Below are 57,671 nucleotides of genomic sequence, written 5' to 3' on the forward strand. Positions count from 1 at the left end.
TTTTTTTAAGAACTCGCGTTTCGGTTTGTTTACCCCTTTCCCTTCCTGCAACTCTTCCCGAAAGCGGGTGCAAAGATAAAACAATTATTACCCCTTTTCCAAATTTTTATACCCATTTTTTTACCCAAAATTTAACAGCGTGAATAATCCCCTCTCCTTCAGGAAGTCTGCATTCAAAAAGAAAGGATGCTATTCTATAAATAATCCGGTTTTAAATGACAATACGGCAAATATGCAATCATTGCAAAGGAAAAAGAAGAAAATTACACAATAGGGCACGTCCCTAATGTGTAAAAAAGTAATCGGCCAGATGAAAGCCTTTTAGAAATTCAGAAACAGGCATGCGTTTTTTCCCGGCCAATTGTACTTCTCGTATATGTAGGATGCCTTTCTTGACAAAAACCGATAAGCTATCTTTATGCTCTATAGCGTATTCTCCGGGACAATGGGAATGCTGTTCTTCCGTTTTATCTGCCTTGAAAATTTTCAAAGACACCGTTTCTCCGGTATGCTTATTTTTCAATTCTGTCCAGGCAGCCGGAAAGGGGGATAAACCACGGATATGATTATAAATCCTGTCTATTTCCCAATCCCAATGAATTTTCATATCCTCTTTAAAAATCTTCGGGGCCATGATAGCTTCCCGGCCTTTCAACAAATTCCTCTGATCTACTAAAGGATAATCGTCTTTCTCAATCGTTTCTACGGTTTTCAGCAATAAATCTGCGCCGGTTTCCATCAAGATATCGTGCAGTTCTCCTGCTGTCATATCCGCACCGATTTCCACTTTTTGCTGAAATATGATATTCCCGGTATCCACTTCCTGTCTCAACAAAAAAGTCGTTACACCCGTCATCCGCTCTCCGTTCATCAATACCCGGTTGATCGGAGCAGCTCCCCGATAATCCGGTAACAGAGAAGCGTGTAAATTTACCGTTCCCAAAGGAGGCATATTCCACACGACTTCCGGTAACATTTTAAAAGCGACAACCAACTGCAAATCAGCCTTCAACGCTTGTAGTTCCTGCAAAAAATGTTCGTCCCGGAATTTCTCTGGCTGAAGAATTTTCAAACCGACTTCTCTGGCATATTTCTTGACTGCTGATTCCTGAAATTTCTGTCCTCTGCCCGCAGGTTTATCCGGATTCGTAACCACCCCCACCACCTGAAAACCGGCCTCTATTATTTTCTTCAGCGGCAACACCGCAAAATCCGGGGTACCCATGTATACAATTCTCAACTTATGCTCAGCCATTTTTTTTCCGTTTAAAAAAGCCCGTAATCTTTTTAATGAAATTAGAATAAGCTTCTCCGTTTAATACTTCAGAATCCGTAACGGATTTATAAGTTAACAATACGCCTAAAGGCAACAGGATAATCGACGACATCCAGGCTCCGAACCATACGCTTAAAACGGCTTCCCGTGCGGATCTTTCTCCAATCATGGAAATCACATAATAAATGATGAACAGCAATACCGAAACGACGACCGGCATCCCCAAACCTCCCTTCCGGATAATACCTCCCAGAGGAGCTCCGATGAAAAAGAAAATAAAACAGGCAAAAGAAAGTGTAAATTTTTTATGCCATTCTATCCGGTTTTTCCGGATTTGTTCTTCCTGTTTCAAAGTATAACTCATACTATTCTGCGTAGTAGCCTTTACATTCCGGGCATATTCTAAACCACTTGCCACGGCTCTCTGTTGCTCTTCCGGATCAAACTCCGCAAATAAACTGTCCACATCGACCACCCAATCCCGGGTCTCCACACGAAAGATACTATCTTTTTTTACATTGGCAACCTTACTTTTTTCAAATCCCGTACTCAATATACGCGTAGCATCCGTCTCCTTCCGATCGTTTACAATCTTCTGTAAAGAATCGATGGTATATTTTAACTGATTCAGGTTCAACATAATCGCAGAACGAAACATATCCTCATCCGTTCTTTTCAATTCATTCCCCGGTAAATCGATCAACAAACTTTGCTTATCAAACTTCAACCTCCTGAAAGGGAAAGTTCTCCGGTTCGTCGCTTTCATCCCCTCATCCGTATAGGTACGTCCATGAAAAAGCACCAATTCCATGACATTATCCTGCGGATTACTGACCATAATACCGGAATCGGCACGGGTAACTTCATAATTTCCGGGTACTGTTTTATGATTATAGATCAACATATTATACATCATCCCGGTCTCTTTGTTAATCTTATCAATCTTGATGCTATACCCTTCCAGATCATTCGTAAAAACCCCTTCTTTAAAGGATAATTCCGGCTTATGCCGTTTTATATCGTACAAAAGACTCCCGGCTTTCAAATTCGCCACCGGCAATATATTATTCGAAAAGAAAAAGGCAAAAATTGTAAGGAATATAATAAATACGATCAAGGGATACATAATCCGATAGAGAGAAATACCGGCGGACTTCAAGGCAATCAATTCGTAGTTTTCCCCTAAAGTACCGAAAGTCATAATCGAAGAAAGCAGGACTGCCAAAGGCAAAGCCATCGGTATCAAAGAAACGGAAAAATAAAATAACAATTCAGCTATTACGGAAAAATCCAAGCCTTTTCCTACCAACTCATCAATGTAACGCCATAGCATTTGCATCAATAATACAAACATACTGATAAAGAAAGTTGCCACAAAAGGACCACTAAAACTTTTCAGCATAAACACGTGTAATTTCTTCATCTACAAACCATCGTATTAAGCAGCCACAAATGTAGAAAAAATTAGGGAATTTGAAAATGAGAAAGTTGGGTTTAGAAAGATTCCTTCCCAATATTTATAAAAACAATTCAAATCGTCAATTTACTATGCCCCCAAATTACGATGCAGTATATCCATTTGTTTATTCCACAATCCAATAGTATCTGCTTCATCTTCAGTATCTGTAAAATCGGTAATCAATAAAGCAACATCCTCCGTTAAAGGATGAACCTGTATGCTGAACTGAAAATATTCTTCCGGATTTTCACTATCTTCCCAGCGGAAACGGATAAACACATTATTTTTTTGATCGACTAATATTGCTGGATGCTCTGTTCCATTCCAAATAAAGATAAATTTTCCATCTTTTTGTATTACGTCATCTGCAAACCATTCAGATAACCCAGCAGCCGTGCTCAAGCGTGAAAAAAGGACTTTGACAGATGATGAAAAAATATATTCCAACTCTATTTTTTTCCGCATATTTCTAAAATTTGAGCACAATATACTAAAATTATTTGTAAATCCCAAATTGAAAGACAGGCAGAAAGTTATTGGTTCTGTTTAGGGTAAGCGAATTTTTCCTCTCCAAATTCCTGATAAATTGCCTTTACAAAACGTTTTTCCCACTCATCCTCGTTTCGGTCTCCGATATTAGACAAGCGTATAATAACTTCCGCCCAGGAAAGCTGGTATAAATCGATTACAGGCAGGTAGGAGCGATCGTCTTCTTTTCCTGTTTCCGCCAATATTCCCTTGTCTGTCAGTTGTTGGAGCACTACCTGCAATTTACTTGTGCTCATACACAGTTCGGCACTGATCTTCTCCAAAGTCGGTACACCATTATTTTGTATATACTCTTTGGAAATGTACGTAAGCACCTGTAAAGAAAGGTCTATATTATCTATCCACCGGCTCTCTTTGTCCATAACATCCCGGAACATAAAATGCCGGTTCTTCATGATATAACATAGTTCCGTTCCCCAAAGGACAATACTCCAGCTCAATTGCAACCACACTAATAACAGTGGCAGAGCAGCCAAGCTCCCGTATATCGCATTATAGGAACTGACCCCGATTTGGAAACGGATGTAAAACCATTGTACCACCTGATAAACAGAACCCGCTACGATCCCTGCAAGTAAGGCATATTTGAACCGGACCCGGGTAGTCGGCATAAACATATAGAGAAATATAAATAACATCCACACTAAAATAAAGGGCAAAAAGTTCAGTAAGGTAATAATTAACGAACTGGCATAGCTTAAAAATCCATCCTCCATGGCAATTGTCTGAAGGTTAGAAGTGAGAAATACGTTTATACTACTGATTAAAACAACAAAAATAGGAGCGATAAACATTATCGACAGATAATCGGTAAACTTCTTAGTGACACTTCTGCCCCTGACCACTCCCCAGATCTGATTCATCGCTAACTCCGTATTGCCCAGCACTTTTATTACTGCCCACAATAAGAAAACGATTCCAATACCCGTAATCAGTCCCCCTTGCGTATTTTCCAAAGCCTGATTGGCAAACTGCAGGACAAAATCCACAATTTCCGGATTCGTAAAAGTCTGCTGATGCAACTGGTTTTCCAACAAAGAATAAACCCCGAAGCCTTTAGCAATTCCCAATACCAAAGCCACAATCGGCACAAGAGACAATACGGAATAAAATGTAAGAGCCGATGCCGAAACAATGCAGGAATCTTTTATAAACCGATGTCCCGATATCACGAGTACGGCCAGAATTTTTAAAAACATATCGCCGAAAATTGTCGATCTCTTCCAATCTTTTCGTAAAATAGCATAATAAAAATCCAGCGAACCGTATTTTTTCAGTCTGATTCTATACTTTTGCATTTGTCAGGAAATTAATACTTTTAGAAAGCAGGGATTTCTCCGGAAGGAATTTTACTCTATTCCTTTCTGAAGGACAAAGATATAACATATTAAGCAACAAAAAAAGAACGGGTTATCCGAAAACCCATTCTTTCTATTTCTGTGCCGGGTTCCTATCGACACGACAACCCGTTTTATTATTTCTTCCGGATCAAGCAAATAATCCGGAAACTGTTTTTTTGACAAACTCCGGATCGGCATCCAAACGGAAGATATAGTCCGGTTGTGTATATACTAACTTGTGTTCTTTTTTAAAACGGCCAATGCCTCCCCCTGTAATATTCAACATAATAACGGCATCTTTAGCGATTCGTCCTTCTTCGACAGCCTTTATTAAAGAAGCCGTAGCTACGCCGGCAGCAGGCTCAATATCACATCCTTCCAAACGCTGGAATACTTCCATTGCCGATAAGGTTTCTTCGTTAGTAGCTACTAAAATATCTCCCCCCGTTTCGGTCAGGGCATCGAACAAGCCCCCTTTTACAGCATAAGGAGGTTTACGGTTGGAAAGCACTTTGGCACAAATCTCCCCCACTTGCCGCCGGGCCGTTTCATCTTCTACCGGTAATAAATTCCGCGATCCTTTTTTCCAGGCATCATACATAGGCGTAAAAGGTATATTCTGAGACACCATTAGTTTCATCAGATTTTTTCCATAACGTCCGTCAACGATAAAACGTTTATTAGCTTCCCAAGCAGCAATAGCTCCCGTACCGCTTCCTACAGCCTGGAAATAATAATCCGGAATCCGGCCGATCGTCGTAACTGCCGATAAAACAGTCGTTCCCATTCCATCCCGTCGGGCCACATTCTTTGCTCCTCCCTCCGGATAAAACTGCTCCATCTGGCAAATAATATTGGAGAGGTATATGGCATCAAAATAATCACTCCCGCTCTCGGTTGCAATTACTTTTACACAAGGATTCAAGGGTTGAGCCGACCACATTGCATCCACGCAATCTGCCGGAATACACAATAAAAGCGGAATCTTGTTTTCAGAACAAACTCTGGCAAAAGCCCTGGCGGTATTTCCTGCCGAAGCGACCACCATGATTTTATCACTATTCTGATTGATACGGGCGCATACGGCATAAGCTTCACACTCCTTAAATGCCCCCGTCATCATAAAAGCTCCCTTCTCAGGCCAATATCCATTAAAAGTAACATAAAGATTCGTTAATCCCAATTCCTTTGCCAATCCGACACTCTTATAGGTAACAGGAGCCCCGGAACCTTCCAAGGTCCGACAGATAGGCAACCAATCTGAAAATTTATAAAGCCCCGGTAGATACTCTTTTACCTCCAACTGCTTCTTGGCATATTGCACAAAAATCAAAGCAGCTCCATCTTTATTCGGACAGTCCAGCTCCCAATCCCCATCCCTAAATTTCTTCCCACAACAACGGGATTCCAAGACATAATCGGTCATTTCCAATGTTTTCACTTTAAAGCATATTTCATTCAATATGCAAAATTAAGGTATTTTGCTATATCAGACTTGGGTATAAATACTACTTTTTAGTTTTCCCGGTTCAGAGCAAAGAAAAGTTCAACGATATTTCCGGTAAATCGCACACAATTCGAAAGGCATTTTCAACAAATGCGAAAAGCGGATTTTACTTCCTCCTTTCTCTTCCCATACATCCAGAGGAATTTCCTTTACAATAACGTTATAATCCGGATGCCTTTGCCGTATCCGAAGTAATAATTCCACATCAAACAACCAAGGAGAATGAAAAGTCTGAGCAAATATTTCCCGGGCTACCGGGACCGTAAAGATCTTAGCACCGCATTGTGTATCATAAGCATTTAAACGGAAAAGTATACTGACAATGGTTGCGAAGACACGCCCCATATAATGGCGCCATAAATTCCGACTGACTTTTACTCCCATTCTTTTGATTCTCGACCCGATAACGACCGCTGTATTTTTTTCGGTCTCCAATACTTTGGCCAAACGACAGACCTCTGCAAGCGGGGTCGCCAGATCCGCATCCATAAATCCGACCCTTCCGTACCATCCTTTCTCCAGTACCCACTCGATTCCGGAACGTACGGCCTCAGCCTTTCCCTGATTCTGTTCTTTGTTTAACAGCAGGATACGTTCGGGACAAAGAGACTGCATGTTTTCCAAAACCTTGTCCGTACCGTCCGAACTCCCATCATTGACAAAACAAATATCCATCTCCGCATTTTCCCTTAGAAAATTCAGATAAATCTCTACGGCCAAACGGCTTGCTTCATTGTAGCAAGGCACTATGATACAGATTTTTTTCGGCATAGTACATAAGTTGATAAACCAGGCAAAGACAATCCCATTGCCTTAAAAAACTTTCCCGTACGATAATCAAAAGTCAATACTTTTTTTAGAAAAGAAGTCCATCCTGCCCCTCCTTTCCATTCTACCAATCCCGTCGTATCCCTACCCTTTCCCACCAGATTTTCCTTCCCTTTTTTTAACATCCGGGGAATCAACAAAGACATATAAAAATAACCGGACGTCAGTAATTTTAAATCCGCTTGTTGAACGAGCCTCCTTATTTCCTTTAAAGAATACCTGCGGTAATGCCCCAGGAAATGATCGTGAGAGGTATACAAGCATTGAAAAGCAGGAACGGTAATTAAAATTTCAGTTTGTTTCGTAAAAAAAGGCCGGCTTATCAGCTCCTCCAAAAAGTCCCGCTCCCTTTCGATATGCTCTACTACATCCAACAACAAAACGATATCCATCTGCCTCACTTCATCCGCTACATCGGCAAAATTATTATAAACCCTTATCCGTTTATTTTTTTGATTAAGAACAGTTACTTCTTCTTCTGAGTAAGCAATATCTACACAATAAAACTGAAGAAGTGCATATCGCTCTAACAAATATTCCTCCAGGAACAAATCTCCGCATCCGATATCTAAAATCCGGTATTCCCGTTCCGGATTCAACTTCAGCAAGTCGGCAATCACCTGCGCCCGCGACATTTCCCAAGGATGCCGCTTTACCGTATTCATTTGCCGTCTTTCTTTCAAATCCATGCCGAATTTCCTTTCTTTTTATAAAAAAGTGCTTCGCGATTCTCCGGTTCTAGCTGTAAGGCCTTATCCAACAAGGCCATTGCATTTCCAGGTTTATTTACCGTCTGCATATATAAAGCCCGCAGAACATATAATTCAGCGTCAGTATCTATTCCCTCCAAACGCTTCAGCAAACGAGCCGCTTCCGTATAATTGCGTTGCATCAGCCTCAATCTCAATTCTACCTTTAATATCGCCAGATAGTTTGGTTCCGCTTTCAATACTTTCCGGACAATCTGTTCCGCCTGTGCATAATTTTTTATACGGCAAAGACAATCTGCTAAATGAGTCAATGCCGATATATCCGGAATGTATTTTACAGCCTGGTTGTATAAATCAGCCGCCTGCCTGTAATCCCCGTTTATATGCATAATATCAGCAGCCAGCAACAAAGCTTTCGGATAATTGGGACGTATATTCAGTAATTTATTCAGATCATTGATAGCTGCCTGGTAATTTTTCATGGAGAAATAAACCAATGCTTTCAGGTAGTAAGCATCCACCGAAACGGAATTCTGTGCCAGCATCCGTTCTGTCGCAGACAAAGCCGCCGGATAATTTCCTTGTTTGATATGAGACATTGCCTGCATATACAGAGCTTCATTTAATGCCGGATGTAAAGACAGGGCTTTTTCTGCACTTTTCAATGCTTTCTCATACTGTTTGTCTACATAATACAATTTCGACATTCTGGCCCACACTTCCTCACTTCCGGGCTCCTCTGCCGTATATTCTTCAAATGCCTGCAACGCTTCGGAAATCTTATTCTCTTTTTCCAGTTCAAAACCTTGCAAATCTTTTTTAGTCGGCCGCTTTACAACACAGGACATAGGATACCCGTCTACAGCAGGAGAATACAGATTTTCAACAGGAGGATATAAACCGTGTTGCAATTGAAACCGGTTTACATATACATTTCCCAATAAAGCGTAATCCCAATTCTTTGAATACTTTTCGTAATAACGGCTATATATCACCTTAACATTGGTATCTTTTCGGAAATAATAGGAAACGCCGTCCGGGAACTGAGTGACGATAATCGTTTTCCGATCGGCTGCCAAGGGAACGTTTTTTTTAAACCAATCTGCGGAAGCTTTGAGCGAATTGAAATAATAATCCGTTTCATAATTTCCATAACATTTTTTCAACCCTCCCGCCAACTCGTTGAAATATACATATTGATTAGGGTGATTCCTGAAAAAATGAATAACCGGTAATGCCAACAATCCTCCCATCCCGATCAGTACTCCTATCTGCAAATATTTATTTCTGTACTCCAAGAGTTTTGTCCAGAAAAAAGCAGCCAGAATTACCATTGGCGGAATAACAAATAGCATGTGCCGGATTCCCCCGTACAGGTTTGAATTTTTATAAATTATCCAAAACAAAGGGAACAAAAAAGCAAAGCATACAAAATAAAGCGGTAGCGTGAAAGCTTTCCGTTTCACCAGCATATAAATGCCCACCCCTATACATCCGAACACCGTTATCAAAGGCATACCGATCCACAAATACTTCGGAGCATATTTCCAGGGCAACATATTGGACATCATTTGTTCCCCATCGAATATAGTCCTCAAACCGATGCTATAGTTGGTAAACTTTTGCAAAGAGAACAATACGTTCGTCAACGGCTTTTGCAAAGCAAAAGGCCACAGCAAAATGGCCAGTATATAGCTGATGACAATAACGACAATAAAGACCTGCAAAATAGTCCCAAGAGGCTTACGGTATTTACCAATTTTATAGCTTTCTTTTAACCCATAGACAGAAATATAATATAATCCGCCATACATCAATAACATGGGATACAAAATCAATCCGCCGGAACGGGTGCCCAACGCCAGGGCTATCCCCAAAATCAGACCGATCATATGCCGCAACCGGAAGAAAGGATAATAATCAAACAAGCGGATGGTATAATAAACGGCCATTAAATAACCGACGGCAAAGGGAATGTCTTTCAGATTGTTCATACTATGTCCGAAATAACGGGGAGTAAAAAACAGCAGCAATACAGATAAAAGTCCGCATACTCCTCCTCCCAGCCTCCACCCGAGCAATCCTGCAAATAAAATTCCTAAAGCCCCATTCAAGGCACAGATGACATGCCGCACTTCGTAATAGTTATCAAGGTGGAAAACATCACATATGGCAGCAGCCATTACTTGCATTGAAATACCGTATAAATGCAAAGCGGTTTTCGGTTGATGGAGAGCAGCCGGATCCCCTTTGGTAAAATAGTCCAGCACATAAGCTGCATGCCGGGAATCGACTGGTTCATCACCCGTAATACCGTAATCTTGGCTGATATACGGCATAAATACAAAAGCAAAAGCGACGGAGAGAAACAGGAGAGCCCGAAATGTCATTTCCCGGGGAGCTTTGCCTGATGCCTGAAAAAATTCTTTAAAAAATTTACCCGAAAACAGATAAGTAAAAGGAATACGAAAAGCATAATTCCAGAATAGCTTCCGGTTATTTTCTTTGGGGGGAAGAAGATTCTTTCCGATATCGGTTTTCGTTTTTATCGGGCAGAACTTGATTCCTGCAGTTTTATACAAGCTATATCCGACAGCCTTCATCGGCTCGGCACATAAATCCTGCCCGGCATACGTTTTTAGGAAAAAAGATTTCGGCCCCAGAAAAAGAGGACTTTCTATCACTTTTTCATCTGCCTTCCAAAGATTAAGTATGCCGCTCCCTTTCCTTTGCTTACCGGAATTATTTACGTAACCCACACAATGTGAATGCTTTTCGTTCAGATAATTTCCCACAACATCGGCAATCGTCGACCAAGAGAAAAGACCATTCTTCACCAAAAGCACTGTTTCCGCTTCCGTAGAATGCAACAATTGTATATATTCCTGTTGTGTAACCGATTCCGGTAGGCTCCTTACTTCCCATTCGTAATTTCCCGGTTTACTTTCTTCCCTCCCCTTTACCGGCGAATCGTATAAAAGCAAAATCTTTTCTTTGATACTTTTTGTGCTCATACTATAGCTAACTTACTTTACAAGACAATTTCCTTTTCCCCACACGTCCCACCTTATACCGTAAAATCCTTAACTCATTCAGAGACAAAGATAGAAAAAGAATAAAGAAAAAAGAGAGAATGAAGAATCTAAAAAAATTTAACGGAAGAATGACTCAACCCATTTCGTGGGGATGCGTATACAACAAATATGACGTTTTGACACGAAACATGACATTTCATAATCTTATTTATATAAAATCCGACATTTTTACAAAAAATGGAAGGGAGAATAAAATGGCATACGGTTTGTTAAAAGATAATCGTATTCAAGGGAAAACCTTAAGAGGAAAGAAAACGAATAATATAAACAAATAAAATAAAACGCATTATGGGAAAAATAATTGGAATTGACTTAGGAACTACAAACTCTTGCGTAGCCGTAATGGAAGGTAATGAGCCGGTAGTAATTCCGAACAGTGAAGGCAGACGTACCACCCCTTCAATTGTTGCATTTGTGGATAACGGAGAAAGAAAAGTAGGTGACCCGGCTAAACGTCAGGCAATTACAAACCCGAGAAAAACCATTTATTCGATTAAACGGTTTATGGGAGAAAGTTATGATCAGGTAGCAAACGAAGTTAAACGTGTAGCTTATGAGGTAGTGAGAGGAGACAACAACACTCCCCGGGTAGTCATCGACGATCGGAAATACTCTCCGCAGGAAATTTCAGCCATGATTCTCCAGAAGATGAAGAAAACAGCTGAAGATTATCTGGGACAGGAAATTACAGAAGCTGTGATTACAGTTCCGGCTTATTTTAGTGATTCTCAACGTCAGGCAACCAAAGAAGCCGGAGAAATTGCCGGATTAAGTGTGAAACGTATTATCAACGAACCGACAGCTGCCGCTTTGGCATACGGTTTGGATAAGAAAGACAAAGATATGAAGATCGCCGTATTCGACTTAGGGGGCGGTACTTTTGATATCTCTATCCTGGAATTAGGCGACGGCGTATTCGAAGTAAAATCTACAAACGGGGATACCCACTTAGGGGGTGATGATTTCGATGATATTATCATAAATTGGCTGGCTGACGAATTCAAAAAAGATGAAGGCGTAGATATCCGCAAAGATCCGATGGCTCACCAACGTCTGAAAGAAGCAGCCGAAAAAGCAAAGATCGAATTGTCAAGTTCTACAACTACGGAAATCAACCTTCCGTATATCTTCCCGGTAGACGGTATTCCCAAACACTTGGTAAGAACACTGACAAGAGCTCAATTCGACCAACTGACCTATAAATTAGTAGAAGCCACTATTGAACCTTGTAGAAAAGCGTTGAAAGATGCCGGTTTACAAGCTTCTCAAATTGACGAAGTCATTTTGGTCGGTGGTTCTACCCGTATTCCTGCTGTTCAGAAAAAAGTAGAAGAATTTTTCGGTAAAGTTCCTTCTAAAGGTGTGAATCCGGACGAAGTAGTAGCTGTAGGGGCTGCTATCCAAGGCGGTGTTTTGACAGGAGAAGTAAAAGACGTATTGTTGTTGGACGTTACCCCGCTGTCATTGGGTATTGAAACCTTAGGCGGAGTAATGACGAAATTAATCGAGGCCAACACAACCATCCCGACGAAAAAATCAGAAGTCTTCTCTACAGCTGCCGATAATCAGCCTTCTGTAGAAATTCATATCTTACAGGGAGAACGTCCTTTAGCAAAAGACAATAAAACGATCGGTCGTTTCCATTTGGACAGCATTCCACCGGCCCCCAGAGGAATACCTCAGATCGAAGTAACCTTTGATATCGATGCAAACGGTATTTTGAACGTATCTGCTAAAGACAAAGCCACAGGTAAAGAACAATCTATCCGTATTGAAGCTTCTTCCGGTTTGTCCGATGCCGATATCAAACGGATGAAAGACGAAGCAACTGCCAATGCTGAAGCCGACCGGAAAGAAAAAGAACGGATCGATACGATCAACAAAGCAGACTCTATGATCTTTCAGACAGAAAAACAACTGAAAGAATTCGGAGACAAACTGCCGGCAGACAAAAAGGCACCGATCGAATCGGCTCTGCAGGAACTGAAAGACGCTCACAAAGCTCAGGATATCGATCGTATCAACAGCGCTATCGACAAACTGAACAACGTTTTCCAGGCCGCTTCACAGGAAATGTACAATGCCCAGGCTCAACAACAGCAAGGCGGCGCACAACAAGGTCCTCAGGGGAATCCCAACGCTGGCCAACAAACCAACAACAGCGGCAAAGACCAGGAAGTAACCGATGTAGACTTTGAAGAAGTCAAATAAAAAGTGATAAATAAAAATCACAAATAATTATAAAATCGCAGTAAAACACAACTTTACTGCGATTTTTGTTTTTACAGATTTCCGATTCGTTTTATTTGCATATCGTCTTTTATCTTATATTTGTACAATTAATTGTAGCAGCACCCCTTCGGCAACAAGGCGAAATTCAGCAATACTAAAAGGAGATTGTAGCCGATTAAGAATGCAAAGAAAGGCACTGGATAGGATTCAAAACAAGGTTTAGAAAAAGGCAGAATAAAAAGCGGTTGCAAATAAGCCCTAAAACAGACAGAAGGCTATGAATTATGTCGAAATTTCCCCTACAAATGAAATTTCATCTTTTGTAAAATGTTTTTGGAAGTATGAAAACAAGGATAAAGATGCTCAATATACCATTTTCCCCAATGGTTATTTTGAACTTTTTATGATATTTGAGCAACAGCATTTATTCTCTGTCTTTTTATCGGGATTAAGGACAAAACCTTTTGAGGTTTTTATTCCGAAAGGAATTATCGTTTCTGCCATCAGGTTTCCGCTTTCAGCATCCGAGTATCTCTTTGAACAAGAGATCTGTTCGATACGGGATACTACGATGCCCTTGGACTCCAATTTTTGGGGATTAAAAAAATGGGAAAATCTTTCTTTCGAAGATAGAACAAAAGAGATTTCCGGAAAAATATCCCATATGCTCAGCGAAAAAGAAATAGACCGGAAGAAATTATCTCTCCTTCAAACAGTCTATTCCCCGGATCTAACCGTAAAAGAAATAGCGGAAAAAATCCTTTGGGACAGAAGAAAAATCAACCGGTATTTCAATCATCAATTCGGACTTTCTTTAAAGACCTTTTTAAATATAATCAGACTCAGAAATTCTTTTGAAGCGCTGAAAAACGGGACGCTGTATCCCGATTCAAATTATTACGATCAATCGCACTATATAAAAGAAGTGAAAAAATATACGGGAGAATTACCTAAAGATTTATCAAAAAATGAATGTGACCGTTTTTTACAATTTTCGGTCAATAAGAAATCCTAATTTTGTTTCGTAAATTTAATGCGGTAACAAAATGGAAAGAATAGATTATATAACCAGAAAGTGGTGGTTCTTTGTCATACTGGTTATTTCCCAATTCCTGTTTCTCCCTTATGCCAGTAAAAATTTCCAAGTGGAACAGATCAATACGATCATTTATACCACACTTACAAATTCCATCCAATTAAAAATTAGCAGTTACTCTGTTTATTTTCAGATTTTATCTTTAATAATACTTGTTTTATTGATTGTTCTCAAAAACAGGATGAAACTTATTTTTAATCTCTATGTTGCTGTAAGTTATATCCTTTTCGCTTTTGTCCAAAATATAGCCATCACCGAAAAATATGGCTGGAGTATAGTTACGGTTAATGTTATCATGTTTCTGTTTGTAGCTTATGTGTGGGTCATCGAAATATTTCAATCGAAAAATGATTATTCATTTTCCCCTTTCCAATGGAAATATAGCTGGATGATACTGCTTTCACTGTTTGCCTATCTGTGTCCCTTATCTGCCGACGGTTTCAACTTCAATCCGGCACATTTCGTCTATAAGAATTCGGCAACAGCATTCTGCTTGACAACGCCCTTGTTTCTAACTCTTATGACGTTGAACATCCCACGCATAAACATTGTCACTTACCGGGTTACAGCGATCATCGGTTTTATTATAGGCCTTTATAATATGCTTTCTTTTCTGAATCCCTATACAATAAATATAGGAATTTTACACCTACCTTTACTTATAATCTCCCTCTATGCTTGTCTGCTCAGTTATAGAATAAAATCATTTTCCGTACAAAATAAATAGAGATCGTCTGTCTGTTTTCAGAATAAGGATAAAATTCATTTTCTCTTCTTTCTCAATCCCGTTCAAAATATATATTTTCGCTGAATTTTATCGGCCGGCAAAAGGCATTGCTAAGAATCTGGATATGACAAAAAACGAATGGAAAGGACATGGGGCCATGTGGGGAGCGGAAGTGATGTGGGGACTTATGGCACCAGTTTCGAAACTGGTATTGGCCAGTGCTGTGACTCCGTTATTACTGACGGATTGCCGTATGTTGGGAGCAGCTTGCTTATTTTGGCTGGCGTCTGTTTTCACCAAACCCGAGCACGTAGCGTCTAAAGATCTGCTGCTGCTCTTTTTTGCCTCTCTGTTAGGAATTGTATTCAACCAAGGATCTTTTATATTTGGATTAAGTCTGACATCACCGATCAATGCATCTATTATAACCACCAGTTCCCCTATCCTTACCATGATCATCGCAGCTTTTTATTTGCGGGAGCCGGTTACAGGTAAAAAATTAGCAGGGGTATTTTTAGGCGCCCTAGGAGCTTTATTACTGATTGTGAGCGGACAGCAAAACGCTGCAGGGAATAGTAATATCTGGGGGGATTTGCTCTGCTTACTCGCACAACTCAGTTTTTCTTTCTATCTCGTCTTGTATAAAGGATTAACCGCCCGTTATTCGCCCATCACTCTGATGAAATGGATGTTTACTTACGCTTCTATCTGTCTGATTCCTTTTTCATACCCTGAAATTCTATCCACAGACTGGTTATCTCTAGGCGGAAGCGTCCTCACCGGCTTGGTGGCCGTTGTATTCTGTGCCACTTTTATCAGCTATCTGCTCATTCCTCTGGGACAACGTTATTTGCGCCCCACAGTTACCAGTATGTACAATTATATCCAACCCATCGTTGCCAGTAGCGTAGCCATCTATTGGGGCATGGACCATTTCAATATGTTGAAAGTCCTGGCAGTTATACTGGTATTTACAGGCGTATTCTTTGTCACGACCAGCCGCAGCCGGGCAGATCTGGAAAAGAAAGGAATGAAAGATCTGAAAGAAACAGCACGTTAATAACTAACCCAATCCGACAAAAAAGCACCCACAGCTTCATACACAACAGCAGCCGGACAGGTGTAATTATTGATAAAAAAGGCAAATGCCAACCGTTTTCCGGAAGAGGTCGTCAGATAACCTGCCAGACAACGAACTCCGGAGAAAGATCCCGTTTTGGCAGATAATTTATTTTTCAAAACCGGATGATGCCGGAGGTAAACATTCAATCCCCTATCCGTACCGGCTACAGGCAAAGAACATACCCAGGCTGTGTTGTTCCGCTGGGTATAGAGCAAATGAGCAATTGTTTCTGCCGGTATAGCATTTTGCGGCGACAAGCCACAGGCATCTTTTAAAAGGATTCCTGACGTATCTATCCCTTGTCCGGACAACCATCGTTTGAGAGCCCTTTCATACTGAAAAGGAGCCATCAATTGCCCCAAGGCTTCGGCAAAAAGATTTACACTGGATTTATTGGTATGAAACACGATTTCCTCCAGCAGAGGCGAAGTATATACCCATAATTCCTCCAGCGTTGTATTTCTTGGTATCCGTTGCTCTATCTTTATCCCCTCTTTTTTTAAATAAGTCGTCAGTTCCGCTATAAAATATTTTTCCGGCTGGTGCATGGCTCCTTTCACCTGAAAAGAAGCCTGATGGGCAGGCAAAGTACCTTTAACATACAACACATTACTATAAGGCCCTCCGTATATCCAGGCATTATCTCCTCCAGAGGCCGCCGCCTTTACTTGATTTCTAAAACGAATTTCAGACAAAGCCGGTTCTACCGAAAGCAAGCGAGCCGTCGTTCCTGCGGCTCCCGTCGTAAAATTTAAGCAATAGGTATTGTCCCGGTAATTAAAACGATGACAAAGAGCTCCATAATAATTGGAAATATCTTCCCAAGGCCAGGAGCCGGGTATCTCCTCCTCACTCTCCCCCTGGACGATAATACGACCTTTTATGGTATGTATGCCCTTTTCCCGCAACACCGAAACGAATTTACGGATAAAGCAGGAATCCGGAAAATAACGGGAATCCGGCGTGGGGTCTCCCGAAGGTACAATCACCACATCTCCTTCGATAGCATGCTCCCGGATACCTCCCGAATAAAAGACACGGGTCTTAAAACAGAAATCTGCCCCTCTTTTCTCCAATGCCCAAGCCGAAGGGAGTAATTTAGCTACAGAAGCCGGATGCAAAGCCAATTGTCCCTGATAATTGAATACCTCTTTTCCATCGGCACAATCCCGTATAGCTATTCCCATAACAGCATTCCTCAAGCCGGCATTGGCCAACAAACGTTCCAAAGCTAAACCCGACTGGGCGTACAGAGCAGTCGCTCCCAAACACAAAACCATCCACAATCCTCCGAAGAATTTCAGACTTTGCTTCACTCTTCCATTGATTTTAAAATATTTTCCACTTCTTCCTCCGTGTCGTGAAGTTTCGATTTACAAAAGGCGATCAACTGGGAAACCCGCTTTACTTTTGCACTCAGTTCATCCACATCCAGTTTATTTTCTTCCAGCAAGGCTACAATACTTTCAATTTCAGCCATAGCCTCTTTATAATTTAACTTTTCTTCCATCGTATTACTCTTTTGGGGACGGATCAGACCGAACTTCGCTCTCCAATTTTCCGTCTTTCAATATCGTTTCTAATATATCATTTGCAGATACTTCTGCCACACTCTTTACAGCTTTTCCCTTCAAACGGGTAATGGAATATCCTCTTTCTAAAACATTTTTCGGATCCACATATTTTACTTTTGTCTCTGCCAATTCCAGAAAATGCGAATCGCCAGCCAAGCGATTTTCACATTTACGCCTTACTTCCGCAAGATATTGTACGCTCTTGTGTTTCTCTCGGTCGAATATAAAATCCAACCGATGGGACAGGCGGTCCCGGATCCGGTCAAATCCGGACAAACGGTTATAAATAAACACTTTAGAATGATGCTCCAATCTCCGGGAAAGTAATTGAAGAGAAGTACCTCGGTTTTGCAGTAAAGTTTGAGTCAAACGTTTAAAATCTTTTATCTGCAACAATAACCGTTTATTTTCTTCCTTCAGCAATTCTTCCACGCCCGTCAAAAAATCCGTTCTCAACTCCTCCAAAAGAGCCTCTGCATGCTGGAAAGTCTCTATCAAAAAGGCCGCCGCCGCTGTAGGCGTCTTCACCTTCAGATAAGCCACCCGATCGACCACCGTATCATCTCTCTCGTGTCCGATACCGGCAATTACCGGAAGTGGGAACTGGGCAATATTCGCCGCTAACTCGTAAGAATCAAAACACCCTAAATCGGACTGTGCTCCTCCTCCCCGGATGAGGACCACCACATCGAATAAATTTTCATAAGCGTAAATCCGGTCTAAAGCTGCAATGACAGACTCGACGGTCTGTTCTCCCTGCATAACTGCCGGAAACAACTTGATGTGAAAACGATACCCATACGAATTATGTTCCAATTGATTCCGGAAATCCCCTAATCCTGCTGCTGTGGGAGAAGAAATTACTGCAATTGTCTTAGGTAAAGGAGGCAATTCCAAATTCCGGTTCATATCGATAATCCCGTCTCTTTCTAATTGCTCCAAGATCTCTCTCTTTTTTCGTTCCAAATCCCCCAAGGTAAAAGTAGGATCTATATCTTTGATATTCAGAGAAAATCCATACACTTCATGAAAAACAACCTCTACACTCAGCAACACTTTCATTCCCTTTTCCAGCCTTCGTCCAGTGGTAGTCTCAAAATAAGGTTTCAGCATACGGTAAGTAAAGGCCCATATCGTACCTTTCGCTATAGCGGTTACTTTTTCTTCCTCCGCCGGTTTATCGACCAATTCCAAATAACAATGTCCGGATCGGTTTTCCTGTACAGAAGCGATTTCAGCAGTGATCCAAATCGTCCCCTCAAACCGCTCTTTTAAAGCTTGCTTTACTTGTTTATTTAATTCATATAAAGAAATAAATTCCATAGACCAACCGTACTAAAATTACAAACAGAACACTTTTCCTTCGGCAACAGGCTTATTCTATACTTACAGTCCGGTTTAATTCATCGATATAATCCAGAACTTCTTCCCTCCCTAACCGTTTTTCGGAAGAGGTCATAAAAGCCATAGGAGTCGTTTCCCAAGTATCCAGCATCATGTTGTGATAATCTTCTATACACCTTTGCCGCTCGGAAGCCGTAAGCTTATCCGCCTTGGTAAAAACCATGACAAAAGGCACTCCGTTTTCTCCCAGCCATTCCATAAACTCCAAATCGATTTGTAAAGGTTTATGCCGGCTGTCTATTAAAACAAACAAACAAATCAGATTGTCTCTTTTCAGGATATAATCACAAATAATCTTTTCAAATTTTCCCCGGGTACTTTTAGAAGTACGGGCATATCCGTACCCCGGCAAATCCACCATATACCATTCGTTATTGATTAAAAAGTGATTAATGAGCTGCGTCTTCCCGGGTTTCACTGCCGTTTTCGCCAGTTCTTTGCGATTTGTAAGCATATTGATCAAAGAAGATTTCCCGACATTGGATCTTCCGATAAAAGCATACTCATGCCGGTCCGAAGGCGGACATTTGGACACATCTGCATTACTAACAATAAACTCAGCCTTTTTAATTTCCATCGTATTCGGTTTGGAATATCTGAACTATAATAAGGTTAATTTAATGCTTTTTTCCGGAACGACGACCGTTATCTACTCCTTTTTTCTTTTCTCCGAACCGTCCCCGGCTACTCCCCTCACTCCGACGGCGTTCTCCTTTCCATTTATTATTGGCCGTAGAATTACGTTTTCCGCTTCTTTCCCCTCCTTTCCGCAAACTGCCCGGACGTTCTCCGGTTTCTCTTACCATAAAAGGCAGGCCGTTGAAATTTACATTGCGGAAATAGTTACCGAACCCTTCAATTCCGGTTACATCCACTTCAAATTTCGTAACATTATCAAAGATACGTATGCCTCCGATTTCCAATCCTTTCTGAGGCGCATACTTATTGATGATAGTCATTAAATCCCGGGGACTGAAATCATCCTGACGCCCCACGTTTACACTGAAAACGGTAAATTGCCCTTCAGACTCCCGTTCCCTTCCGCCTTTCTTTTTGTCGGAAGGGAATCCTTTGATTTCCGCCTCAGACAAATTCAGGTCCTCTACGCCGGCATATTTTTTCAACAACCGTCCAAACTCATAGGATACTATTTTCTGTATCAGTTCTTCTTTCGACAGTTCTTCAAATTTGTCAAACAACTCTTGTTGATAAGGGGTCAGGGTTTCTTTCTGTTCAGCTGCCAGAATTTTGTCCGCATAGTATAGCAACTGGGCCCTGCATACTTCTTCTCCTCCCGGAACTTCCTTGTATTCGAATTGCTTTTTCAAAATCCCTTCTATACGCCTCAGTTTGCTCTTCTCTTTCGAATTAATAATGGCTACCGATATTCCTTCTTTCCCCGCTCTTCCGGTACGGCCACTGCGATGGGTATAGCTTTCGACATCTTCCGGTAAATTGTAGTTGATCACATGTGTCAGATTATCGACGTCCAACCCCCTCGCTGCCACATCAGTAGCTACCAACACTTTCAATCGTTTCGACCGGAACCTCGCCATCACTTCATCCCGCTGTGCCTGACTCAGATCGCCATGTAAAGCATCGCAATCAATCCCATCTTTTTGCAATTTATGAGCAATGTCACGGGCATCTATTTTTGTACGGGTAAAAATAATAGCATACATATCCGGAGCACAATCGATGACACGGTGTAAGGTCTCGTAAAAATCTTTTGCTTTTACCTGATAATATTGATGTCTTACCGTATCTGCCCCTTGATTTTTCTTTCCTACAGCTATTTCTTGGGGAGAATGCAGATAATTCCGGGCTATTCTTTCGACTTCCCGCGGCATAGTGGCCGAAAATAAATAAGTGTTTCTTTCCCGCGGAGTGGCGTCCAAAATAAAATTCAAATCTTCTTTAAATCCCATATTCAGCATTTCATCCGCCTCATCCAATACTACTGCCTTGACAGCTTCTATATTTACAGCCTCTCTCTTAATCAAATCACATAAACGTCCGGGTGTGGCAACCAATACATGTACTCCTCTTTCCAATTCCCGGATCTGTCTTCGAATATCCGTCCCCCCGTAAACGCAGGTAATCCGGATGTCCGGACGATATTTCGAATAATTCTTCAGGTCGTTTCCAATCTGCACACATAATTCTCGCGTAGGACTCAAGATCAACACCTGAACCTCATTTTCCGCAACATTCAACTTTTGCAACAAAGGCAAACCAAAAGCTGCCGTTTTACCGGTACCGGTCTGAGCCAATGCAACTAAATCGTTCTCTTCCCCTAATATCACAGGGATTACTTTTTCCTGTACCGGACTTGGTGTCTCAAAACCAAGATCAGCTACGCCTTTCAGAATTTCTCCTTCTAAACCTAATTCTCTAAATTTTTCCATTCAATTTTATTAAATTACAAATGCTTCACAGCATGTTTCCACACACACCGTCTTTATATTATTTCTTTTTTTCGAACAACAAACCTCCACAATTTCCTTCCTCTACTAGATTACCCTCACATTTCTTCTCCGCTCAAAAGCAGGAACCTCCGACAATTCTTCAATTTCCTCCGGAGTCAAGCCGGGTTTTAAAACAACTTCCCCCTCTTCTAATATCAACCCATCCCTCGATGGCCGGTTACCGTTTTCTTCAATTTCTATATCATCCTTCGGAAAACCCGTAGCAATTACGGTCACCGATATAGCATCCCCCAAACTCTCATCCGTACCTACTCCCCAAATCACAGCCGCCGTATCTCCTACCCGATGAATAATAATGGAGGTAATTTCTGTCATTTCATTCATCGTCACTTCATTCGTACCGGAAGTAATATTCAGCAAAATATCCTTAGCCCCCCGTATATCATTATTATTCAGCAAAGGACTGTCCAAGGCCTCCGTAATAGCTCTTTTGGCCCGGTCTTCTCCCGAAGCCTGAGCTGCTCCCATAATGGCTACCCCACTATTCGTCATAACCGTTTTTACATCGGCAAAGTCTACATTGATATAGCCCGGTAAAGTAATGATTTCCGCTATCCCCTTTGCCGCAATATTCAATACATCATTCGCTTTAGCAAAAGCCGCAGAAATCGTTTGGGAACCATAAATTTTCTTTATTTTTTCATTGTCGATGACAATCAGGCAATCTACATTATCCTTCAGCAAACGCAATCCCTCCCGGGCTTGATTCAATCGCTTGGGACCTTCAAAACGAGCCGGAATAGAAACAATTCCTACGGTCAATATGTCCATTTCTTTGGTCAATCTAGCTATGACCGGAGCCGCACCGGTTCCCGTTCCTCCCCCCATAGCAGCCGTGATAAAAGCCATCTTCGTATTCCTACGCAACATCTCTTTTATCTCTTCCAGACTCTCTTCTGCCGATCTCGCCCCTTGAAACGGATCATTACCGGCCCCATGCCCCTCTGTCAGCTTTTTACCAAGTTGTATTTTTAAAGGTACCGGACTATTTTCCAAGGTCTGGGCATCCGTATTACAAACGACAAAATCCACATCACATATTCCTTTGGAATACATATACTCTACGGCATTCCCTCCTCCGCCCCCAACACCAATCACCTTAATTATCGTAGGAGAAACCTCGTCCAGATTAAAATTTACCAATCCGTCTATCATGATAAATATACTATTTGTTATGCTCAATCATTTTTATCGTCAGGCATTACCCTCCTGCTCCTTTTATCTACTTCATTTCGGCATCCCGATTTGAATCCTCAGTAATGATGTTCCCTAATTTCCGTTTAAACCAACTATCCGAATCCGGTAAATCATTCACACCCTGTTGTTTTATCGTCTTTCTCTCTTCCGTCCGTTTTACTTCTTTTTGCCTCTTCGCCTTTTGTTCCTCTTGTTTCAAACGTTTTTTCCGGGCCTGCTCTTCCAATTCTGCCGAATTGACAGTAATCATCTCCAATTCTTCCGGCATTTCTTCCACCTTGAATACGGCTTCCGAAACCCTCTCTCCCGGAGCCGCACTGCCGGACATATGAGGTGTACCCACACTGCTGTTGCGGTTAAACCCAACGGCTATGACAGCTACCCGTAATTTATTCCCCAAAGTATCGTCTTTGCCAGCTCCCCAGATCACGTTCACATTTCCTCCCACACGCTCCTGCAAATTTTCCGTAATCAACGTTATCTCATCCATCGTCACTTCCTGTTCTCCATATAAAATATTGAGTAAGATATTCGAAGCCCCCCGTATATCGTGACTATTCAGTAAAGGAGAAATCAATGCCTCCTCCAAAGCCTGCATAGCCCGGTTTTCCCCCTCCGCTTCAGCAGCCCCCATCAAGGCAACCCCACTATTACGCATCACTCCGTCTACATCGGCAAAATCGACATTCACATAGCCCTTCACTGTAATAATCTCTGCAATACTCTTGGCTGCAATGGTCAGCACATTATCCGCCATAGCAAAAGCTTCGGAAAGTTTTAAATCCCCGTATATATCTTTCAGCTTATCATTCTTTATGATCAGCAAGGCATCTACATATTGCTCCAATTCATCTATTCCGTCCATGGCCTGTTCCATTTTCCTCCTCCCTTCAAAAGAAAAAGGCAATGTCACAATTCCAATGGTCAAAATTTTCAATTCCTTGGCTTGTTTGGCAATCTCAGGAGCAGCACCGGTACCCGTACCCCCGCCCATACCTGCGGTTATAAAAACCATTTTCGTCTTATGAGAAAGTAAATTTTTTATAAAGTCCATGCTTTCTACAGCAGACTGTCTTCCCTTTTCCGGCAAGCATCCAGCCCCTCTTCCTTCTGTCAATTCTTTTCCCAATTGAATTTTATTCTTCACAGGACTAAGGCGCAAAGCCTGAATATCCGTATTGCATACCACAAATTCTACGCCGTGAATACCTTGCCTGCACATATGATTTACGGCATTGCTTCCACCTCCTCCCACACCGATCACCTTAATAATCGACTCCTGCTGTACCGGCAATTTCAACGATAATAATCCATCATTTTCCATACATTACCGCATTAGATTTTTTTGTACTCATTATTTCTTCTCCTCCCAGTATTTTAAACAGAACGTCTCCAACAGGCCTTACTTAAAAATACTAGAAAACCAGTTACCGATTCCTCCCTTCTCTTCCTCTAATTCTATATGTTCACACAATAATAATCCCAAAACGATCAGACAGGCCGGAGCACTTAATATCTCTTCATTCCCCGAAATAACTCCCTTCACCTTAGCCATTCTTACTTTGTGTCCGCTCAATTTGGCTAACAAAGTATCCGTTCCAATCACTCGACTTCCTCCTCCTGTCAATAAAATTTCTTTCTCCGCGTCATTAAAACGCCATTGCTGTAACTGAAAGATCGCTCCTTCCAACAATTCTTCCATACGGCACTGAATAACCTTCGCCAAATCCCGTTTTTCAATCTGTTTTTTAACCTCCGGAATAGCAATCTTCTCCGTCTTGCACATGGACCTCAAGGCGATACCATACTGATGTTTCATCTGTTTTGCAACCTGTATGCCTTCGATACGAAACCCTTTCATAATATCCGTATCGACAGCATGTGTCCCCAAGGGCAAAACAACTTCCTGTTTCAGCATACCTTCTCCCCAAAGCATGACAGCCGTATGTCTGGCTCCCATATCAATTAAAGCAAAAGGCTTATCCGTAGAACATACGTCTAAAGCCTCCATATAAGCTCGTACCGGTGGGAAAAATTCCACGTCTTCAATACCGCAATCTGCCAATAAAGCTCTTATTTCCATTAAATAGGCAGCATCTGCCAAATATACCCGGTAATGCACATCCAGACTTCTGCCTGCCACCCCAACGGGATGAGCAACCACCATTCCCCGGTCAATCTGATAAGAAACCGGTAAAATATCTACCAATTCATCCTCTCTGGAAACCGCAGCTTCTATACATTTATTCTCGGCCCGTGCCAAATCCCCTTCTTTTACATTTTTCCGCTGTAACAACACATTAACCTTATGCTCGCTCACCCGCAAAGCAGCTCCCGATAAAGACATCTTGAGCCGATCAATGGCCTTGTCTTTCGCCAATTCCTGAATCAGGTATTTTATATAAGATTTTACCTTTGCCTTATCGGTAATCACCCCATCCGTCACCCCCTGCAATGCAATCATTTTGATACCCGCCAAATGGTAATCCCCGTTTTCCTGACTGGCCACTGCCATAACCATTTTTTCGGAACCAATATCCAAAGATGCTATCAAACCCATAATTGAAAACTTTTTAAATTCACCGATCTATTTTCTCTTTCCCTCTCCCTTTCTTTCACATAAACCGCCTTATTTATCCGATTATTTACTTTTTTACACAAACAATCTGTTTGTGGAATTTTAAATTGACTTCCTTGTATTTATTCCATCCTTTCCGGGAAATACCTTCCTTTAGAAAAAGACGCAATTTTTCCATCTTTTCTTCCTGTCCCTCCAGTTTGCCGAAAATAATTTTAAAGTTTCCTACTTTCGGTATCAAAATCAATTCCTCATTCCGGACGACAATCTGCTCAATCAGGGCATCCCAGAACTCATCCTTCTTCAGAGACCTCACAAAAGGATACAATTTATCACAAGCAAATTTTTGAGATATATCCCCGGTAGCAACAACTACCCGGGAAGTATATTTACGAGACAACGGCATAATTTTCCCGTCCTCATCAACGTAATATCCCCCACCCGACAAAATCCTAAGTACAGGCTTACGTTGCGTGATTTCCACATGAAAATAACCGTCCAAACTGTAGTAAACCTGAGCCGACTTGATAACCGAATTCCGCGCCAGCAATCGCTCCACACTGTCTTTATCAATGTGCATTACCGGCGTATTCACGATATCCCCATACCCCCGCTTTACAATCTTCAACACTTCCATATCGTCAATAAACGAATTGGTCGCAGTATCCTTTACTGCAACCTGTAATCCTTTACAGGGTACCTCTCCTAATCTTGCCGATACAAAGGTAAGGACAATTATCAGGTATACAAATAAAGTGACTACTAATATGTAAGGCCGGATCTTACGCATAACAATATAAAAAAATCAACCTTTTATTTTGCTTATTCTATCTTCCTCCAAACATCTGGGTAAATACCGGCACAAAACGATCTATATCTCCAGCCCCCACCGTCATAAATATGCCGTCTTTCACATTCTGATCTACAAATTTAGGAAATTCTTCCTTAGGGATAATACAAGCCGGTACGTTAAGTTTATTTAAAATAATTTCGGAACTCACTCCCGGTATCGGAATTTCCCTGGCCGGATAAATATCCAACAAGATCACTTGATCTGCTATATTTAAGCTATGCGCAAATTCCGACTGAAAATCACGGGTTCGGGTATATAAATGAGGCTGAAAAGCAACTGTCAGCTTTTTCTCTGGCCACATTTCCCGTACAGCTTTCAGTGCCGCTTCTATCTCCCGGGGATGATGCGCATAATCGTCTATATAGAGGACCGCCCCGGAAGTATGTATATTGAAACGCCTCAATACTCCCCTAAATTCCGGTAAAGCTTTCCGGATTTCATCGGGTCGAACTCCTGCTTCCAAAGCCATAGTGATAGCCAAAGTGGCATTTTCGACATTCATACGTCCCGGAATCCCTAATACAAGGTCTTTTATTTCCGCTTTCTGTCCGTGGTAATCGAATATATAATGACTTCCCTGTACCCGTAAATGATCAGAATAATTATCCGTCACCCCCTCTATAGCATAATATCCGTCTACTTCCGAACGTTCCAATTTTAATCCCGCTTTTAAGAGAATCTTCCCTTCTTCCCTTGTTCTCTCCGCAAATTCTTCGAAAGCCTCTATCAGATTCGCCTTATTCCCGTAAATATCCAAATGATCTTCATCCATAGCCGTAATGGCAGCAATATAAGGAGAAAGATGTAAAAAAGAACGATCAAATTCATCCGCTTCCACAACAATATATTCAGAATATCTGTCAATCAACAAATTGGTTCCGAAATTCATAGAAATACCACCCAAAAAAGCATTACACCCTATCCGGGAATTTTTTAACAGGAAAGCCAGCAAAGTGGTTGTGGTGGTCTTCCCATGCGTGCCGGCTACGCACAAAGCCTTACCTGTCCGGGACAATAACCCCAGTACTTCAGAACGCTTATGCAAAGAAAATCCATTACTCCGAAAATAGTTCAATTGCTTACTGTCTTGCGGAATAGCCGGAGTATAAACCACTAAAGTGTTTGCCTTATCCCGGTATCTGAGTCCGATTTCTGCTTCTTCATCCCGGTAATTTACCTCTATTCTTTCTCCTTGTTTCATCTTTTCTGTCAAAGCCGAAGGAGTACGGTCGTAACCGGCAACATGACAACCAATAGCCTTGAAATAACGAGCTAAAGCGCTCATTCCAATTCCTCCGATCCCTACAAAATATACATTCTTTATGTCTTCCAATAAATGCGTCATTTCTTTTTTATTTTTAAACGATTCGAATCTCCCCCTCCTCTTCCGGCTTTACGAACGTCTTATCCTTTAAACTTTTTTTCTCTTTTCTCCCACCAACTTCAATATTTCTTCGGCAATTTTTATATCTGAATCCTCTATTGCCAACTGAGCAATGTTTACCGACAAATCTTTTCGTTTTTGTTCGCTTTCCAACAATTCTGACAACACGGGCATTAACCGATCCGCAACCTCAGCATCTTTAATCGCAATGGCCGCTTTTTTGTTTACCAAAGCCATTGCATTTTTCGTCTGATGATCTTCTGCTACATTCGGAGAAGGTATCAAGACAGCCGTTTTTTTCAGTAAACACAATTCGGAAATCGTACCGGCCCCGGCCCGGGCTACCACAATATCGGCACAGGCATAAGCCAGATCCATTCGTTTTAAAAAAGCCGTAAGCACTACATTAGCCGGTAATTTATCCCTTAGTTCCCGTTCCAATTGCTCATAATAATATCCGCCACATTGCCACAGAACCTGTACATTTTTCCAATTTCCGATGACAGATAAATTTTCCCGGATAGCCTTATTGATCATACCGGCTCCCAAACTTCCTCCCGTAACCAAGACTGTTTTTTTCTTTGGATCCAATTTATAATAAGCAAATCCTTCCTGTCGCGATTCTCCGGCTTGTAACAAATCTTTCCGCACCGGATTTCCGGTAAATACAATTTTTTCTCTATCGAAAAAACGCTCCATTCCCTCATAAGCAACGCATATTTTTTTGGCTTTTTTTGCCAACAATTTATTGGTTACTCCCGCATAGGAGTTCTGTTCCTGCAACACCAAAGGGACACCCATTCGGGAAGCAACCCGTCCGATGGGCCCGCTGGCATAGCCTCCCACTCCTACCACAACATCCGGTCGAAACCGCTTTATAATTTTCCGGGCTTTCCGCAAGCTCCTACATAAGTTGACCAGCACTTTCACATTTTGCCAGGTCAACCGCCTCTGCAAGCCCCTTACCGGTAATCCTTCTATCGGGAAACCGGCTTCCGGCACTTTTTCCATTTCCATTTTACCCTCCGCTCCCACAAATAAAATCTCTATCTCTCCATCCAAACGCTTCAATGCATTTGCAATCGATAAGGCCGGAAATATATGTCCTCCTGTCCCCCCTCCGCTGACAATAATTCTTATCATAACTTATCTGTTTAAATGTTCGATCGCTTCTTCGGCCGCTGAGTCTTCGACTTCCTCCACTTCCGACTCTTCTTCTACGACTTCACCGTCTTCCTGGAAAGTATGACTTACACTGAGGATCATTCCGAAGGCAGCACTCGTAAACAATAAAGAAGTTCCCCCCATACTGACCAGAGGCAAAGGCTGCCCTGTCACCGGAAACAGGCCCACACATACCCCCATATTCACAAAAGCCTGAAAAACGATGCTCAATCCCAAGCCCGTCACCAATAAAGCCGGGAATGTACGCGTACATCGTTTTACAATCACTCCAATCCGGTACAAAATAATCAAATACAATAATAAAGTCAATCCTCCTCCCAATAAACCATATTCTTCAATGATAATGGCAAAGATAAAATCCGAATACGGGTGGGGTAAAAAATTCCGCTGCTCACTATTTCCAGGCCCCACACCCATCAAACCTCCTTTTGCCACAGCAATCTTAGCCTGATCAGACTGATAGGAAGAACCTTCCCGCTCCTTTTTAGCCCCTGAAAAGAAATTCGTCACACGTCCTTTAATCGTCGCCACACGTCCTATTTTTTCAAATTGAGGAACAGTAAAAGCCAAAACTAAAATAACCCCTACTAAAGCTATTAGAGAAGCGAAGGATATCAAAATCAATTTTAACCGCAAACGGCCGACAAAAAGCATCGTCATACAGATCAGTCCCAATAAAAATGAAGTCGAAAAATTATCCAGGAAGATGAGGAATATCAAAGGTCCGGTAAACAGTAATACGTTTTTCAAAGCTTCGTCACTACATCCTTTATCGGTCTGATAAAAAGCGATGATCCGGGCTGTATACATAATAATACCTAATTTAGCCAGTTCCGAAGGTTGAAAAGACAAACCCAAAGGTAAAGGGATCCAGCGATCCGCATCGTTTAAGTTCGTACCGGCAAACTTTGCCCACAATAAAAAAATAAAAGACATTCCCAACACCACTTTTGAAAAGGTAAGGAAATATTTATAATGAACAGATTGTAAACCGATAATTACCCCGATACAACCCAACATCAGAATCAGCTGCTTGATTAGATAAAAACTGGTATTTCCGCCTTTCTCCCGATAAGCTAACTGTCCCGTAGAAGAATACACGACCATAATAGAAGCAAGCATCAGGATAATAATAATGTACCAAAGTACTTTATCCCCTTTAAAATCCAATTTTAGTCTTCCTTTGAACATAGCAGCGAGTTATTAATCCATCAAACAGTATCCGCCCTCTCGTTATTTATTTCAGTTGTCTTACTTTTTCTTTAAAAAGCTCTCCCCTCTGTTCGTAATTCTTGAATAAGTCAAAACTGGCACAACAAGGCGATAACAATACCGTATCCCCCTCACATGCATATTTCTGAACCGCAGCCAAGGCTTCCTCCAGACTGTGGGTATCCGCTACCGGACAAATCCCGGAGAAATTTTCTATCAGTTTCCGGTTATCGACTCCCATACATACCAAAGCCTTTACCTTCTGTTTTACCAGTTCATAAAGTACGGTATAATCGTTTCCCTTATCCGTCCCTCCTGCTATCCAAACGACGGGATGCGTCATACTGTCCAATGCATACCAAGCCGAATCTACATTAGTCGCCTTGGAATCGTTGATGTAAGTAACACCTGCCACAACGGCAACCGTTTCCAAGCGGTGTTCCACTTGCGGAAAACTTTTTAACCCCGCCGCTATCGCCCCCGGATCTACTCCTGCACGCATACAAGCCAGAATGGCAGCCATGGCGTTATATACATTGTGCCGCCCTTTGATGCTGACGTCGTTTTTATCCATTCGGAAAACCTTTTCATCCAGTCTCACAACAATCGTATCCCCTTCCATATAAGCACAAGCAGTTCCCCCGGCTTGCTGTAAATCCGGTTCCCCGCCATAGGTAAAAGGAACAGCCTGCGGAAGAAGCTTCTGGCCAATCACCCGCTGACGGACCACCTCACAATCGTACCCATAAATAAATAATCCCTCTTTTCCCATATTATTTAAAATACGGAACTTCGAATTCACATAGTTTTCAAATTTATAATCATAACGATCCAAATGATCGGGTGTAACATTCGTCAGGACAGCAATATCCGCCTGGAAACGAAACATACCGTCCAACTGGAAACTAGACAACTCGACGACATACAACGGATGCGCATTTTCCGCTACCTGAGCTGCCAGACTATGTCCCACATTCCCAGCCAAACCTGCATCCATTCCCGCCTGTACTAAAATATGGTGGATGAGCAAAGTAGTGGTCGTCTTTCCATTACTACCGGTAATGCAAATCATAATCGCATCCGAATGCCGACCGGCTAACTCTATTTCGGAAATAACCTCTATCCCTTTCGCCTGCAATGCCTTAATCATCGGTACCGTATCAGGTATTCCCGGACTTTTCACCACCAAATCGGCTACAAGAATCCGCTCTTCCGTATGAACACCTTCCTCAAACGGAATAGCCTCTTTCACTAAAATCGCTTTGTGAACTTCATCTATATTCTTCTTATCGGAAAGAAAAACTTCATATCCAAGTTTTTTACCTAGCAGAGCAGCTCCGGTTCCGCTTTCTCCCCCTCCTAAAATGACCAGTTTCATGACTTAATAATTTATATAATGCGTTTTGATTTCATAAATTCCCTGCCCTTTACTGCTTTTACCTCATCTTTAAGGTAACAATCGTCAATACTGCCAAAATAATTCCGACAATCCAAAAACGGGTTACAATTTTGGGCTCAGGAATTCCCTTCTTCTGAAAATGATGATGCAAAGGCGCCATCAGGAAAACCCGACGCCCTTCTCCGAATCTTTTCTTTGTATATTTAAAATAACTGACCTGCATCACGACAGATAAATTTTCCATGAGGAAAATACCACATAAAATAGGAATCAGTAATTCTTTGTGCAACACAATAGCAAAAACAGCAATAATTCCCCCCAGCGACAAACTCCCTGTATCTCCCATAAACACCTGAGCCGGGAAAGAATTATACCACAAGAAACCGATCGTGGCTCCGATAAATGCCGCCCCGAAAACCACCAACTCGCCCGAATGAGGGATATACATGATATTCAGATAATCGGCATACACCATATTTCCGGAAACATAAGCCAATATTCCCAATGTAGCGCCCGCGATGGCAGAAGTGCCCGTCGCCAGTCCGTCCAGTCCATCGGTGAGATTTGCCCCATTGGATACTGCCGTCACAATTAATATAGTGATCAGTACAAACACTACCCACCCCAATTCTTCCGCATATTTTCCGGCAAAAGAAGTAAACCAGGCATAATCGAATTCATTATCCTTGAAAAAAGGAATAGTGGTTTTTGTAGACTTCACATCCTGAGCCAGTATGCGAGTTGTATTCTCTTCCCGAAAACCTTCATCCACCATACTGGTTATCACTCCCGCACTTCCCACAGAAACCTTCTCCCGGATGACCACATCGTCACTGGCATACAAAGTGATTCCCACAATCAACCCCAGACCGACCTGCCCAATGACTTTAAAACGTCCTTTCAATCCCTCCTTGTGCCGCCGGAATACTTTGATGTAATCATCTGCAAAACCAATAGCCCCCAACCAAAGAGTCGAAATAATCATCAATTGGATATATACATTATCCAAACGAGCAAACAACAGTACCGGTATCAAGATAGACAACAAAATGATTATACCGCCCATAGTAGGTGTTCCTTTTTTCTGCATCTGCCCCTCCAGCCCCAAATCCCGGATATCCTCCCCGATTTGTTGTTTCTGTAAGATTTTTATGACCTTTTTTCCAATTACCGTCGCCAATATCAAGGATAAAATAATCGCACAAGCCGAACGGAAAGTGATGTACTGAAAAATACCTGCTCCCGGAAAATCCAATTTATCGAGGTATTTAAAAAAATAATATAGCATAACTTCAAAATTTACTCCATTTAACTGAAAAAATTTCCGGCTTACAAACCAAAAATCTCCCGTACCACTTCCTTGTCGTCAAAATGATGTTTTACACCTTTGATTTCCTGGTAATTTTCATGTCCTTTTCCGGCTACCAACACGATATCTCCTTTCGAAGCCAGCAGAAGAGCTGTGCGGATAGCTTCCCTGCGGTCGGGAATAGCAAGTACATTCCTCCGGTATTCTTCTCTGACCCCTGCCTGCATATCGGCAATGATCGCCGTCGGTTCTTCACTGCGAGGATTATCGGAGGTGAGAATAATCCGGTCGCTCCACCGACAGGCAGCCTCCGCCATTTCCGGTCGCTTGGTTTTGTCCCGGTCGCCTCCGGCCCCTACCACAGTAATGACTTTATTATTCTTTCCCTTCAATCCCTTGATGGTGGACAACACATTTTCAATAGCATCCGGCGTATGAGCGTAGTCCACAATAGCCACCACCCCTTCCGGAGAAAGGAGGGTTTCAAACCGACCGGATACCGGCACCAGCATACTCATGCAACGCAATATTTCTTCTTTTTCCAACCCCAGCAAACAGGCCGTAGCATAAACGGCTAACAAATTATAAGCATTAAAATCGCCCGTAAATTTCGTCCATACTTCCTGCCCATCCAATTGCAACAAAGTACCGTCCAACTGTTTTTCGATCGCCCGGGCATTAAAATCCGCCAACGTCCGGCAGGAATAAGTATATTTACAGGCCGCCGTATTCTGTAACATCATCCTCCCATTTTTATCATCGGCATTTGTCAAAGCAAAGGCATCTTTTTTGAGGTTGTCGAAAAAAGCTTTTTTCGCTTCAATATACGCCTTGAATGTTTTATGGTAATCCAGATGATCGTGCGTAATATTGGAAAAAATCGCTCCGTCAAAATCCAAACCGGCAATCCGTTTTTGATGAATGGCATGTGAACTGACTTCCATAAAGCAGTATTCACATCCAGCCTCGACCATTAAACGCAGATACTGATTTAATTCCAAAGGGTCGGGGGTGGTATGAGTGGAAGGATACTGTTTCCCGTCGACATAATTACATACCGTCGACAACAATCCGGCCTTCTTTCCCATAAAGCGAACCAACTCATATAATAAAGTCGCAGTCGTCGTCTTCCCGTTCGTACCTGTTACTCCCACCAATTTCAATTTCCGCGAAGGATAGCCGAAAAAAGCCGATAAGATATTTCCCAAAGCAAAAGCAGAGTCGGCAACCGATACATAACACAAACCGGCATGAAGCTGTTCCGGTAATTGTTCACATACTACCGCTACAGCCCCCGCTTCCATCGCTTTCTCTATATACAAATGCCCGTCTACATTGACTCCCCTCAGGGCCACAAATAAATCCCCTTGTCCGATTTTTCTCGAATCGAAATGCACTTCCCTTATGTCAAGATCTGTTGGCCCGCAAACCTGTTTAGCACCGATCTCTTTTAATAATTCTTCCAGTTTCATGATTTGATTAAATTACTAACACCACGCCCTTTTTCTTTTACCTCAATTCTATATGAATATAACTACCCTGCCGAACCTCTGTTCCCGGTTGAAGAGACTGGGACATTACCATGCCAGCCCCACTTACTCCTACGGATAAACCGGCATTCTCCAACAGATATAAAGCATCTTTCAAGCCCATTCCCTTTACGTTCGGTACTTGGGAATTCGTAATTCGCCGGGGTTTCAGCACTACATTTTCACCTTCATTACTAGCAGTTAAAACCCAATCGTTCTGTTTGACATCCGCTTTTCCCTCCACCTCTATATCCAAATCGTCAAACACAGCCAAGAAATCTTCTTTCAACCCATTCTTACAAACCGGCAAGGATTTGTCGGCTTCCCCTTTTACTTCTCCATATTGTAAATAAGCCGCGGAATATACCTTATCAGCTATTTCCCGAAAAACCGGACTGGAGACAGAACTGGCATAATACCCTTTGGAGAGGGAAGGTTCGTCGATAACCACAATACAGGAATATAAAGGATGATCTGCGGGGAAATATCCCACAAAACTAGCTCTATATTTCCGGATCTGATACCCTTTCTTCCCGGTGGCGATACGGGCGGTACCCGTTTTACCCGCAATCCGGTATTTGTCGGTGTAGATATTCCGGGCCGTTCCATTCTCCACCACTCCCTCCAATATCCGTTGCAATTTCTTCAACGTACTCCGGCTACAAATTCTTCCTCCCACCTCTTCCGGCTCAAACTGCTCCACCAACTGTCCCCTATGCCGGATTTCCTTTACAAAACGGGGACGCATCCGCTGTCCATTATTCGCAATTGCATTATAAAACGCAAGAACTTGCAAGGGAGTGAGCTTCACTTCATATCCGATACTCATCCAGGGCAAAGATATCCCACTCCAAGTAGAGTCGCCCGGATGCTTAATATAAGGATCCCCTTCTCCCTTCAAGGGTATTCCCAATTTTTTATCCAGATCCAAACCACATAAGCGGTTTACAAAACGTTCAGGTTTATCCTTATAAAAATCATTCACCAGCTTGGCAATACCGTTGGAAGAAATTTCAAAGACATGCTGAACCGTAATTTTCCCGGGTTTTTTACCGTCTGAATCGGTTAAGGTCTTATCAAAAAATGCATACACACCTTTCCCCCCTAAATCTACCGTATCTTCCGGTTCTACATACCCATCTTCCAGCATCGCAATCATCGTGGCAGCCTTCATGACAGATCCCGGCTCGCCGGCATCTCCTATGGCATAGTTAAATTCTTCCTCATAACCTCCCGAAGACTGACGTTTCAAATTAGCAATTGCTTTGACATCCCCCGTTTCCACTTCCATCAATATAGCCGTTCCCCGGTCTGCGTCAAACTTTTCCAATTGCCGCATTAAAGCATGCTGCACAATATCCTGATAATCGATATCGATGGTCGTGATAATATCGTTTCCATCTATGGGCTCCTCTACAGTTACCGGCACCCACGTACCGGACATCATCTGTTTTATACTCCGTCCCGGAATTCCTTTCAATTCATTTTCAAAAGCGCCTTCCAGTCCTACCCTTCCTTCAAAACTCCTGTCCTCCGCCTCATTCAGATAACCTATCGTACGAGTAGCCAGATTTACATGAGGCTGTAAACGAACGCTATTCATTTCTTCAATCAATCCCCCTCTATTCCGGCCTTTTCGGAATATCGGGAAAGTCCTGATTTTTTTCAATTCGTTAAAAGATACTTTCCGCCGGTTTAACAAATAATATGTTTTCTTCCGGGCCCGGGCCATTTCCAAACGTTTTTTGTAAGCAGCTTTGCTTTCATCCCCAAAAAATCGGGATAAACACAAAGCCAGACTATCGACCTTTTCCCCGAAAAGATCGCTATCCACGACCGAAGCATCCCAACGCAACTCATAATAAGGTACAGAACTCGCCAATTTTCTCCCATCACAAGCACAAATATCTCCCCGGTTAGGAGCGACTTCAAAATCTTTTATCCGTACAGCAACCGATTTCTTCCGCCACTTTTCCCCCTCCCACATCTGCACATGAAGGGTCTTGAAAATAATAGCTCCCGCAATTAAAGTCATCAGGACATAAATCAGTCCTATGCGCCATATAATTTCACCCTTCATCGACATAGCTACTACTTTTTATAAAGTTTTAAAGGAGGTTCTTTACTTTCCTGTAAATTCAAACCCGCTTCATTTACTCTTTTCTTCACTTCCGATTGCTTACTGATAAACATCAAACGAGCTGCCGTTGTAATCGATTCAAAACGCAACTCTCTCACTTCCCTCTCCATTTTTACTTTTTTCTTATAGAGCTTTTCCGTACTATAGCCATTGGCAATATAAAATATCCCCAAAAAAGTCAGGAAAAGAATAAAAGCAATATTCCGACGAATGACTTTATCTGCCAATATACGACCATCCAATAATTCTTTCACCGAACTCTCCAAAGTTTCCTTCAGTTCTTCATTCGGAGAAATAAAATCCTTTGCTTTACTGAATAGTTTCATCTGTATGCGTTAAAAATTTCCTACTCGTTTGTCTCTACTGGCTTAGCGGCTATTCTCAACTTCGCACTTCTGGCCCGCGGATTCCGCTGTATTTCTTCCGCCGAAGGCAAAATCACTTTCCGGTTGATCAAATCAAAACCTTTCGTTTCATGCCCGTAAATCGGATCTTTCTCTACCTTTCCCTCTACATTCCCCGTCTTTAAAAAGTTTTTGACAATTCGGTCCTCTAAAGAATGATACGTAATAACGACCAGACGTCCCCCCGGCCGCAATACTTCCTTGGTCTGCTCCAGCATTTCTTTCAAAGCCTCCAACTCGCCATTCACTTCAATCCGTAAAGCCTGATAAACCTTAGCCAAATACTTTTTTTCCTTCATCTTCGGAATACAAGCCTGAATTCCCTGATACAAATCGCCCGAAGTGAGCAGCGACTGCTCCTGTCTCCTCTTCGCAATTGCTCCCACCAATCTGCCCGCATTTTCGATCTCTCCGTAATTCCTGAAAATAGCCAGCAATGCCTCCTCACTATAAGTATTCAAGACATCCGAAGCTTTTAAACGGCTTTTCCGGTTCATCCGCATATCCAATTCTGCATCAAACCGAAAAGAAAATCCCCGCTCCGCTTCGTCAAATTCATGAGAAGAAACACCCAGATCCGCTAAAATACCATCTACCCCTTTCAATTCATAATACCGCACAAAATTGCGCATATACCGGAAATTATGATGCACCGGTATAAACCGCCTGTCTTCAGGCATATGTGCTACAGCATCCTCATCCTGATCAAACCCCATTAAAACTCCACCTTCTAACCGATCCAATATGGCACGGGAATGCCCACCTCCTCCGTATGTCAAATCTAAATATACCCCCTCCGGCTGAATATTCAGCCCCTCTATAGATTCTTTCAATAGCACTGGTATATGATATTCTGACATATCCTATTCTATTATAATTCGACAATAAAAAATTTTAGCTACAAAAACGGTTATCTTCCGCTCCCAAAGATTTGTTGTGTTAACCCGGCAAAATCTTCTCCCTTCATTCCTATTCCCGCATACGCTTTAGCTCCCCACAATTCAATTTTCGTATCCATCCCCGCCAAAACAATTTCTTTTTCCACTCCCATCTCTTCCAACATACGCCTAGGTAACAATATCCGGCCATTTCCATCCATTTCTACTTGTTGAGTTCCTCTGTACAACTCCCGAAGAAACGCCGCGTGAGTACGATCGAATAAATTCAGTTTTCCCCTCAGATCCGCCACCAGCATTTCCCATTCCTTATAAGGATACATGTCTATACAAGCCTCAAAAATATTCTTCCGCAACACAAAAACCTCCTGCTGCCCGGCCTCCATAATCTTTCGGAAAGGCGAAGGCACCACAACCCGGTATTTGTTGTCTGCTCTACATGAATATTCTCCGATAAACGATAACATCTCCTTCTTTTTCTTTGCAGTACTCAGATAAAACATTAAAAATCAAACAATTAAGTCCAAAACATCTTTCTTAACCAGAGAGTACTTTCGAAAGGTAAAGGTAAAAAAAATTCCCCACTTCAAACCACTTTATCCCACTTTTTATAAAAAATATTCAAATTTTTTCAAACCCCACGTCCTCTGCAGGTTTTCAATTTTTTATTTTTCAGTTCTTACTTTTTACTCATTATTTTGGTACTTTTGTCGCATGGTTTCAAGAAACGACATAAAACATTTCTATAATCGGATCAAACAATTATTGCTCTATCCGGGAAGAGAATGGGCTATTATTCGTCAGGAAGAAGACAGTAGTTCAAGACTTTTCAACCTATTTTTTATTCCGGTAACGGGAATCGTTTCTCTGATTGTCATTCCCGGAGGAATATACCGTTTTGGTATCTTTCAGGGTATTCTCTACAGTTTAATCAATTTTATTTCAGCAACGGCTGGAGTTTATCTGGCTTTTTTAATTATTCGGGAATACCTGAATAATAAAATTCCAGATGCGGAAAACACGGCTCTGCACCTCACCGTATACAGTGCATCTGTATTTATTGTTTTTCATAGTTTGTCGGTAGCCTTGATCAACGGATTTTTCAGTCAATTATTGAGCTTGATCAGTCTGATTTTTATCCGTACTCTTTACGCAGGTATCTCTGCTGTTACACGTTTAGAGGTCAACCAAAAAACCAATACTCTGATTATTGCCGCTTTGTCGATCATTTGTATTCCGGTAATTTTCAAGAGATTACTAATGATTTTATTTCACATACCTATTCTTAATTTGTAATGCATGTCAAACGATATTAACATACGGAATAAACGAGCTTCTTTCGATTACGAGTTTTTGGAAGAATACAATGCCGGCATCATCCTCACCGGTACCGAAATTAAATCTGTCCGGGCCGGGAAAGCCAGTCTGGTTGATTCCTATTGCTATTTCGACAAAGGGGAATTATGGGTAAAGGGGATACACATTGCCGAGTATCGTTTAGGCACCTATTATAATCACGAAGAAAAAAGGGAACGGAAACTTCTCCTTACCCGCAAAGAATTACGCAAACTCGAACGCAACGTCAAAGAAACTGGTCTGACAATCATCCCGGTCAAAATGTTTATCACAGACAAAGGCTGGGCTAAACTCCGCATCGCCCTCGCAAAAGGAAAAAAAGAATACGACAAACGGGAAACCCTGAAGTTGAAAGACGCTAAAAGAGATATGGACCGCGTCCGCAAGTTCTAAATTACACATTAGGGACGTGCCCTAATGTGTAATTTTTCATTTTTAAGACTCTATCCGCCTGGTTTGACTGACATTTTTATCTCAAAAATTTACCTTTATCTTTTCGGTCTGTTTTTACAAACCGTTATATAAAATAGTAAAATCTATACTACTATTCTTTTTTCTTTCCCTCCTCTCCCGACAAAAACTTTTATTTGATCCTCCAATCTTCGGAGAAGATACAATCAGACATACTTTATTTATTCAGCCCCAAGCGCAAAATCATTTTTTTATCATTTGGCTTCGGGTTTTTACTTTTATTGTTTACCTTCGCACTCGTTTGAAAAGGTCTCTATTTAATCATAAAAATAACAGAATCATGTATCAAGGAATAAAAACAGTATCGTTTGAGGAAGCTGTGAAAGTGGTAAAATCCGGTGACCGGATCCACATCCATAGCGTAGCCTGCGCTCCCCAAGGCCTTATTCAGGCTCTTTGTGCCCGCGGACGTGCCGGAGAGTTAAAAAATATCAAATTACAACATCTCCACACAGAAGGAAGCGCACCTTATGCAGAACAAGAATTCGAAGGTGTATTTTCTCTGGAATCCTTTTTTGTGGGAGGCAATGTACGTAAGCCGACCCAGGAAGGATGGGCCGATTATATTCCCGTACACTTAAGTGAAACACAAAAGTTGATCCGTAGCGGGATTACTCCGGTAGATGTAGCCATGATTCAAGTTTGTCCGCCGGACAAACACGGTTATGTATCTATGGGTACTTCCGTCGATGCCACGCTGGCTGCCGTACAAACGGCCAAGACAGTTATCGCTGTCATCAACCCCAACGTACCTCGTGCCTGGGGAGATGCGATCATTAAATTATCCGATATCGACATTTTCTGTGAAGACAATACGCCGCTGATTGAAGCTCATCAGGCAAAATTGTCGGAACAAGATATCAAAATCGGACAGCATTGTGCGGCTTTGATTGAAGACGGAGCGACCTTACAAATGGGTATCGGTGCTATTCCCAACGCAGTACTTTCTCAATTAGGCAACCACAAAAACCTGGGTATACATACCGAAATGTTTGCCGATGGTGTACTTCCTTTATATTACAAAGGTGTGATCAACAACCTGAATAAAAAATACGATAAAGGAAAAATTGTTTCTACCTTCCTGATGGGATCGAAAGAAGTTTACGATTTTATCGACGACAATCCTGCCGTAGCCATGATGGACGTAGGGTATACCAATGATCCTTTTATCATTGCCCAACAACCCAAAATGACGGCGATCAATTCTGCTCTGTCTATCGACATCACCGGTCAGGTAAATGCAGACTCTATCGGTTGTAAATTTTATAGCGGTTGCGGTGGCCAGTTGGATTTCATCCGTGGAGCAGCAGCCAGTGAAGGTGGCAAACCGATCATCGCCATGCCTTCCGTCACAGCCAAAGGTGTCAGCAAAATTTGTCCGACCTTAATCAACGGTGCCGGAGTCGTCACTACCCGCTTTGATGCCCATATTGTGGTAACCGAATTCGGTGCTGTCGATTTATATGGGAAAACATTACAAGACCGGGCTAAAGCCTTGATTTCCATAGCACATCCGGATCATCAGGAAGAATTGGATAAAGCTGCTTTCGAACGTTTCGGCAGTCATTTCCATTTCGTAACAAAATAAAAACAAAACCTGCAATAGAGGGAATTTTTAAAGCTATTTAGGCGATAAAAATTCCCTCTTTTTTATATTTTTCGAATTTTCTGTCCTTCTTCTGTTTCCAAACGATCTATTTTCCACATTTTCTTTTTACCTTCGCTTTCCATTTATATCGGATCATATTATGATGAATTGGAATACGCTTTTATCTGCACACCGCTATCATCCGGGAAGTCCGGCTTCTCTGTTTCATTCACACGACCGTTCCCAATTTCAGCGGGATTACGACAGATTGATTTTTTCTTCCCCTTTCAGACGGCTTCAAAACAAAACCCAGGTCTTTCCTTTACCGGGTAATATCTTTGTACACAATCGCCTGACGCATAGTCTGGAAGTTGCATCCGTCGGTCGGTCGCTGGGCAATAAAATCGCCCAATTCCTGAAACAGAACCGGATTCAAATGGAAAATCCGGAATTGTTGGAAGAAATCGGAACCATTGTCAGTAGTGCCTGCCTGGCTCATGACTTGGGAAATCCCCCTTTCGGACATTCCGGAGAAGAAGCCATTTCCTATTTTTTCAGTGAAGGGGAAGGCCGGTATTTCAAAAAACTACTCTCCGATGAAGAATGGACAGATTTAAGTCATTTTGAAGGAAATGCCAATGCTTTTCGTCTGCTGACCCATAGTTTTAATGGCAGAAGGCCTGGAGGTTATACAATGACTTATACCACTCTGGCCTCTATTGTAAAATATCCCTTTGAATCTACTTGTGCCACACACAAAGGGTTTAAATACGGTTTTTTCCAAAGTGAAAAAGAAATATTCCGGCAGGTGGCCGAAGAACTGGGATTGTTGCAGGTAGAAGAACATCCTCTGCAATACGTACGTCATCCTCTGGTATATTTAGTCGAAGCAGCCGACGACATCTGTTATCAGATTATGGACATTGAAGATTCCCACAAAATGCGGATTCTTTCTTATGATGAAACAACCGCTATACTCGAAAACTTTTACGATAAAAACGAAGATAAAGAAGATTTAAAAATCATTGCCCGTACCTTTAAAGTTGTAACCGACAAAAACGAACGGATTGCTTTTTTGAGAGCCGGCATCATCAACAAATTGATCAATGCTTGTGCCGATGTATTCTGCAACAACTATGAAGCGATCATGGACGGAACATTTAAAAGCACCCTCATCAAAAATCTTTCCGGTACGAATAAAGAAGCTTATGACAAATGTACCGATCTGGCATATAGCCGGATATATCATACCGATATTGTTACCCAGATTCAAATTGCCGGTTTTAAAATCCTCGGCACCATCCTGAAAGAATATACCGATGCCGTTTTAAAACCGGAAACCTATTATGCCCGGAATATACTATCTGTCATGCCTGAACAATACCAGGTCAGTAAAGAAAATTCCATGTATACCAAAATACAAACTGTCGTCGACTATGTTTCCGGCATGACCGACTCTTATGCCTTAAACCTTTACCGCAAAATAAAAGGAATTGAACTCCCGGAGCTCAAATAAGTCTAAAAACAAAATAATAAACAGTACTCCGTACCCGCTTTCTGCTCACCTGCAACTTGCCGACGAAGGAGCCTTCCCGAAACAAATCCGTCTTCCTCATCAGCTCAGGATGTATCAGGGAATGAAGGAAATACTTATTGTTTTCGGGGAAAGCCGGAAAATCTAAATTTAAGCACCAAAACATCCTCCTTTTAGCCGGGCAAAACCTGCCTAACGTCGACGGATAAAGGGTGTTTTTCACACTTCCTTTCCGCACAGCAAGACACCTCCCTCATTCTCCCTTTGATTAAACCGAAAACTCCCTCTCAACGAAATATTAATTCCCTAACAAGGGAAAAGATCCCTCTCCCTTCATTTTTCAAAAAAGGGCCGCTTTACAATTTTACAATACTTCTCTTGATTTCTCTGCCCTCGTATTTCAGAATAATCAGGTAAGAACCTCCGCTTAATTGACTCATATTTAAAACACCGGGTTCAAAAGGGTGAACAGCCACCAATTGCTCTATTACTAATCCACCTGAGGTATTATACACTTTCACCTCCACATTCCCATCGACTTCCTGCCCCATCCGGATATTTAACTGATTCACTACCGGATTAGGGTATAAATCCACTTCCTGAGAACCGTCCCGGGCCATAACGAAAAAACTCCGGCTTACACTCTCCCCAAAATAATCATAAGCCGTAAGTTCCAAAGTTACCTTTCCCGATTTTAACGCATTTACGACAAGTTGTTCGCCTTGAATGACTGCCCTTATAAGAGAAGTAGAACTATTCTTTACTGCATATCTCAAAGTTTCCCCATCGGGATCCTCAAAATATTCCGATAAATTTAGTGTTTTTGAATCCCCTATTTTATCGAAGTACAAATTCTCCAAAACTTTAGCGGTAATGACAGGCAATTGATTGGGTAATATCGTATAGGGAATCTCCACCTTTGCAGAAGCTCCCCCTTCATCAGTAACCGTCAGCACTGCCGTATAATTGCCCGCCCTTGCTTTCTTTGCCGCAAGAGTCACGACAAGGGTTTCGTTCCTTTTCGTCACAGTAGCAATCTGGGCAGGATCCTGAATCTCATAAGTATAAGCATGTCCTTCAGGATCGGTAACGTCAAAAACAATTTCCACCGTCTCCACAGCCTTTAACACAATATCTCCGGTTGTCCTTCGATTTATTACCGGAGCTTCATTGAATAAAGTTTGTCCTTTACTTATCGTTGCAGTAGATTTATTCCCGAACCGATCCTCTCCGATAAGGGCGATATAATAAACCTTCCCAGCTGTCAAACCAGTGATCTCGACCGTCATCTTATCCCCGGGTTGTTTCCCGTTTACACTCACCGTTTCTTTCGTCACGCCGGCAGGCAAATGAGTAAAATCGATCCCCTCCAGCGATTGAGTACTCCAGTAAATATGATAGTAAGCCGCTTTTCCATTATCTTCGTCCCGGGTTACACTCCATGTTAAAAAAGCTGAACTGTATTTCCATTCTACCTGCAAATCGGTCACCGGCTCAGGAGCAATTCCTTCATCTTTTGAAAGGGCAGCACCGGCATCTAAATACCCCACCCCTAATTTCCCCCGGTAAGCAGGATTATACTGATCGATATCTCCGACATTTTCCAAAAGTATGGCTTTCAAATCCTCCGGCGTAAAACCGGGATGCCCTACCCCAAAGGCAGATACCACCAAAGCAGCAACCCCCGACACATGAGGACAGGCCATAGAAGTACCTTGTTTGTATCCATAAGCATTCCCGGGTATAGTGCTATAAACGGGACAGGCATCGTTATATTTGCCCCCGTATCGATAGGACCCTCCCGGAGCCGTAATATCCACCCAATCTGCATAATTTGAATAATAAGCTTTGACAAAATCAGGGGCCATAGAAGCCACGGACAATACTTTTTCATATTTGGCCGGATAAGCATCCCGATCTGAATCATCATTTCCGGCAGCAAAAATAACAATCCCCCCTTTCATCGGTCCTACCTGATTCCCGTTTTCATCCAATCCCGCATATTCAATAAAATAGTCGATAGCTGCTTTTGTGGACGCGTTCAAATAAGGTGTACTACCCTGTTCAAATACATACGACCAACTGTTCTGACTGATAACAGCTCCGTTATTAGCCCCATACACAATAGCTTGCGGAATTTTCTGACTTCCTTTACTCTTTCCCCCCGGATCATCACTGGGTTCAAATATCTGACAACTCATCACCCGCACTCCATCTAAAACGCCACTGCCCCCTGCTATCCCACATACCCCCTTCCCATTATTATTGACAGCTGCAATCGTCCCAGCCACATGCGTTCCGTGAGAATGAGGAATAATCGTAGAAATGTCAGACACAAAATTCCAACCGTATACATCTCCCCGATAACCGTTATTATCCAAATCTTCATTCCCTGCTTGCTCGTCCTCGTTTATCCATACATTGTCCCGCAAATCCTCATGATTATAATCTATTCCTCCATCCACAACCGCTACAATAACTTCCCGTGACCCTGCCGTCACTTTCCAAGCTCTATACAAATTAATATCCGCTCCCGCCACCGAATTAGGCAAATTTCCTTCATTATGATAATGCCATTGTAAAGAAAGACCCGGATCATTAAAAGGAGTTTCCGTAGCCAACGCCTTTATTTGCTCCAGATTTTTAACCGGGATCACTTCTTCTTCATCTCCCAATCGCCTTGCTTGCAGCACGGGTTCGACGGTCTCAATCCCGGGTATATTGGAAAAATCCGAAACAGCCCGGCTCACTGGAATATTCTCGTCAAATTCAATATCATACCATAAATGTAATCCAGCCTTCTGCATCCGAGGCTCAAATTTTCCCCCATACGGGAAAACCCGCTCTATTTTAGAAGCCCCCAATTGTTCCGCTATTCTGTCTATTTCCGCTATTCCCGTCTGCACCTTCCCCCGAACGGCATTTAATTGTATTTCTCCCTGAACTTCTTCTTTCAATTTCACCCGGATAAACCCTTTACAATAATTGGCTTCGTTTGCAAGTATGACTTCCGGATTAATTTCTGCATTCCCCGTTTCCAACGAATCCTCCTGACAAGCAAAACAGAGCGACAGGAGAAATAAAGAGATCAATTTATAATTCATATGGGCTATTTTATATATGAGGTGTTAAAGATATAAAAATTAATTAAAATTTATCAACATATCTCTGAAGTTTCTCCCCCTCATTTTTCCACAATAAAAATACCCGAAAGGATTCTTTCTCTCCTTTACGCCTCCTTCCTTTATAGCTTACAAATTCCGGTACCGCGTAAATGCCTGTCGAATGCTCTCCTTCCGGGTATTTCCAAAGAAATAAAATCAACTTTCCCTTTTTATAAAAACAGATATTCCCTTATAGTTGAGTCTGTTCCGTACGGCAGATGATTTCATTTTGCAAATCTTCTCCTAAATCATTGAAATAATCGCTATAGCCGGCAACCCGGACAATCAGATCTTTATATTCTTCCGGATGTTTCTGTGCGTCCCGTAAAGTGTCGGCACTGACCACATTAAACTGGATGTGGTGCCCGTCCATACGAAAATAAGCGCGGACTAAATGCACCAGATTCATAGCTCCTTCTTCTGTAGCCAGCAAAGAAGGTGTAAATTTCTGGTTCAATAAGGTGCCCCCGGTTTTGATGTGGTCAATCTTGGCAGCTGATTTGATCACAGCCGTCGGACCGTTTATGTCGGCTCCTTGTACAGGCGAAATACCTTCCGACAGCGGTTTTCCGGCATTTCTTCCATCGGGCGTCGCTCCGGTAACCCGCCCAAAATAAACATGACAAGTCGTAGGCAACATATTCACCCTATAGGTAGCTCCCCGAGGGGATTTATGCCCGTTTAAGACGTCATAATACAAATCAAAGACTTCCACTTCCTGCCGGTCCGCATAATCGTCATCATTTCCGTATTTAGGCGTTTTATACACCAGGCGGTATTGTAATTCTTCATACCCTTTAAAATCAGCCTCCAAGGCTTCCATCATTTCCGGCATAGTGACATCTTTCCTGTCGTATACGTGATAACGTAAAGCCGTCAGCATATCGGTGATACTTCCCAAACCTACTCCCTGTACATAACTGGAGTTATACCGGGCTCCTCCACACATATAGTCCTTCCCATTGGAGATACAATCTTCTATCAGTACCGATAAAAAAGGTACCGGCATATACTTCATAAATATCCGCTCGATAATATTATTACCGATTAGTTTTATCCGCATAAAATGGGCCACTTGAAGCCGGTAAGCTGCAAACAACTCTTCGTAAGTTTTGTAATCGGCAGCCCTACCGGTTTTTAAGCCGATTTGTTTTCCCGTCCTCCGGTCGAATCCGTCATTTAACGTCAATTCCAATATTTTGGGTAAATTGAAATAACCGGTTAAGATATAAGCTTCCGTTCCAAAAGCTCCCGTCTCCACGCAACCTGAACAGCCGCCATTCCGGGCATCAGTAATGCTTTTTCCCGCCCTCAACATTTCCTGTACCAATGCATCGGTATTGAAAACAGAAGGCTGGCCAAATCCGGTTTTGATAATTTCTACCGCTTCCCGGATAAACCGATCCGGATTTTTCTTACTGACTTGTATCATAGAACTCGGCTGCAAAATACGCATTTCCCGAATCACATCCAGTAACATATAAGAAACCTCATTTACCCCGTCGCTTCCGTCTGCTTTCACTCCTCCTAGGTTAATTAAAGAAAAATCCGTATAAGTATTACTCTCCTCTGCCGTTACTCCCACTTTAGGAGGGGAAGGATGATTATTGAATTTCACCCAGAACGATTCGAGCAATTCGTATACCTCTTCTTTCGTCACACTACCCTCCTCTATCTGTTTTTTATACAAAGGATATAAACTTTGGTCCAAACGTCCCGGATTAAAAGAATCCCACGGATTCAGTTCTGTCACTACTCCCAAATGAATAAACCAATAATGTTGCAAAGCCTCCTGTACTGTCTGCGGAGCATTGGCAGGCACCCGCCGGCAAACCTGAGCCATCTGCAATAATTCGGTTCTCCGCTTCGGGTCGGATTCCTGACCAGCCAATTTTTCCAATTCCCGGGCATGTCTTTCCGCATAAGCCACCATTGCGTCACATACAATCTCCATTCCCCTCAGCTCATCCCTTTTGTCTACGCCTTCCGGGTCATCCAGCAGGTCCAACTTTTCCAAAGCCACATAAATTTCCGATTTTAAATCGTTGAGGCCTGTCCAGAACATTTTCATTCCCAAAACAGTATGCCCCGGAGCACGCTGTTCCTGAAATTCCGTAAAAATACCAGCCTCATAGGCATCTTTCCATTCGGAAGTAACATTTTTGAAAATCCGGTCCCGGTTGGACTTTCCCTTCCAATAAGGGATAATAATATCGCGATACGCAGCACGGGTTTCTTCATCCGACAGAAATGCTACTTTTTTCCGGTTATGCAGTATTTCCAGATCCTGCAAAGAATGTACGCATATCTCCGGATAAGTAGGTGTCGCTTTCGGTGCAGGTCCCCGCTCTCCTACAATGAGTTCCCCTTTATTGATACAAATCGCTTTGTGCTCTAAAATATACTGAAACGCCATCGCCCGTTGCACAGGCACCGGCTCTGCATCCGCTACTCCGGATTTATAAAATTCGGTTATCAACAAAGCCCTCTCTGCCGAAATTCGGTTTTCAGCATTTAAGCTCTGCTCTCTCAGTTTTTGTATTCGTTCTGTGAGTTTCATGATTCTTATATTAAGGTTAGAATGTGAAAAAGTTTAAGTGTAAAAAAAATCGGATATGAAAAGATCCCAGTCATAAAGTTTTTTTAGTTTAAATCGAAAGTCCGTTAATCAACAAGCGGTCAGACGTATGCGAATCAGGGACAAATCGTTCTTATTCCTTTAAAGTTTCTGAATTTCATTGGATTTGAACTCTTTCCCTACTCATAATACTTCATAACCGTTTTCCCGGAAATACTCTTTTATTCCGGTAATCCCCGTTTCTGTCAGACTGGCCGTTTCTCCCATTCCGTATTCTCTACCCAGCCTCCGATATTTATCGGCTCCTGTACGGTGATAAGGCAATAGTTCTATGCGGTGTAAAGCGGGGATGGTTTTCAAACGACCGACAATAGCCGAAAGAGCGACAAGGGAGTCATTTACGCCCGGAATGACAGGAATCCGGATCAACACCTGGGCTCCATGCTGAACGATACGCTTCAGATTATCCCAAACGTTTTCATACCCTTCGCCGATAAACGTTCTAAACGTATCCGGTTCTGCCGTTTTAATATCGTATAAAAACAAATCCGTATAACGACAAATTTCCTCCAACCCACCTATATTTACAGCTCCGGCTGTATCCACACAAGTGCGGAAATGGGCAGCCCGGCATCGCTTCAGCATCTCCAGTAAAAAATCGGGTTGTAAAAGAGGTTCTCCTCCGGAAAATGTCACCCCTCCCGCCGACTCCTCAAAAAACACCTGATCTTTGCGCAATTCTGTCCACAATTCCTCGGCAGTAATACAATAACCTACCATTTTTTCCTCCCGGAATTCTTTTTCCCCTAAACGATGGATCTGCCACATCCGGGAAGGTTCCAAAGATTGACTCTCCGGATTATGACACCAACGGCAATGTAAATTACATCCTTTCAAAAAGACAGTTGTCCGGATACCCGGACCATCATGGATGGCATAGCGTTTAATATCAAAAATATTACCGCGCATAATATTTAAATAAAAGAGTGTGATAAACAGAATAATACACAAATCCGGCTAAACAGAATGAACAACCGGGACATAAGAAGAGTAAGTGCTAACAAATCCAGCACTCATAAAGCCCCTTATAGGAACGATTTTGCAATATACGATGAATCTTCAGCATAATAACGCCCCTAATATAAAAGAAAAATGTAACATATAAAAGGAAAAAAGAAAATAAGTCAAAAAGGAATAAAGTATTGAGATAGATTTAAGTTGTTGTAACTTTACGCTTGTCGGGAGTGCTGGCGCACCCCCTTGGCGCTGGCCGATCCCCGACCGATGAGTTAAAAAGAGAAACCTCGCAGGACACAGTTTACTTTACGCCCTCCTTTTTGACTTAAAACAGAAATGTTTTTATTGCAACAATTCCTTTACTTTAGCAGAAATAGCTTTCCCTTCTGCTTTTCCGGCCAGCTGTTTCGTGGCTACTCCCATGACTTTTCCCATATCTTTAGGAGAAGTGGCTCCTATGGAAGCAATAATAGCTTTTAAGGTTTCTGTCAATTCCGCATCCGACATCTGCTTTGGCAAAAAAGAATTCAAAACTTCCAATTGCCCGCATTCTTCCTCATACAAATCCATCCGCCCTTGCTGTTTGTATATTTCAGCTGCATCTGTACTTTGTTTAGCCAATTTCTGAATAATACGGATACATTCAGCATCGTCAATCTGGTCGCCGGCACCCGGACGGGTTTTCGCTTCTAATATGACTTTTTTAATATTCCTGAATGCTTCCAGCCGGACTTTTTCCCTGGCTTTCATTGCATTTTTAATGCCTTCGTTTACTTGTTCTTCAATAGTCATCATTTTTCTGTTTTTAAAAATCTGTTTCTTATATGGCATCTGGCTTTACAAACATATTCTTCAAATAGTTTGTTTTCACCTTTCTATCGAGCGCTATAAACGTTTTTATAAACTCTGTACGTCTCTTTTCCTTTCCTTCCTATCCCTGCTTTATCGCTCAAAATTAACACTAAAATTTTAAAACTAATCCAAGAGGCTTCCGTAATTTAACAAATAATATAAATTAACATTCAGATTCTCTCAGGATACGATTTTTGGAGTAAATTTGGAACATTTTAAAGACAACCATGAAGATACCATTATTTGTTTTCTTTCTTTTTCTGGCATTGCCTGCCTTTACTCAGCAAGACACGGCAAAATTAACAGTCCCGAAAGATACCCTGACCGTTACGGAACAATTAACGGCCCGGCAGCTCAAGCAACTTTATCGTCAACACAGACGCGATTCCATCCGTGCCCACAAAAAAGTCTGGCTCTCCATTTTAGGAGGCCCCTCTTATAACCCAGAAGCTTCTTTAGGGATTGGAGGAGCCATGTTAATGACCTTCCGGATGAATAAATACGACAGCCTTAGCCAACGTTCTTTTATTCCGGTAGGCTTTAATATTTCCATTAACGGAACTTTTGTGGCAGCAGGTGCCGGAACACTGTTTTTCAATGAAAATAAATTCCGTATTTATATCAAATACGGCTACCGAACTGAGCCAGCCAATTTTTACGGCATCGGCTACGACGAAATCAAACGGGCTGAGGAATTGAGAGACCTTTTTAACAAAGACTCTGTCACCTTTCATAAGGCCAGTGTTCAATTTTTCCCCCGTTTCGTTTGGGAGATCCGTCCCAACATCTATGTGGGCACTTTACTGGATTACAATTATTATTACGGCAAAGATATGCCCTACTGGATGGAACAAAACCCTCAAGTCCGGAAATATGGAAATAAATATCATAATATCGGAATCGGAGGACTTTTTCAGTACGATACCCGCGACGACGTCGCTACTCCTTTTTCCGGCATATTTTTAAGTGCGATGGGAACGTTATATGGTAAATATTTGGGAGGAGATTTCAATTATGAAATGATAGAACTGGAATACCGCCAATTCAGACAAGTATTTAAACGCCGAAGCGTATTAGCCTGGACTGCCAAAAGCCAGATCGGAATAGACAACGTTCCCTATACGGAACTACCTAATTTTGGTAATCCTTTCGATCTACGCGGTTATGCCTGGGGAAAATACCGGGATAAATCAATGGCATACGGAATCGTTGAATATCGCCATATGTTCATGTCAGAAGAAGCCTATAAACGGGGAGCTTTCTGGTCAAAATTCGGGGCTGTAGCCTGGGTCGGAACAGGAGCAATCGGGAAAACCCCAGTCGATTGGGATAAATGGAAATTTAATTATGGAGTAGGACTGCGGATCCAATTACAACCCCGCAAAAACTTCCGGCTGGATATCGGAAAAGAACCCGGTCAAAAATGGGGAATATATATGAATATGACTGAAGCATTTTAAATTCCGATGAGAAGCTCCATAAAAAACAAAGTCATTTGGTCCATTGCCTATCCGATCATATTCGGAAACCTGGCACAAACGCTGATCACGCTTACCGATACGGCATTTCTAGGCCGGGTAAGTCCCATTGCCCTTGGAGCTTCTATGATGGCCGGCATTTATTATTACGTATTCTCTACCTTGGCTTGGGGATTCAGTATTGGTGTACAAATTATTGTAGCCCGCCGCCTCGGCGAAGGTAAGCTAAACCGCATCGGAGTGATATTCGAACATGGGATTGTTTTCGTGTTACTCTTATCCACAGGTCTTTTTCTAATACAACATTACTTCTCGGATTACTTGTTGGAAAAAGTAATACAATCTCCTCATATCTATGCCGCAGCGATGGAGTATATGAACTATCGGCATTACGGCATCATCTTCGTATGCTTCAATTTTCTCTTCCGGGCTTTGTATATCGGTTTGTCGAATACCAAAGTAATCAGTTTTTCGACCCTATTGATGGCGGGAGTCAATATTTTTCTCGATTATGTATTGGTTTTCGGGAAATGGGGGTTTCCTCATATGGGAGTAGGCGGTGCAGCCTTGGCTTCCGTATGCGCCGAACTTTCAGCCTTACTGTTTTTTATTTTCTATACACTGGCCCGTCTGCCTCTTAAAACATACGCTTTATTCGCATTTCACAAACTGGAAGGCTGGCTCATGAAATCGATATTAAAGCTGGCATTCCCGACCATGATACAAAAATTACTTTCTTTCGGGACGTGGTTCATATTCTTTGTATTGGTAGAACACATGGGAGAACTACCGATCGCCATTTCCGGAATCGTCCGGAGTGCCTATATGCTCATTATGATACCAGTATTCGCCTTCGGAGCAACGGCCAATACCCTTACCAGCCGTCTTATCGGCGCAGGAAAACAGTCAGAAGTAATGTCTACTATCCTGAAAACCTGGAAGCTCAGTTTTATATGTATTTTACCCGTATTGTTGTGTAGTATCTTTTTCCCGCACAGCATACTGTCCATTTATACGGATGATATTTCTTTAGTTACAGCTTCGGTTCCCTCCCTTTACATCATCTGCGTAGCTTCTGTTTCCATGAGTTTCGGTATGACCTTTTTCGAAGCCGTTTCCGGTACCGGCAACACTATACATGCTCTCTGGCTGGAGTTTATAGTACTGCTGGTCTATACTTTTTCGGTCTGGTTTTTTGCATATAAAATCGGAACCCGGGTAGAATGGGTATGGACAAGCGAAATCACTTACGGAACAATCATCGGACTCGTTTCTTTATTGTACATTCGATATGCCCCCTGGCAAAAGAAAAAGATATAAGCATAAAAGAGGGGAACAAAAGGTAAAATGATAAATTCAATTTACGATCCTTTCTTCAGGCGTCTGTTACATCTACCTCTTTTCCCATTCCCTCTCCCTAAGTTTTTCTCCCAATAAGACGGAATGGAGATCAGAAAAAAGTCGGGGAAAGACTACGGCAGAACCCTCCCTTTGTTAATAATATATATAAAATATATTATGTTTAATTTTGTTTTACAAAAACATTATCATATATTTACAAAATAAAACTTATAATAAGTTTATTGTGTGCATCGTATGGAATCATCTGATATTGTTCTGCGATCAATATCATTTATTCTCCGAATTATCTATCTTAAATTTAATGTTATGAGTAAATGGAATGATGTGTATTTTCGCGACAATTTATCGGATACCGGCAATTATCCGACCTCTGGGGCTCTGAGTCATTCACCGGATATTATTCCTTACGGAATTATGCCCGTTGAAAACCCTAATCAGTTTTTTATAATCGACAATTGGAAGAAAGATGTAGGGAAAGATTTGCTGACGAGTTATGAAAATTATATTTATCTCCGCGCGTCTAATCTGGCCGGGAAGGATCAAAAGGGTAGATTTTATCTCTATTGGGCAAAAGCGAGTCTTTTGTTATATCCGAATTTTTGGAAAGATCAAGTCATAAAAACTCAGAATGGACAAGATTATTATGAATTTTCGGTGACAAAAGAAGGGAAAGTAGTAAGTGGGGATAATATTCAAGGTACCTTTATATGGAAACCTGAAATGATTACCTGTGATCATTACTGCCTGATCGGACGTATCGTTACGGATGATCACCCGAATCCAATTCCGGAAGTAGGGAATGTGGAGAGTTTTGCTCATTTTATTGCCAATAATATCAATTATGCCTGGCGAAATGTGACAGTAGTTGAAAGAGATGTACCGACTAAAAGTGTAGATGTAGATTATGAGGAAGGGGATTTAGAGGCAGATATCCATTTTTTGTTAAGATGTACAAATGTTCCGGTAGGGGCAGAAGTAATGTTGACTTGTTCGACCCCCGGTACAATCCCGGCACTCAATATTCAGCGGCAAAAAGTAACCAATCCTGAATCCCAGGTATTCGGAATTGTATGCCACGTACCTAGAAATTGGGAAGGTAAATTAACTTATCATTACTTTGCAAATGGAGTAAAACCTACTAAAGGTTTTGATATTCAGGTAGAACCTGTATTGGTAAACGATGTCGGGCACCATTTGTATAAATTTGGTAAATCTTTAGAAGCATTAGGTATTCCGCAAGAAATACGCGGCATTGGTCCGAAAACCGGAATCCGTCTCGGCGGACATAAAATTAAAGCGTATTAAAGATGAAAAATACAGCCTAAAAATAAGTAAAGTAGAGCAGGAAATTCCGACTTTCAGCTAGGAGGTGGAATACAGATAATGCTCTGCAACAATATACCTATACTTTCTTTTAAGATGCAGGCATGTTCCGGTCGGATCAGAAATAATGCTGGCCTACCCAGATCAGAGGTCTATACTGTCGATATATTTCCCGTCTTAAGATTGAAAAGGAGGAACCACAGGTATTCGGGATAAAAAGTAGGATACCGACAAATTGGAAAGGCATATTGACTTACTCTCATTTTTCGAATGGAATCCGGCTAAAAGCAAATTTTAGTATAACGCTGGTGGCAATTCTCATTCTGGTGGAAAATAGATCCAGAAGTCATGAGGAAAGTTTATGAAAAGAATAAAAAGTTCCGGAAGAGGGAGATAAAAAAGGTTTTTTAAAGGAATTTGTATGAGTAGGCCTCGGGTTGAATTATATTAAAATGAAGCATAGAAAAATTGTCAAAGCAAGCGAAGGAGGAGTGTTTCGGGAAGAATTGACAGTGGGGGGATACCTGGAAGTGCAAATGCAGTTTTCCGGAGGTACGGGATTCCGGTGGTATGCCACCGGATCCCCCGAATCCCAGAAATATCTGATATCATCGGTCGTACATCCCGGTCATAGACCGGGTGAGGTGAATATAAGTCGTTTCGTGTATATGTTCCCGGTATACGGGAATTTCATTTTACATTTCGAATTAAAACGGGAATGGGAAAAGTCTCCCCCGAAAAGAAGAGTGCAGGTCTATGTCAAAGTTGTTTAAATTAAAAAAGATAGAATGGATAAAAAATATTATAACGAATTAAACCAACGGATCCAAGCCTCCGGAAAAAGCTGGTTGGCGGGTGAAACTTCAATTTCCTTATTACCGGAATTTCAGCGGCGGCTGCATTTAGGATATATACCGGAAGAGGGAGAATGGACCGATAAAGAATTAGAAGAACAGGCTTTATTGAATTTAAAAAAACATCTATTAACGGACGACTTGCCTGTTTGTGTGGACTGGAGAAATTACAAGGGAAACAATTATGTCACAACAGTGAAAGACCAGGGTTCCTGCGGTTCGTGTGTAGCTTTCGGGGTTGTCGCAACTTTAGAAGCGAGGATGCGGGTTATCATGCAAGCTCCGGTAAAACAGAGTTCGGGAATACTGCCTTTGCTTTCAGAAGCACAGTTGTTCTTTTGCGGGGGTGGAGCCGTAGGAGCTTCCTGCGGTAAAGGCTGGAGTGCTGAGCCGGCGTTGAAATATTGTCAGGAAAGTGGACTTGCTCCGGACAATTGTTTTCCTTATCAGCCCAAAGATCAATCTTGTATATTACCGGGCGATTGGGAACAGAAAATCACCAAAGTAGGCCGTTTTCATAAAATCAATGATCCGACAGCAATGAAACAATGGTTGTCGGAAAAAGGCCCTTTAGTGACAAGATTCAATGTTTACGATGATTTTTATTCTTATAAGAAGGGAGTTTACCATCGTGTGTCTCAAAAACTTGAAGGAGGCCATTGCATATCCTGTATAGGTTACGATGAGCACCAAAAGGCATGGATTTGTAAAAACAGCTGGGGGAAAGCGTGGGGAATAGACGGTTTTTTCCTGATCGGATACGGCGAATGCGGTATAGACGCTTCGATGTGGGCGGTAGATTCATTCAGTGAATTTTATCCCCTTTATCCGGGAATTCTGTTGCGGGACAATTTTAAAGATTTCGGACAGGTACCGGTAGCCGGTACACTGACTACTTCTCCGGATATTATTCCCTATGGGAAAGAAGTGATAAATAATCCGGAAAAAGAGTTGAAAGAAAAGTGGTTTGCCGATTGTGGCAAAGATCTTCTGGCAAATGTGGGCAATTATATCTACATGAGAGCTTTCAATTTAAATACAATAGAGGAAGATGTAAAGTTCCATTTGTACTATAGTCCGGCCTCTCTATTGATGTATCCGGGAAAATGGAAAGATAATGCATTGAAAACTTCAAGCGGACAAGCTTATGCAGAAGCCAAAGGCGTTAATCAGGGAGAAATTGTTGTAGCCTCCGATAGTTTTTGTTGGAAACCGGCAATAATAAAAGACGATCATTATTGTTTAGTAGGACGGGTAGAAACGGCTTCTCATCCGAATCCGATTCCTGAGCTGGAACAGATTCCCGATTTCGCTAAATTTATCTCAGAAAACCCCGGATTTGCCTGGCGGAATGTCTCCGTGGTATCGAAAGATATACCGGACTATTCGATTACCTTGGATTACGATCAAGGAAAAACGACAGAATCCATGTATTTTGTCATTACGTGTCTGAATTGTGCCAGAGGAGCCTCGGTAGAACTGACTTGTGGCAGTACATTACCCAAGCCTACCATCAATATCCCTAAACGGAAAATTGACTCGTCCGACTTTGTAATTGGAGTAGAAAGTAAGATTCCTGCAGAGTTCACAGGAAAATTGATTTTTAATTACTGGAAAGAAAAAGCGAAAGCAATAGAAGAATGGCAAATCCGTATTTCTGCTTTTTATTTGTCTGAACAAAACAATACTCTTCACTCCTGTTATGCCATTCCTATAGAAGGAAGTAAGGGGCCTAAAAAAGGAATTTTAATCGGAGATTATACGATCAAAAGCAGTGATATAAAAAAATAGATTTTATACAGAAAGCCTATCTGATAACTAAAAAATAAGATAGGCTTTTACCATAAAGCTCTCCATTCATACGTTATCTGGATAAAATATTCGTATAAGGATCCTCTGAAAAATGAGACAGACTCAAATTATTCGGGAACAAACTCCAGTATGAAAACAGGTTTGCTCTGTATCCCCTGTTTCAGTATGCCGAAAAAGAGAGGGGAGGCACGATAAAAAGGGAATGTATCTTTAAAAATTGCTTATCGCATGCCGAACTCATTTTATACTTCCAATAAGATCGGTCATTTCTTTATTGAAATAAGCCTCAATCTGATCTTTTATCTCTTTTTCTTGTAATTTACCCTCTTTCGAATAAATATAGAAATGCCGGCCGGCCCAATTTTTACCAGCACAAGGGAATAATAAGATCTCTGCTCCGTTAGCCGTTCCGTGAAAATTAACTTCCGGAGCATATACCAACACCCTACCTTCTTCTATTGCAAAACGTAAGATATACTCTACTGTTAAAGCACATATACCCTTATTGACAAATTTACGGACTACATTTGTCATCACAATAAAATCTTCTGAATTGGAATAATAGGCAGGTAAGCTACCCGACATGGTTTTCAAAATATTGGTAGAAACGGCCTTAAATAATTCAACTTTGGCTTTAGCAGGAAATTCATAAACAATGTAATCCTCTCCTTTTTCGCTTTTATACCCATTGGGTGTAATGACAAACTGTGCACAAGTGACAGAATAAATTACAAACGTAAAAACGATCAAAAATAATTTTTTCATTCCGGTATTTCTAAATATGTCT

45 protein-coding genes are annotated in these 57,671 nt (G+C 41.8%); 13 read left to right on the forward strand and 32 right to left on the reverse strand.

Annotated elements, in window-relative coordinates; genetic code table 11:
• Positions 1–283: 283 nt before the first annotated feature.
• The 8 genes from fmt to HMPREF9449_RS08605 form a co-directional block, all read right to left on the reverse strand.
• Positions 284–1,255, reverse strand: a complete 972-nt coding sequence (gene fmt, locus HMPREF9449_RS08570) for a methionyl-tRNA formyltransferase (RefSeq protein WP_009136860.1) — start codon at positions 1,253–1,255, stop codon at positions 284–286.
• A complete protein-coding gene (locus tag HMPREF9449_RS08575) occupies positions 1,248–2,699 on the reverse strand; it encodes an LptF/LptG family permease (protein WP_009136861.1) in 1,452 nt (483 codons plus the stop codon). The genes fmt and HMPREF9449_RS08575 overlap by 8 nt, the downstream gene beginning before the upstream one ends.
• A gap of 123 nt (positions 2,700–2,822) precedes the next feature.
• Entirely contained in the window at positions 2,823–3,200 is a 378-nt protein-coding gene (locus HMPREF9449_RS08580) for an START-like domain-containing protein (protein ID WP_009136862.1), read from the reverse strand.
• Between the two features lie 68 nt (positions 3,201–3,268).
• On the reverse strand, positions 3,269–4,582 hold the full coding sequence (locus HMPREF9449_RS08585) for a YihY/virulence factor BrkB family protein (RefSeq protein ID WP_009136863.1): 1,314 nt from the start codon (positions 4,580–4,582) through the stop codon (positions 3,269–3,271).
• Positions 4,583–4,772: 190 nt separating this feature from the next.
• Entirely contained in the window at positions 4,773–6,050 is a 1,278-nt protein-coding gene (locus HMPREF9449_RS08590; protein WP_009136864.1) for a cysteate synthase, read from the reverse strand.
• A 120-nt stretch (positions 6,051–6,170) separates the two neighbouring features.
• The gene (locus HMPREF9449_RS08595) at positions 6,171–6,902 is read right to left on the reverse strand and encodes a glycosyltransferase (protein ID WP_009136865.1); all 732 of its coding nucleotides are present in this window, start codon (positions 6,900–6,902) and stop codon (positions 6,171–6,173) included.
• The gene (locus tag HMPREF9449_RS08600) at positions 6,878–7,648 is read right to left on the reverse strand and encodes a class I SAM-dependent methyltransferase (protein WP_009136866.1); all 771 of its coding nucleotides are present in this window, start codon (positions 7,646–7,648) and stop codon (positions 6,878–6,880) included. Before HMPREF9449_RS08600 ends, HMPREF9449_RS08595 begins: the two co-directional genes overlap by 25 nt.
• Positions 7,639–10,683, reverse strand: a complete 3,045-nt coding sequence (locus tag HMPREF9449_RS08605) for a tetratricopeptide repeat protein (protein ID WP_009136867.1) — start codon at positions 10,681–10,683, stop codon at positions 7,639–7,641. Before HMPREF9449_RS08605 ends, HMPREF9449_RS08600 begins: the two co-directional genes overlap by 10 nt.
• Positions 10,684–11,052: 369 nt before the next feature.
• On the opposite strand from HMPREF9449_RS08605, the gene dnaK reads away from it, so the two are divergent.
• From dnaK to HMPREF9449_RS08630, 4 genes are all read left to right on the forward strand, one after another.
• Entirely contained in the window at positions 11,053–12,975 is a 1,923-nt protein-coding gene (gene dnaK / locus HMPREF9449_RS08615; protein WP_009136869.1) for a molecular chaperone DnaK, read from the forward strand.
• A gap of 298 nt (positions 12,976–13,273) precedes the next feature.
• Positions 13,274–14,011: a helix-turn-helix domain-containing protein gene (locus tag HMPREF9449_RS08620; RefSeq protein WP_009136870.1), complete on the forward strand. Its 738-nt coding sequence runs from the start codon at positions 13,274–13,276 to the stop codon at positions 14,009–14,011.
• Between the two features lie 31 nt (positions 14,012–14,042).
• Positions 14,043–14,819, forward strand: a complete 777-nt coding sequence (locus HMPREF9449_RS08625; protein WP_009136871.1) for a hypothetical protein — start codon at positions 14,043–14,045, stop codon at positions 14,817–14,819.
• Between the two features lie 124 nt (positions 14,820–14,943).
• Complete coding sequence (locus tag HMPREF9449_RS08630) at positions 14,944–15,879, forward strand: DMT family transporter (protein WP_009136872.1); 936 nt, start codon at positions 14,944–14,946, stop codon at positions 15,877–15,879.
• Here HMPREF9449_RS08630 and dacB read toward each other — a convergent pair.
• From dacB to HMPREF9449_RS08725, 19 genes are all read right to left on the reverse strand, one after another.
• Positions 15,876–17,258 (reverse strand): D-alanyl-D-alanine carboxypeptidase/D-alanyl-D-alanine endopeptidase, encoded by a 1,383-nt coding sequence (gene dacB, locus HMPREF9449_RS08635; RefSeq protein WP_009136873.1) that lies wholly within the window; start codon positions 17,256–17,258, stop codon positions 15,876–15,878. The genes HMPREF9449_RS08630 and dacB overlap by 4 nt on opposite strands.
• Complete coding sequence (gene xseB / locus HMPREF9449_RS08640; protein WP_009136874.1) at positions 17,255–17,452, reverse strand: exodeoxyribonuclease VII small subunit; 198 nt, start codon at positions 17,450–17,452, stop codon at positions 17,255–17,257. Before xseB ends, dacB begins: the two co-directional genes overlap by 4 nt.
• Before the next feature lie 4 nt (positions 17,453–17,456).
• Positions 17,457–18,839: an exodeoxyribonuclease VII large subunit gene (gene xseA, locus HMPREF9449_RS08645; RefSeq protein WP_009136875.1), complete on the reverse strand. Its 1,383-nt coding sequence runs from the start codon at positions 18,837–18,839 to the stop codon at positions 17,457–17,459.
• A gap of 52 nt (positions 18,840–18,891) precedes the next feature.
• Positions 18,892–19,497 (reverse strand): ribosome biogenesis GTP-binding protein YihA/YsxC, encoded by a 606-nt coding sequence (gene yihA / locus HMPREF9449_RS08650; RefSeq protein WP_009136876.1) that lies wholly within the window; start codon positions 19,495–19,497, stop codon positions 18,892–18,894.
• A gap of 40 nt (positions 19,498–19,537) precedes the next feature.
• Positions 19,538–21,328 (reverse strand): DEAD/DEAH box helicase, encoded by a 1,791-nt coding sequence (locus HMPREF9449_RS08655; protein WP_009136877.1) that lies wholly within the window; start codon positions 21,326–21,328, stop codon positions 19,538–19,540.
• A gap of 105 nt (positions 21,329–21,433) precedes the next feature.
• The gene (gene ftsZ, locus HMPREF9449_RS08660) at positions 21,434–22,564 is read right to left on the reverse strand and encodes a cell division protein FtsZ (RefSeq protein ID WP_009136878.1); all 1,131 of its coding nucleotides are present in this window, start codon (positions 22,562–22,564) and stop codon (positions 21,434–21,436) included.
• Positions 22,565–22,631: 67 nt separating this feature from the next.
• Positions 22,632–23,930, reverse strand: coding sequence for a cell division protein FtsZ (ftsZ, locus tag HMPREF9449_RS08665; protein ID WP_009136879.1), 1,299 nt, complete (start codon positions 23,928–23,930; stop codon positions 22,632–22,634).
• A gap of 78 nt (positions 23,931–24,008) precedes the next feature.
• Positions 24,009–25,166 carry a cell division FtsA domain-containing protein gene (locus tag HMPREF9449_RS08670; RefSeq protein WP_009136880.1) on the reverse strand — a complete coding sequence of 386 codons (1,158 nt, stop codon included), beginning with the start codon at positions 25,164–25,166 and terminating at the stop codon, positions 24,009–24,011.
• A gap of 85 nt (positions 25,167–25,251) precedes the next feature.
• Complete coding sequence (locus HMPREF9449_RS08675) at positions 25,252–25,974, reverse strand: cell division protein FtsQ/DivIB (protein ID WP_009136881.1); 723 nt, start codon at positions 25,972–25,974, stop codon at positions 25,252–25,254.
• Between the two features lie 37 nt (positions 25,975–26,011).
• Positions 26,012–27,382 carry a UDP-N-acetylmuramate--L-alanine ligase gene (gene murC, locus HMPREF9449_RS08680; RefSeq protein ID WP_009136882.1) on the reverse strand — a complete coding sequence of 457 codons (1,371 nt, stop codon included), beginning with the start codon at positions 27,380–27,382 and terminating at the stop codon, positions 26,012–26,014.
• Positions 27,383–27,448: 66 nt separating this feature from the next.
• Complete coding sequence (gene murG, locus HMPREF9449_RS08685) at positions 27,449–28,564, reverse strand: undecaprenyldiphospho-muramoylpentapeptide beta-N-acetylglucosaminyltransferase (RefSeq protein WP_009136883.1); 1,116 nt, start codon at positions 28,562–28,564, stop codon at positions 27,449–27,451.
• Between the two features lie 3 nt (positions 28,565–28,567).
• Positions 28,568–29,797, reverse strand: coding sequence for an FtsW/RodA/SpoVE family cell cycle protein (locus HMPREF9449_RS08690; protein ID WP_009136884.1), 1,230 nt, complete (start codon positions 29,795–29,797; stop codon positions 28,568–28,570).
• Between the two features lie 46 nt (positions 29,798–29,843).
• Complete coding sequence (murD, locus tag HMPREF9449_RS08695) at positions 29,844–31,196, reverse strand: UDP-N-acetylmuramoyl-L-alanine--D-glutamate ligase (RefSeq protein WP_009136885.1); 1,353 nt, start codon at positions 31,194–31,196, stop codon at positions 29,844–29,846.
• 58 nt (positions 31,197–31,254) lie between these two features.
• On the reverse strand, positions 31,255–32,505 hold the full coding sequence (gene mraY, locus HMPREF9449_RS08700) for a phospho-N-acetylmuramoyl-pentapeptide-transferase (RefSeq protein ID WP_009136886.1): 1,251 nt from the start codon (positions 32,503–32,505) through the stop codon (positions 31,255–31,257).
• Between the two features lie 41 nt (positions 32,506–32,546).
• On the reverse strand, positions 32,547–33,998 hold the full coding sequence (locus tag HMPREF9449_RS08705) for a UDP-N-acetylmuramoyl-L-alanyl-D-glutamate--2,6-diaminopimelate ligase (RefSeq protein ID WP_009136887.1): 1,452 nt from the start codon (positions 33,996–33,998) through the stop codon (positions 32,547–32,549).
• 37 nt (positions 33,999–34,035) lie between these two features.
• Complete coding sequence (locus HMPREF9449_RS08710) at positions 34,036–36,141, reverse strand: penicillin-binding protein (protein ID WP_009136888.1); 2,106 nt, start codon at positions 36,139–36,141, stop codon at positions 34,036–34,038.
• 5 nt (positions 36,142–36,146) lie between these two features.
• The gene (locus tag HMPREF9449_RS08715) at positions 36,147–36,521 is read right to left on the reverse strand and encodes an FtsL-like putative cell division protein (protein WP_009136889.1); all 375 of its coding nucleotides are present in this window, start codon (positions 36,519–36,521) and stop codon (positions 36,147–36,149) included.
• 20 nt (positions 36,522–36,541) lie between these two features.
• Positions 36,542–37,459, reverse strand: coding sequence for a 16S rRNA (cytosine(1402)-N(4))-methyltransferase RsmH (rsmH, locus tag HMPREF9449_RS08720; protein WP_009136890.1), 918 nt, complete (start codon positions 37,457–37,459; stop codon positions 36,542–36,544).
• 50 nt (positions 37,460–37,509) lie between these two features.
• Positions 37,510–37,962 (reverse strand): division/cell wall cluster transcriptional repressor MraZ, encoded by a 453-nt coding sequence (locus HMPREF9449_RS08725; RefSeq protein WP_040611742.1) that lies wholly within the window; start codon positions 37,960–37,962, stop codon positions 37,510–37,512.
• Between the two features lie 247 nt (positions 37,963–38,209).
• On the opposite strand from HMPREF9449_RS08725, the gene HMPREF9449_RS08730 reads away from it, so the two are divergent.
• From HMPREF9449_RS08730 to HMPREF9449_RS08745, 4 genes are all read left to right on the forward strand, one after another.
• Positions 38,210–38,791, forward strand: a complete 582-nt coding sequence (locus tag HMPREF9449_RS08730) for a hypothetical protein (RefSeq protein ID WP_009136892.1) — start codon at positions 38,210–38,212, stop codon at positions 38,789–38,791.
• A gap of 3 nt (positions 38,792–38,794) precedes the next feature.
• Positions 38,795–39,244: an SsrA-binding protein SmpB gene (gene smpB / locus HMPREF9449_RS08735; RefSeq protein WP_009136893.1), complete on the forward strand. Its 450-nt coding sequence runs from the start codon at positions 38,795–38,797 to the stop codon at positions 39,242–39,244.
• Positions 39,245–39,602: 358 nt separating this feature from the next.
• Positions 39,603–40,910, forward strand: a complete 1,308-nt coding sequence (locus HMPREF9449_RS08740) for an acetyl-CoA hydrolase/transferase family protein (protein WP_009136894.1) — start codon at positions 39,603–39,605, stop codon at positions 40,908–40,910.
• 160 nt (positions 40,911–41,070) lie between these two features.
• Positions 41,071–42,426 carry a deoxyguanosinetriphosphate triphosphohydrolase gene (locus HMPREF9449_RS08745; RefSeq protein ID WP_009136895.1) on the forward strand — a complete coding sequence of 452 codons (1,356 nt, stop codon included), beginning with the start codon at positions 41,071–41,073 and terminating at the stop codon, positions 42,424–42,426.
• Between the two features lie 374 nt (positions 42,427–42,800).
• Here HMPREF9449_RS08745 and HMPREF9449_RS08755 read toward each other — a convergent pair whose 3' ends face one another.
• The 4 genes from HMPREF9449_RS08755 to HMPREF9449_RS08770 all read right to left on the reverse strand — a co-directional run bounded on the left by HMPREF9449_RS08755 (position 42,801) and on the right by HMPREF9449_RS08770 (position 49,995).
• Positions 42,801–45,548 (reverse strand): subtilase family N-terminal domain-containing protein, encoded by a 2,748-nt coding sequence (locus HMPREF9449_RS08755; protein WP_009136896.1) that lies wholly within the window; start codon positions 45,546–45,548, stop codon positions 42,801–42,803.
• A gap of 250 nt (positions 45,549–45,798) precedes the next feature.
• Positions 45,799–48,168, reverse strand: a complete 2,370-nt coding sequence (gene hypD / locus HMPREF9449_RS08760) for a trans-4-hydroxy-L-proline dehydratase (RefSeq protein ID WP_009136897.1) — start codon at positions 48,166–48,168, stop codon at positions 45,799–45,801.
• A 201-nt stretch (positions 48,169–48,369) separates the two neighbouring features.
• Positions 48,370–49,155: a glycyl-radical enzyme activating protein gene (locus HMPREF9449_RS08765; RefSeq protein WP_009136898.1), complete on the reverse strand. Its 786-nt coding sequence runs from the start codon at positions 49,153–49,155 to the stop codon at positions 48,370–48,372.
• Between the two features lie 390 nt (positions 49,156–49,545).
• Positions 49,546–49,995, reverse strand: coding sequence for a GatB/YqeY domain-containing protein (locus tag HMPREF9449_RS08770; RefSeq protein WP_040611744.1), 450 nt, complete (start codon positions 49,993–49,995; stop codon positions 49,546–49,548).
• A 287-nt stretch (positions 49,996–50,282) separates the two neighbouring features.
• Between HMPREF9449_RS08770 and HMPREF9449_RS08775 the strand changes: the two genes are divergently transcribed.
• The 5 genes from HMPREF9449_RS08775 (at position 50,283) to HMPREF9449_RS15885 (ending at position 56,863) form a co-directional block, all read left to right on the forward strand.
• Positions 50,283–51,515 carry a BamA/TamA family outer membrane protein gene (locus tag HMPREF9449_RS08775; RefSeq protein WP_009136900.1) on the forward strand — a complete coding sequence of 411 codons (1,233 nt, stop codon included), beginning with the start codon at positions 50,283–50,285 and terminating at the stop codon, positions 51,513–51,515.
• 6 nt (positions 51,516–51,521) lie between these two features.
• Entirely contained in the window at positions 51,522–52,853 is a 1,332-nt protein-coding gene (locus HMPREF9449_RS08780; RefSeq protein WP_009136901.1) for an MATE family efflux transporter, read from the forward strand.
• Positions 52,854–53,201: 348 nt separating this feature from the next.
• Positions 53,202–54,200, forward strand: a complete 999-nt coding sequence (locus HMPREF9449_RS08785; RefSeq protein ID WP_009136902.1) for a hypothetical protein — start codon at positions 53,202–53,204, stop codon at positions 54,198–54,200.
• A gap of 470 nt (positions 54,201–54,670) precedes the next feature.
• Positions 54,671–54,991, forward strand: a complete 321-nt coding sequence (locus tag HMPREF9449_RS08790) for a protease inhibitor I42 family protein (protein ID WP_009136903.1) — start codon at positions 54,671–54,673, stop codon at positions 54,989–54,991.
• A 15-nt stretch (positions 54,992–55,006) separates the two neighbouring features.
• Positions 55,007–56,863 carry a C1 family peptidase gene (locus HMPREF9449_RS15885; RefSeq protein ID WP_009136904.1) on the forward strand — a complete coding sequence of 619 codons (1,857 nt, stop codon included), beginning with the start codon at positions 55,007–55,009 and terminating at the stop codon, positions 56,861–56,863.
• A gap of 258 nt (positions 56,864–57,121) precedes the next feature.
• Here HMPREF9449_RS15885 and HMPREF9449_RS08800 read toward each other — a convergent pair whose 3' ends face one another.
• The gene (locus HMPREF9449_RS08800; protein WP_009136905.1) at positions 57,122–57,649 is read right to left on the reverse strand and encodes a hypothetical protein; all 528 of its coding nucleotides are present in this window, start codon (positions 57,647–57,649) and stop codon (positions 57,122–57,124) included.
• Positions 57,650–57,671: the final 22 nt, after the last annotated feature.

The organism is Odoribacter laneus YIT 12061, assembly GCF_000243215.1.
Classification (GTDB): Bacteria; Bacteroidota; Bacteroidia; order Bacteroidales; family Marinifilaceae; genus Culturomica; species Culturomica lanea.

Bases quoted from the DNA above. Each gene is read 5' to 3' on its own strand.
- HMPREF9449_RS08625 (WP_009136871.1), top strand. From the start codon at position 14,043: ATGGAAAGAATAGATTATATAACCAGAAAGTGGTGGTTCTTTGTCATA.
- HMPREF9449_RS08785 (WP_009136902.1), top strand. From the start codon at position 53,202: ATGAGTAAATGGAATGATGTGTATTTTCGCGACAATTTATCGGATACC.
- HMPREF9449_RS08600 (WP_009136866.1), bottom strand. From the start codon at position 7,648: ATGGATTTGAAAGAAAGACGGCAAATGAATACGGTAAAGCGGCATCCT.
- ftsZ (WP_009136879.1), bottom strand. From the start codon at position 23,930: ATGGAAAATGATGGATTATTATCGTTGAAATTGCCGGTACAGCAGGAG.
- murD (WP_009136885.1), bottom strand. From the start codon at position 31,196: ATGAAACTGGTCATTTTAGGAGGGGGAGAAAGCGGAACCGGAGCTGCT.
- HMPREF9449_RS08780 (WP_009136901.1), top strand. From the start codon at position 51,522: ATGAGAAGCTCCATAAAAAACAAAGTCATTTGGTCCATTGCCTATCCG.
- HMPREF9449_RS08605 (WP_009136867.1), bottom strand. From the start codon at position 10,683: ATGAGCACAAAAAGTATCAAAGAAAAGATTTTGCTTTTATACGATTCG.
- smpB (WP_009136893.1), top strand. From the start codon at position 38,795: ATGTCAAACGATATTAACATACGGAATAAACGAGCTTCTTTCGATTAC.
- HMPREF9449_RS08690 (WP_009136884.1), bottom strand. From the start codon at position 29,797: ATGTTCAAAGGAAGACTAAAATTGGATTTTAAAGGGGATAAAGTACTT.
- HMPREF9449_RS08725 (WP_040611742.1), bottom strand. From the start codon at position 37,962: ATGTTATCGTTTATCGGAGAATATTCATGTAGAGCAGACAACAAATAC.
- HMPREF9449_RS08585 (WP_009136863.1), bottom strand. From the start codon at position 4,582: ATGCAAAAGTATAGAATCAGACTGAAAAAATACGGTTCGCTGGATTTT.
- ftsZ (WP_009136878.1), bottom strand. From the start codon at position 22,564: ATGATAGACGGATTGGTAAATTTTAATCTGGACGAGGTTTCTCCTACG.
- HMPREF9449_RS08770 (WP_040611744.1), bottom strand. From the start codon at position 49,995: ATGACTATTGAAGAACAAGTAAACGAAGGCATTAAAAATGCAATGAAA.
- mraY (WP_009136886.1), bottom strand. From the start codon at position 32,505: ATGCTATATTATTTTTTTAAATACCTCGATAAATTGGATTTTCCGGGA.
- murG (WP_009136883.1), bottom strand. From the start codon at position 28,564: ATGATAAGAATTATTGTCAGCGGAGGGGGGACAGGAGGACATATATTT.
- HMPREF9449_RS08775 (WP_009136900.1), top strand. From the start codon at position 50,283: ATGAAGATACCATTATTTGTTTTCTTTCTTTTTCTGGCATTGCCTGCC.
- HMPREF9449_RS08620 (WP_009136870.1), top strand. From the start codon at position 13,274: ATGAATTATGTCGAAATTTCCCCTACAAATGAAATTTCATCTTTTGTA.
- HMPREF9449_RS08705 (WP_009136887.1), bottom strand. From the start codon at position 33,998: ATGAAACTGGAAGAATTATTAAAAGAGATCGGTGCTAAACAGGTTTGC.
- HMPREF9449_RS08740 (WP_009136894.1), top strand. From the start codon at position 39,603: ATGTATCAAGGAATAAAAACAGTATCGTTTGAGGAAGCTGTGAAAGTG.
- HMPREF9449_RS08630 (WP_009136872.1), top strand. From the start codon at position 14,944: ATGACAAAAAACGAATGGAAAGGACATGGGGCCATGTGGGGAGCGGAA.
- HMPREF9449_RS08580 (WP_009136862.1), bottom strand. From the start codon at position 3,200: ATGCGGAAAAAAATAGAGTTGGAATATATTTTTTCATCATCTGTCAAA.
- HMPREF9449_RS08675 (WP_009136881.1), bottom strand. From the start codon at position 25,974: ATGCGTAAGATCCGGCCTTACATATTAGTAGTCACTTTATTTGTATAC.
- dnaK (WP_009136869.1), top strand. From the start codon at position 11,053: ATGGGAAAAATAATTGGAATTGACTTAGGAACTACAAACTCTTGCGTA.
- HMPREF9449_RS08655 (WP_009136877.1), bottom strand. From the start codon at position 21,328: ATGGAAAAATTTAGAGAATTAGGTTTAGAAGGAGAAATTCTGAAAGGC.
- HMPREF9449_RS08800 (WP_009136905.1), bottom strand. From the start codon at position 57,649: ATGAAAAAATTATTTTTGATCGTTTTTACGTTTGTAATTTATTCTGTC.
- HMPREF9449_RS08670 (WP_009136880.1), bottom strand. From the start codon at position 25,166: ATGGGTTTGATAGCATCTTTGGATATTGGTTCCGAAAAAATGGTTATG.
- xseB (WP_009136874.1), bottom strand. From the start codon at position 17,452: ATGGAAGAAAAGTTAAATTATAAAGAGGCTATGGCTGAAATTGAAAGT.
- HMPREF9449_RS08730 (WP_009136892.1), top strand. From the start codon at position 38,210: ATGGTTTCAAGAAACGACATAAAACATTTCTATAATCGGATCAAACAA.
- HMPREF9449_RS08745 (WP_009136895.1), top strand. From the start codon at position 41,071: ATGATGAATTGGAATACGCTTTTATCTGCACACCGCTATCATCCGGGA.
- HMPREF9449_RS08595 (WP_009136865.1), bottom strand. From the start codon at position 6,902: ATGCCGAAAAAAATCTGTATCATAGTGCCTTGCTACAATGAAGCAAGC.
- HMPREF9449_RS08715 (WP_009136889.1), bottom strand. From the start codon at position 36,521: ATGAAACTATTCAGTAAAGCAAAGGATTTTATTTCTCCGAATGAAGAA.
- HMPREF9449_RS08710 (WP_009136888.1), bottom strand. From the start codon at position 36,141: ATGTCGATGAAGGGTGAAATTATATGGCGCATAGGACTGATTTATGTC.
- HMPREF9449_RS15885 (WP_009136904.1), top strand. From the start codon at position 55,007: ATGGATAAAAAATATTATAACGAATTAAACCAACGGATCCAAGCCTCC.
- yihA (WP_009136876.1), bottom strand. From the start codon at position 19,497: ATGGAAATTAAAAAGGCTGAGTTTATTGTTAGTAATGCAGATGTGTCC.
- hypD (WP_009136897.1), bottom strand. From the start codon at position 48,168: ATGAAACTCACAGAACGAATACAAAAACTGAGAGAGCAGAGCTTAAAT.
- fmt (WP_009136860.1), bottom strand. From the start codon at position 1,255: ATGGCTGAGCATAAGTTGAGAATTGTATACATGGGTACCCCGGATTTT.
- HMPREF9449_RS08790 (WP_009136903.1), top strand. From the start codon at position 54,671: ATGAAGCATAGAAAAATTGTCAAAGCAAGCGAAGGAGGAGTGTTTCGG.
- HMPREF9449_RS08575 (WP_009136861.1), bottom strand. From the start codon at position 2,699: ATGAAGAAATTACACGTGTTTATGCTGAAAAGTTTTAGTGGTCCTTTT.
- xseA (WP_009136875.1), bottom strand. From the start codon at position 18,839: ATGGAATTTATTTCTTTATATGAATTAAATAAACAAGTAAAGCAAGCT.
- HMPREF9449_RS08590 (WP_009136864.1), bottom strand. From the start codon at position 6,050: ATGACCGATTATGTCTTGGAATCCCGTTGTTGTGGGAAGAAATTTAGG.
- rsmH (WP_009136890.1), bottom strand. From the start codon at position 37,459: ATGTCAGAATATCATATACCAGTGCTATTGAAAGAATCTATAGAGGGG.
- murC (WP_009136882.1), bottom strand. From the start codon at position 27,382: ATGACGCATTTATTGGAAGACATAAAGAATGTATATTTTGTAGGGATC.
- HMPREF9449_RS08755 (WP_009136896.1), bottom strand. From the start codon at position 45,548: ATGAATTATAAATTGATCTCTTTATTTCTCCTGTCGCTCTGTTTTGCT.
- HMPREF9449_RS08765 (WP_009136898.1), bottom strand. From the start codon at position 49,155: ATGCGCGGTAATATTTTTGATATTAAACGCTATGCCATCCATGATGGT.